Genomic DNA, 53,537 nt, shown 5'->3' on the forward strand with positions numbered 1-53,537 from the left:
TGGGCCTTCTCCAGCTCCAATTGCTGTTTTGCCATTTCGATTGCCGTTGACTGTTTCTTAATCCCGATATTTTGGTCGGCTATCAAACTGGTCATATCATTAGGCAATAGCAGGGTACGGCTTACGAATGATTCCTCTACCAGAAGTTTTTCTATTTCCAAGTCGGCTATTCCGGTCAGCACGCGCAAAGTGGAGAGACTTGATTCGGCATCCACTTCCAGCTCCGCTAAGTCTTTTTGCATACCCAACAATTCATTGTGTACACGATTATAATCCGCTTTGGATACATTCTCCTGCTGTGCCTGTCGTTGATACTGTTTTTCCAGCTGTTCAAATAGCTTCACCATATCGATTAATTGGGATTGGCTATATTTTAAAGATGTTAGGTGATGGAAGTGCTGGCGGAGTTCCTTTCTTAATTCACGGACGAGTTCTTCGAATTCGTAGACGGCAAAACGATGTTCCAGTCGTTTGATCGCTACGCGTTTTTTTCGTTTTCTGGCCGTTTCGATCAATTGCTCTAATTCTATGGAGATTTGCTGGGTTTTGCCATACCGTCCAAAAAGAGGGGATAACACCTCACTGCCCGCATTCGCCCATAGATTTACTTCACTGACCGCCAAACTTGGATTTTCCCATACTTTTTCCTGTATGATTCCCGCTTCTGCCTTACCAACATCAAATTTAGCGGCCAATAGTAGGTAATTTTCCTTCAGAAAATTCGCTTCCAGTTGTGATAGCGTATAAGGTTGAGCAACGCCAAGCGATACAATAAAAAAGAAAAAAATAGTTATGTAAAATTTCACCTCAAATATATTTCCGGCAAAGTTATGCAGACAGTATTAAGGTAAACTTTAAGATAGATTAGAGTTTGATTAGAAATATAGCTGAACGGTCGTACCTTTCTCTATGGATAGAATACGCATTTCTATACGATGCAACGTAAAAATAATATTCGCCATAGACAAGCCTATACCTTTCCCTTGGTATTTCAGCGCATTGTTCGCGCGATAAAAATTCTGTCGGATATACTGCATATCATGCTCCGGAATACCAATTCCCTGATCGATGATCGTGATAACAAGTTTCCCCTCCTGTTCATGAAAAAGAACACGAACTACTTGGTTATCCGAATACTTAATGGCATTTTCCAATATATTTCCAAAGGCAAGCTCCAATAGCTTATCGTTTGCCTCCACCGTTAGCATGCTATTATTTTTTACTTGGATATCAACCTCGATACGCGCTCGATGATAGAGCACCATATTCTCAATAACCTGCCACATGACCTCATCTGCACGTATGGGCTTTAATTCAAAGTTCGTTTTCGCTCCTGAAAGAAGCATCATTTGCTCTAATGTCGTCTGCAAGTCCAATGTATATTGCTCCAGTTGTGCAATGGCATTTTTATATTCCTCTACAGACCGCGGTTTGCTTTCGGTCACTTCGAGCGTACCTAATAAAGCGGCAATTGGCGTGCGCAATTCGTGCGAAACATAGTCGATAAAGTTCTTTTGTACGTTAAATGTCTCTGCGATACGTTTTACAAAATGATTGTAGGTTTTCACCAGATCTTCGATTTCAGCATAAGTCTTGTTCAGTGACAGGGGTTTATTGAAGTTTATGCTATCCCGTTCCCGGATTTGATCAATAATCTTCATAATGGGCTGGTAAGCGATATGACTTAAATACCGGGAGAACAGAAAGATAAATGCAATACCGGATAGGAATACGGCGATGAGGATATGAAAGAGCGAAAGCATCTGTGCGTTAAAGGCATCTTTCGGTTCGCGGGTGACAACAACAAAATCGCCTTGATTATCCCGGTAAAAAATTCCGTTATAAAAAAAGGAATCGGTTTTGAAAAAGCTATTTTCAGCACGACGTACCTCCGCTAAAAAATCAGGAGAGATTTGCCCAGTCGTCGGCATATCTCCATTAAATACGTGGTTTGTGCTATCGAACACCGCAATATTCCGTCTGGAGATCGTGCGGTGCAATTGGCTTTTAACATTGGCGTGTTCCAGAAATGACAGTTCATCTTGTTCCAAATAGTAAATCGCCGCCAATAGCGATTTGCTTTCCAATGATTGACGTTCTTTCCGTTCCATCTGCGCATAGTACGAAAAATAGATAACGACCGAGAAGATCAGCATAATGACACCAAATATCACAACTGCATATAGGGATAGTCTGTGCCTTAGTTTCATACCATTAACCCTTAAACATATAGCCTACACCTTTCACCGTAAAGATGTATTTTTCGCCCTTTTCGATTTTACTTCGTAGATAGGATATATATACATCGACTACATTTGTATGGTTCTCAAACGTGATGCCCCAAACGGCATTCAATATCTGTATTCTTGTTACGGTTTTGCCAACATTTTCTGCTAGATAAATAAGTAACTTATATTCTCTGGGAGACAATTCCACAGGTTCTCCTGCCAAGGTCACTTTATATTGCTCCAGATTGATGTACAATTGCCCAAATTGCAACTCTGCCGTCGGGGTCTCCAATTGTTCATATTGTCGTCTGCGTGTAAGTGCGCGAATGCGGGAGATCAGTTCATCAAAATGAAACGGCTTTGTTAAATAATCATCAGCACCATAGTCTAACGCCGATATTTTATCCTGTACACTGTTCAATGCACTTAGCATCAGAACAGGTGTATATACTTTTTTATAGCGCAACGCTTGCAAAAGCTGTACACCGTCCATATCGGCTAACATAATATCCAAAATGATCAGATCCCACTCAATATTTATATATTGTTTCAGTACATCTTCCGCATTTTTACATAAAGTGACCAGATAACCACATTCCATCAATCCCTTTACCAAAAAATTACTGATTCGATTGTCGTCTTCTACTACAAGAATTTGCATAAGCTGGTATTTGCTCAAAAATAAGGAATTTGGATAAGGAAGTTAGCATAAAAAAAGCTGCCTTCGTTAGGAGCAGCTTTATTTTAATCTGTATAACAATCACTATTTTGCATAGGCAACCGATCTTGTTTCACGAATAACCGTTACTTTGACTTGGCCTGGATACGTCATTTCCGTTTGGATCCGGTTGGATATATCCGCTGCCAGAATCTCTGCCTGCGCATCAGAAACTTTCTCTGATTCGACCACGACGCGCAATTCGCGACCTGCTTGAATAGCAAATGTTTTTTCCACGCCTGGATAAGAAAGAGCAAGCTCCTCCAATTCCTTCAAACGCTTGATATAGCTTTCCACAACTTCGCGGCGTGCCCCAGGACGTGCACCTGAAATAGCATCACATGCTTGAACAACTGGTGAAATCAAAGAGGTCATTTCTATCTCGTCGTGGTGTGCACCAATGGCATTGCAAACTTCCGGATGTTCTTTATACTTTTCGGCCAATTGCATACCTAAAATAGCATGCGGCAATTCAGGATTGTCATCAGGTACTTTTCCAATATCGTGCAATAGGCCCGCTCGCTTCGCATGCTTTACATTTAGACCGAGTTCAGCCGCCATGGTTGCCGCAAAGTTGGCAACTTCACGGGAGTGTTGCAGCAAATTCTGTCCGTAAGAAGAACGGTAGCGCATACGCCCAACCATTCGTATTAATTCCGGATGAAGACCGTGTATCCCTAAATCTATTGCTGTGCGCTCACCAATTTCAACGATTTCATCTTCAATTTGTGTACGTGTCTTCGCCACAACCTCTTCAATACGAGCGGGGTGAATACGTCCATCAGTAACCAATCTATGTAATGACAAACGGGCTATCTCCCGGCGCACTGGATCGAATCCGGACAATATAATAGCTTCTGGTGTATCGTCTACAATAATTTCCACACCCGTTGCTGCTTCCAAAGCGCGAATGTTCCGTCCTTCACGGCCAATGATACGTCCCTTTATCTCATCATTTTCGATATTGAAAATAGATACTGTGTTTTCAATAGCTGATTCTGTTGCTGTCCGTTGGATCGTTTGGATAACCACTTTTTTGGCCTCTTTTGATGCCGTCAGCTTTGCCTCATCCACAATATCTTTGATCTGCATGATAGCTTGTGAACGAGCTTCTTCACGTAGCGAGTTGACCAGCTGTTCTCTCGCTTCTTGAGCAGATAAACCGGCAATTGTTTCCAATTGTTTGATGTGTTGATTCTTCAATTGGTCTACTTCTTCTGACTTTCTCTCGTTGAGTTCAATCAAATGGTCAAGCTTTTTATTCTTGGTATCCAATTCTTGCTTTTCCCGATTGATACTTTCCAATTTTTGATTCAACGACTGCTCTTTCTGCCGAATCGTATTTTCCTTTTGTGTTACCGTGCTGTTTCGTTGGTTAACTTCTTTCTCATGCTCGGCTTTGAGTTGCAAAAATTTTTCTTTTGCCTCTAGATTACGTTGTTTTTTGTGATGCTCAGCCTGTTTTTCGGCCTCTTTAATGATGCTTTCCGCTTTCTCCTGCGCCGTTTGCTCTTGCTTTTTGAAGACTGCCTGCAACAAAAAACGACCGATAACGACCCCTATAATCAGCGAAATTATAATCGAAATAATAGTAATTAAATCCATTGTTATTATATATATGTTATTTCTGTTTATTCAAAAAAAAAACCGCAATTAAATGTAACAGGTCCCATGTATTATTAAACTTCGATTACACATGATTTGAGCAATTGATCATGACCTAGATGGCTTTCGCAAAATGGCCTACATCTTGTTTTCGCTCGTGATATTGAAGCGTTAAGTTTAAAATAGTGACAACCCGAATTTAATTGCGGCAAATTCGTCGTTATAAAGCTCTGAAATAAAGAACGATATATTTATTTTCTAAAGAAATTGGTTAACATATCATCCAATTCGTGAACCTGCTCTTCCAATCCATCCTCATGTTGCTGTGCGTTGCGCTCTGCCTTTATCATTCCTGTGGCGTATTGCAAAACACACATAGACAATAAGTCTTGTTTATCACGAACTGCATAATTTTCCTGCAATTCCTTTATTTTTTCATTAATTAATTTCGCAGCGTATCTAATCACTTCCTCCTCTTCCGTAGCTACCCTTAGTGGATAAACACGGTCTGCGATATTTATTTTTATGGAAATTTCTCCCATGTTTCTTGAGCTTAAATAACGTAACAGGTTTCTCCTTCTTCTCTCTGCCCTACTTCAACAAACCTATACATCTGTCTATTTCTCTCACAAAATCGTTAATTTTTTGCTTTGTGTCAAGTATTTTTTCATTTATAGCTTCTTTATCTACCGCTGATTCGTCGAATGTCTTTGCAACTGCCAAAGCCTTAACCTTTTCCTCCAACTGCTGTACTTTGTCGGTACTCGTCTGAAATGCCACCTGTAACGATTGTACTTCTAGCTTTAACAAATCATTCTCTTCCTGCAGGGCGTCGCACAACTGAATAAGATTCTTCGTCTTCTCGACGATAACATTCATTTGTGTAGATAGTCCAGCCATATAATCTTTTCGCAATTAATCGTTAAACGTATCCATTAGCGCACTACAGCACCAATTTCTTGTTCAAAGTTAAGCATTAATTTTTTAATTATGGCGTCAATTTGTTTGTCATTTAACGTTTTTTCTTCGTCTAGCAACGTGAAACTTAAGGCGTAGGATTTCTTCCCTTCCGGAAGTCCTGTCCCTTTGTAAACATCAAAAATGTTGATTTCTTTTAGTAATTTACGTTCGGTCTTCGTCGCTATTCGTGTAAGCTCCTCAAATGTCACCGCATCGCCTATTAATAACGATAAATCCCGTCGTACTGCAGGAAATTTGGAGACCTCTTTATATTTAATTGTATTCTTACGTATTACCTTACTAACCAGATCCCAATCAAACTGCGCAAAATAAACTTTCCCGTCCACATCAGCTTTTTTTAGATTATCCGCAGAGACAGAACCGAACGTTACCAAAACTTTTTGTCCTTTCTTATAATCCAATCCGTAATCGAAATATTTGCCGTCAGTTTCCTGCAGCTGCAATCCTTGTATATTCAAACGTTTGATTATAGCATCAACAGCCGCTTTTATATGATAGAAATTCGTCTTTTTACCTTTTAAACTCCAATGCTCCGCTATTTGATCTCCGGCGACACATAACGAGAGGTTCTGTCGCTCTTGGTACCCCTCTTCGGTTTTAAAATACGTTTTCCCATACTCAAAATATTTAGCGTTCGGGTTTTTGCGCTTTTGATTGTAGGCAACGGTCGTCAATGTCGAAAACAACAGGTTTTGACGCATGGTATCTAAATCCGAACTCAACGGGTTAACCAAACGAACAGCCGTTTGTTCGTCTTCGACAAACGATAATTTCGTTAGGGAATTGTTCAATATCTCGCGATAGCCATTTCCTATCAATAAATCTGCAATCTGGTTTAACACCACTTCTTTATCCGGCTTTTCCGTTGTATTTAGAGAAGACTTAATCTGCGGGTTTAATTCGATATTGTTATAACCATAAATACGCAGTACCTCCTCGATAACATCGACTTCGCGTGTAACATCCACTTTATATGCGGGTACACTTACCGTAATTTCTTCACCGTTTTCTTCCGAAACACCAATTCCCAGTGCCTCGATAATTGCTCTGATCTCCGTATCGGATATTTCCTTACCGATCAATTGACGCACCCGACCATAATGAACCGGGAATACAAATGACGAAACAGGGTTCGGATAGCTGTCCGTTACAGACGAAACGACCTTACCACCGGCGATCTCTTGGATCATCAGCGCCGCCTTTTGTAACGCATACATCGGCATATTGGGATCTGTACCGCGCTCAAAACGGAAGGAAGAGTCTGTTTTTAACCCATGGCGTTTCGATGTTTTACGCACCGATACGGCATCAAAATAAGCGGACTCCAAGAAAACACTTGTCGTTGTCTCGCTAACGCCAGAATGCTCTCCTCCAAATACACCCGCGATACACATCGGTTTTTCTGCATCTGCAATCACCAAATCTTCTGCGGATAGCTTTCTTTCTACACCATCCAACGTCACAAAAGACTCATTTTCATCGGCATAACGTACAATTATTTTATTCCCTGCAATCTTCGCCGCATCAAATGCATGAAGCGGTTGCCCCAAGTCGTGCAATATATAATTCGTAATGTCCACGATATTATTGATCGGACGCACACCGATTACATTCAATTTTTCTTTCAGCCAATCAGGTGATTCTCCTACAGTGATACCGGAAATAGTTACACCTGCATAGCGAGGAGCCGCCGTCGGTGCTTTTACTTCTACCTGTACACCAGTCTCCTTTCCTTCTTGAAAAGCAGCAACATCACTTAACGTATATGGTTTACGGGAATAAGCGGCTAAATCACGGGCCACACCTAAATGAGAAGCAGCGTCTGCACGGTTTGGTGTTAACCCGATTTCATATCGGAAATCGTCCTGTATGTTAAAATAATCTTTCACACGAGAACCTACGACTGCATCAGCGTTCAGTTCTACAATGCCGGCGTGTGAAGTTCCTAAACCTATTTCATCCTCACCACATAACATCCCTTCCGAAACTTCTCCCCTGATCTTCGATTTTGTAATTTTAAAAGGCTCACCATTGGTGGGATGGCAATTCGTTCCTACCGTCGCTACAATCACTTTTAGTCCTTCCCGCACATTTGGTGCACCACAAACAACATGCAATAACTCCGGCCCACCAACATCTACTGTTGTAATTTTCAATTTATCCGCATTTGGATGTTGCTCGCATGTCTTCACCTCTCCTACAACCAGACCTTCTAAACCACCCGGAATGCGCTGCACCGTTTCTAACAATTCCACTTCCAGTCCGATATCCGTCAAAATCAAGGATAGCTCCTCCGGTGTCTTTTCTATGTTTATGTAGTTCTTCAGCCAATTATAGGAAATATTCATCTCTTGGAATCTTAATTTTAGGCACAAAGATAGCTTTTTTGGCGTGTTCGGTAAAGGGTTTTCTGTTGATGCTACCCAAAACGTTGATTTTTTTGGCACAAATACATACTATCAAGAGAGAAATTTGAACTTATTTTTAGTAAGAAAACAGTGTTTTAAAGCCACAAAAGTGTTTTTTTAACTAAAAAAATAGAAAACACTCGGTATAGAAGCGTATATGTTATGAGGCAAAAGTGATTAGCAATGAGCCAAAACGTATGCTCGATGGCTCATAAGCAGTTGGCCATGAGCCAGCGTGTATACAAAATAAGATAACTTATATAATGATGAAGCAGAACACATCACCGATGAGCCTCCCTTTATATAAACGAAGCATTCGAATAGCTGCAGGTATCGTCATATTTCTAAATGCACGGCTCAGATTTCTGGTCGAACAGCCAAGCGCAGTAGCAATACGGTTGCGATCCAGATCGGGCTCCATATAATGTTCTAATATATACTCATACGCCCGACGATCGAGAATATCCAATCTCTTTTCCGACATAGGACTCCAAGATAGTGATTTTCTGTAAAAGAATCCTTACTTTTAGGCTCTTTTTAGAGGAGAGAATAATGAGTATAAGCAACAATAATAACAATCAGCAGGACAGTTTATTCGGGGACCTCGAAAAAACCATTACCATCAATCAATTGATGGGTACTGCGTTTTCCGAGCGGGATGAGCAATGGCGTGATCAATTTCTGAATCATATCGATGGCGCAAACCTCAAGCTTGGTGAGCCAGAAGTAGCCATTAGCAAAGACGGTTTCCCTTATATTCAACTCCAGACGGTAAGCACTGGAGAAAGTTTTCAAGCTTTTGTTATCAAAAACCAACTAGATACTATATTAGAACAAGGCTTTGGCATCGCTATTAACGCACATTTGAACCAACCTGACTGGATTTTTTCTTATGGCGATCTAGTAAACCTTAAACTAAACGGTTCTTTTTACACCGATAACAAAGTATTTTCCGATCCGAAAGAATACTTGGGTATTGACAAAGACGAGAAAATTTTGGTAGGACAACCTTCTGAAGAGATTTTCCCTAATTTTCTTCGGAGACAGATTCGCGAGTTCTTACAATATTCCGGGATCAAAAATCCAAAAATCATGTTAATTGCACGGAATTACACCGACGAGGAACGGGCATCGCAGGATTTAGTGTTCAATATCATACCTGCACAATTTCCTTCAGAGAAAGATTTCAACACCATCATGAATACCATACAATGGTTTTTACCCAAGCATTACTCCTTTTTCGGCGTGGATGAACTGGCCATCGAAAACGGATTTCAACCCCTTTAACAAAATCAAAATAAACTCAAATGTATTTTAACGTACGCGTTTACGGTCTATTGACTACAGACACCGAGGAAGTTCTTATTAGTGACGAAAAGACGCTCAATGTATCGTTCACTAAATTTCCAGGTGGAGGGCTTGAGTATGGAGAGGGTTTAATTGATGCCTTAAAACGGGAGTTCATGGAAGAATGCCAATTAGAAATAGATATTGTTCGCCATATATATACGACGGATTTCTATGAAAAATCCAGCTTTAATGACAGCCAGATTATTTCTATCTATTATCAAGTACAAGCGAAAAGTCCAATTTTATTCGATATAAAAACAAGCCCTTTTGATTTCTCCAGGGAAAAAAAACAGGAAAAAATAGAAGTATTTCGGTTTATGCCAATTGATAGTCTACAGGAAACAGACTTAACATTCAAAACTGACAAGATGGCCTGGCATCAATTCAAAGAATTGATTTTGTAGAGACGCAAGATTATGCGTCTCTACGTTACCGTAAAAAATACGCCAGTGCGATAACTACGATGATACCGACAATAATAATAATCAGATTTCGTTTACCATCATTATCTGATTCCGCACTTTTAAATTTATAGTCCCTTTTGAATTTATTTATGTCCATAACAGTCTCCTTTTTTTATGGTGATGATAATAACTGTAAACCTAAATAAATTCACTTTTATATGCAAAAATGCAACGCATATAAAATGAATTTGCTTTAGCTCTCCTCTACCTTTGAAAGATGCTTAATAGAGGAAATTTACATAAAAAAATATTTATTCGTGGTGATAGGGTTCTCCCCGCAAGATCGTAAATGCCCGATAAAGCTGTTCCACAAAAAACAAACGGACCATCTGATGGGAAAATGTCATTTTGGACAAAGAGAGTTGTTGGCTAGCCCGCTCATACACTTCTTCCGAAAAACCATAGGGACCGCCAATGATAAACACAATATGCTGAACGGAGCCAACCATTTTCTGTTCCAGAAACTTCGCAAACTCTACAGAACGAAACGTTTTTCCACGTTCATCTAATAATACCACAAAATCCCCGTTGTTCAATTGCTTTAGAATAAGTTCACCTTCTTTAGTCCTTTGTTGTTCTTGCGTTAGGTGTTTTGCATTTTTAATATCGGGAATAACGGAGATATCGAAATGTACATAATGCTTTAGCCGCATTACGTAGTTTTCTATACCCGTCTTGACAAAATTTTCATCGGTTTTTCCGATACATAATAACGTTATTTTCATCTACATTTATTATTTTCATCCTGTATTTTCACATCAAAATTACATTTATTAATAAAATCAAGAAAAATGAAGTTATTAAAAACAATTTCTTATGCCTGCGCACTCCTACTGTCGGTCAGTGTAAATGCACAAGAAAACGCGACACAAGACACGACAAAAATCTGGACTATTAAGGGTGAAAACACCTTCCTGATTAATCAGAGTTCTTTCTCTAACTGGGCCGCAGGGGGTGTCAATTCGTTTGCCGGCAATCTTATCTTTAATTATGACTTTAATTATAAAAAAGATAAATGGAGTTGGGATAATAAAGTATTAGCCGCCTACGGACAGACATTCCAAAAGGAAACCGACTGGCGCAAAAACGATGACCGCTTTGTTCTCAACAGCTTATTGGGATACGAAGCAGCTGAGTATTGGTTGTATACGTTTTTTATGAACTTCAACACGCAATTTGCGAATGGATATAATTACACTGCCGATGGCAGAACAAAAATATCAGGTGGTTTTGCCCCGGCATATCTCAGCTTTGGTCCTGGTTTCGCCTATAAAAGATCAGACAACTTCAAAGTGAACCTATCTCCCGCAGCTGCCCGTCTTATTTTCGTTACGGATGAGGAATTATCGAATGCGGGTGCATTCGGCGTAGATCCCGGTAAAAAATCCAGGTTTGAGTTAGGTGCATCTCTAGATGCTTACTACAAGATTAATTTAATGGAAAATATATCATTGGAAAACATCTTAAAGCTATATTCCAATTACCTGGAAGACCCACAAAACGTGGATGTAGACTATACAGCGAATCTCTTTATGGAAGTGAATCGGTTTATCACCGTAAACGCGGGCGTACAGCTACTTTATGATGATAACACCAATGTACCGAAAGTAAGAAACGGCATAGAAACTGAGGGCCCTGGCCTTCAAGTAAGACAGATCCTCGGTGCCGGAATCACCTATAAATTCTAGCATCAAAAAAGCCTGGGAGTAATCTGGCGATTTCCCAGGCTTTAAAATATGATCCCGTAAAACGGGATAATCAACCTAAACCTATGACAAAGGTATAAAAAGAAAATATAAAAAAGCTACCTTTGCAAAAAAAAGATTATGTTTACCGGCATTATAGAAACTGTAGGAACAGTAACCGACATAGAAAAAGAGTTAGGAAATCTACACTTTTTCATACAATCTGACATTTCTAATGCGTTGAAAATCGATCAAAGTGTATCTCATAATGGCGTATGTTTGACTGTTGTTGGAATAGAAGAAAATGTACACAAAGTCACAGCCATACAGGAAACATTATTGAAATCTAACTTAGGTGATTTGAAAATTGGCAACTTGATCAATCTAGAACGCTGTACGCCAGCAAATGGTCGGTTCGATGGTCACATTGTGCAAGGGCATGTAGACCAAACCGGTATCTGTGTTGCGAAAGAAGAGCAACAAGGAAGTTGGCTTTTTACCTTTACATACCAACCACAACAGCAAAACATCACTGTTGAAAAAGGTTCTATAACGGTAAACGGTATTAGTTTAACGGTGGTCAATTCACAGGTCAATCAATTTTCAGTTGCCATTATTCCCTACACCATAGAACACACCAATCTACAACACGTAAAAGTGGGTGATACGGTTAATCTGGAATTTGATATTGTAGGAAAATATGTTTCAAAAATAATGGCGATGCGTGATCACTCCAAATAATGCCCTTGTCGAACTAATAACGCTCTATATTTGTTGAACACACTGGATTTTGAAATAAAACCTAGATATCGATCATCCTCGTCAACCACAGGTAATATCCATACGTCATCTTTGTTCATCTTGGTCATCACGATCTCCATATTCTCTTTGTCACGCACCACATCGTTTGGTTTTTGAGCCAGTTGTTCGAAGGTCTTGTCAACTCCTTCCTCTTCGCCCAATAAAATGGAAAAAAGCCTTTCGCTATAGATTGTTCCTAGCAATTTGCCGTTATCATCTACAATAGGGAATATATTACGTTTTGAATGAATAATAGCTGACTTCCTATCTAGTGGCGTTTCATGCAGTCGCAGTATGACAAAATTTGTTTCCAGGACATAACGTAGTTTCATCATGCTCAACACTGTTCGATCTTTATCTTCATAAGAAAGTAAATCGCCGGAATCTGCCAATACTTTGGTGTAAATGGAATGTTTGAGCATAGAACGGTTGATAAGATAGGATATAGACGTAACCAGCATCAAGGGCACCATCAGTGTATATCCTCCTGTAATTTCTGCTATTAGGAACAAACCTGTCAGCGGTGCATGCATAATGCCGGCCAGCGCACCTGCCATGCCCGCCACCACAAAATTAGGCACGTTGAGCATCACAACGCCGGTCTGATTGATACCATATGCAAAGGCGAAGCCAAGAAGCCCCCCCATTACCAAACTCGGACCAAACACCCCTCCGTTCCCACCTCCATTCAATGTAAAAAGGGATGCAAAAGATTTTGCAAATAGTGTTAAAACAGTATAACACACAACAACACCCGCCATATGCCTAAACTCAGCAAAGAGACTATTCTTAACAATAGCATCAAACTGTCCGTCAAGCATTTGTTGTATCGCGAGATATCCTTCGCCATATAGCGCCGGAAAAATAAAAATCATCAGTCCAAGCGATATACCACTAAACCATACCTTGTTGTAAGGGTTACGGATTTTTGAGAACCAAGATTTTACCGTTGTACTTATTTTCGCAAAATAGACAGTATACAAGCCCACAATTACAGCCAACAATATATAGAAGATAAGCGCTCCTATCTCCCACTCGGTACTCGCTGTATGAAAAAGGGGTTCGCTATACAACAACCGCGAAACAACGGAGGCTAATGCGGCGGAAATCAACAATGGGATAAACGCGGGTATAGAAAACTCCGGCAGTAAAATCTCAATAGCAAAAATCATCCCCGCAATAGGACTGTTGAACGCTCCCGCAATTCCCGCTGCTGCACCGCAGGCCAGCAACATGGTGATTTCTTTATATTGCAATCCGAAAAAACGCCCTATATTGGAACCAATGGCAGAACCACTATAGGCTATAGGAGCTTCCAAACCGCAGGATCCGCCGAAACCGACCGTGATAGCGCTCGTTACAATCTGTGAATAAACATTGTGAGGTTCTATACGACTGGATTTCCTCGATATAGCGTAAATAATAGGTGTGATGCCGTGTTCAAATTTTTTCTTTTTTAAAAACTTACGGACATACAATACACTCAACAAAATACCAAGAAGCGGGAGAATCAAATAAAAAGAATATTTATAATGCCACTCAATATCATTCTGCAACGTGGCAGCAATAAAATGTGTCAAACCTTTTAATAGAGCAGCCGCCAAACCTCCTATAATCCCGACGAGAAAAGCCAATATGATCAGAAAATTCCGGTTTGAAATCTTCTGCATCCGCCACCGGTTCAGTTCGTCTAGTTTTTTTTGAATAGTTACTCTCATACTTACTGATGATCGTTAAAGATCAAACCCCATTACTTCCCTTTTCTTTTTCGTTTTAAAACGTTCGGGTACAATGTCTAAAATTTCATTTTTCAAGGCCTTCACCGCCTGTTTCCGCACAAAGTTGGACGTCGTTACCAAGCTGATTTCACGGACAGGTTCTGGCGTTTTGAAATACCTTACGTGGTTAAGCTGGTCTTCATCATAAGCTAAGATACTCATTTCCGGCAATATCGTAATTCCACCATTGATGTCCACCATCCGTTTCAGTGTTTCCACACTCCCCGTATTATATTCAAACGTTCCGTCGGCTGCTTGATTATGCTTGTAATGACAAATATTCAGCACTTGCCCTCGCATACAATGCCCCTCATTAAGAAGCCATAATTTTTCATTGGCAATTTCATCTGTCGTCACTATTTTCTTTTCATATAGCGGGCTCTTTTCGGAGACATACGCTACAAAAGTTTCGTAGTACAATGGCGTTTCCTCTATACCAGTCTCTTGTAAAGGAGTAGAAAGAATCCCACAATCCAAACGTCCTGTTTTAAGTTCCTGGATAATTCTTTCGGTCGTATATTCCCAAATCTGTAATTGTAGTTGCGGATATTTCTGTAGTATCTTGGTTAACACATCGGGAAGCAAATAGGGTGCTACCGTAGGAATAACACCTAACTTTAGTTCGCCGGAAATCACGCCCCTCTCCTCTTGCAATAGTTCTTCTATCTTTTTGCTCTCATTCAATGCCACACGTGCCTGTCGTATGATCTTCTCGCCTATTTCCGTAGGTACGACGGGTTGCCGACTCCGATCAAATATTTTCGCTCCCAACGATTCTTCCAGTTTCTGAATCTGCATACTCAACGTAGGCTGTGTTACATAGCAGTGCTCTGCCGCAGCAACAAAACTACGGTAAGTATCCACGGCTATAATATATTCCAATTGGACCAATGTCATCCTATCAATTTTAGCTATGCAAAGGTAGGTGTTTTAGAGAGAATAATTGGAAATGTTTCTTAACTTTGAGCAACACGAAAAAAGAAGTGCATGATGAATATAAAAGCAAAGAGCAGTCTGTTATGTGTTCTTTTATTGGGTGCCAGCGTATTTAACTTTTCTGCATCCATTCCGGACGAAGGAATGTTTCCGCTCAGCGAGCTTAGCCGTGCAGGATTAAAAAAGGCGGGATTAAAAGTAGCGGAGAAAGACATTTATAACCCGGGGCAAATTGGCTTGGTAGACGCACTGGTGCAGGTAAGCGGTTGTTCAGGTTCTTTTGTCTCCCCTAACGGTCTTATCATTACGAACCACCATTGTGCATTTAGCGCGGTGCAGCTTGCAAGTTCACCGGAATTTAACTACTTAAAAAATGGATTTGTTGCCCACGCCTACGAACAAGAGATTGAAGCACAAGGGTTAACCATTCGTATTACAGAATCTTACGAAGATGTATCAGAAGAAGTCCTGAATGCGGTAACTTCCATTAGCGATCCGGTAGAACGGATCAACCGCATCAGCAAAAAACGATCAGAAATTGCCAACAGAGCCGAAACGGAAGATCCTACCATTAAGGCGGAAGTGTCCGAAATGTTCATCGGCAAAAGCTATGTGCTCTTCCGTTATAAAACAATCGAGGATGTGCGCTTGGTTTACGTTCCCAGACAAGATATTGGCGAATTTGGAGGCGAAACCGACAATTGGGTTTGGCCAAGGCATACAGGAGACTTTTCTTTTCTACGGGCTTACGTAGCACCGGACGGATCATCAGCGAAATATGCGAAAGAGAATGTACCTTATCAACCTAAAAAACATCTTAAAGTAAATCCAAAAGGTGTCAACGAAAATGACTTTGTTTTCATCTTAGGATACCCCGGCAGAACATTTCGGCACCGCCCGGCTCCATATATGGAGTATCAAGAAAAATATTTATTGCCTTATACGTCGGAACTTTATGATTTTCAAAATCAACAGATGTTTGCCGCAGGAAAAGATGACCCAAAAACAGAGTTGGCACTCGCAACCCGCGTCAAGCGAAACGCGAACGTCATGAAAAACTATCGCGGTAAACTGAAAGGTCTTCAAAATCTCGATTTAGTGGGAGATAAACGTCAGGAGGATGAAGCCCTAGCACGATTTATCGAGAGCAAACCAGAATTAAAAGCCCAATACGGTACATTGATGACCGACATTGACAAACACTATCAGGCTGTTTTTGACATAGCATCAAAAGAACTTTGGTTCAATAATATCTATAGCAGTATATCATTGCTTCGTATAGCAAATACGATAAATGACTTTAAAGAAGCTATCCTGAAGCAAAACGGACTTAAAGCGCAAGAAGAGGTATTTGTACTTAATATCAATCAAGTAAAGGAATATTTGGATAACATATACGGGAGTTACCATCTCACCGTCGACAAAAATATCGGCCGTCGGATGTTTGAAGATGCCTATCAATTGGATGGACCCAACCAACTAGCATACTTCACCAAGAAAAACTTCATCAGTAAAGAGGAAGCGGGAGATTATATCGTCGCCGTCTTAGAAAAATCCAAACTTAACAGTCAGGAAACGCTCTACGATACAATACTAAAAGATATACAATCGTTGAAGAATTACAACGACGATCTGTTGTCGATTTTAAAAGAACTGGATGATGAACGGGAGGTATTCAATGCAGAGCAGAAGCGACGTGAAGGTGTTTTGAATCGACTTATGGGAGATTATGTTGCCGTTAAAGAGCAATATCAAGCCAAAAACTTTATTCCAGATGCAAACTCAACCCTGCGTCTTACGTTCGGAAACGTTAAAGGATATAGTCCAGCCGATGCAACTTATATGAGCCCTTTTACAACAATAAAAGGACTGATAGAAAAAGGGAATTCAGGATTGCCCGAATATGAATACCCCGAAAGTATAAAAACAGCTTGGTTGGAAAAAAACTTCGGCGCCTACATAAAGAAAGACCTTAATGATGTTCCAATAAATATCCTTTATAACATGGATACCACCGGTGGTAACTCGGGCTCACCGATTATGAATGCACATGGCGAATTAATTGGGGTCAACTTTGACCGTGCTTATGACGCGACCATAAACGATTTTGCCTGGAGTGAAGATTACAGTCGCTCCATTGGCGTGGATATCCGGTACGTATTATGGATAGCCGACAAAATCGATAATGCGCAATTTATTTTAAAGGAGATGGGGATATAGCCACTTTCCGTATCTTCACGGCCAATACCACTGTGGCAATAATAAAACACACCACAGCAATAATGGCCATCGCTATCAAACCGCTATAGGTATGGTAATTTTCTCCGTGCTGGATAAACATGATCCTAAAAATGCGTAAGTAGTGTGTAGACGGAATGACGTCAGCAATAAGCTGTACCCACCTAGGCATCAAACTAGATGGCCAAGTGAAACCACTTAAAATAAACGCCGGCGTCGCGATAACCATCAATATTTCCGTTGCTTTCAACTGTGACGGTAAAACGATGCTCACCAACACACCGATAAAACACACCGCTAGCATGAACACAAAAGTACACAACACAAACCACCAAAAGTCAGCATGTAGTGGCATCTCATACCATCGTCCAAATCCCCAATATAAAGCCAGAATACCAACCGACATCAGGAGATATGGAATAATCTTTACGAAAATAAGTCCTACGGGATTCCGCATTTTCTGGGCTAATTCCGCGAAGGTGCCGCTTTCAAATTCAGAGGAAAAGGATAACGCTAGCCCCAAAAGGAGTACTTGTTGTAATACAATAATCAATACACCGGGTAGCATGAAATATAGGTAGTTGCCGCTTCGGATATTCTGCCTAACCATTGTCGTTTTAAAAGGTTCGTATTGTTCGGCGGCAATTTTTGCGGGGACTCCTTGCTTCATCTGCGTCTCTATTTGTACGCCCGCTTTTAGCGTCATCGCACAAACATTTACCGCCATGGCAGCTGTATTGGAAGTCAATGTATTCGAACCATCCACAAAAATAGTCACTTCAGGAACCCGTTTTTGCTGAACACCTGCAGCAAAACCTTTAGGGATATGCACGATAACCGTGGCATCTTGTTCAATAGCCATCTCTTTTGAATCAAACAGAGTGGGCAGCATACGAACGACCTTGATGCTTTCATTATCGTTCATCATATCGACAAAAGTTGTGCTTAATGGACTATTGTCTTCATCGACAACAATAATGGGCATTTCTGTTACTTTCCCCTGTTGGTACACATGTCCTATCAATACACCGTACAGAATTGGTGCCCCAATAAAGAGCATCATCAGTACGCTATTATTGAAAAAGAGCTTAAATTCGCGCTGAATGAGTCCTATAAAATTTTTCACGTTCTAATCCTTATCTATTGTATTTGAAGAACGACTAACGTTTTAGTCAACAAATCGCTCACATCGGCATGATCTTGAGGCATCACTTTGACCTCAAATACGGTCAATTGGTTATCATAGTCGGGATAAGCGGTGGAAATATTCGCATACGAGCTCAGGGCTTTCATCGCTACTATCCTTCCTTTAATTTCCTTGTTATCCAAATAAGGAATATGCAGGATAACCTCACTTCCCCTATTTAATTTACCCACTCTATTTTCGGGCACCGTAAATCGGAAATAAGTGGAGTTGTTGATGTAACCATTGATAATGGCATACCCTGCAGTCGCTAGTTCCCCAACAGTTAAATTAATGGTTTCTACGCTCATATCCTGCGGAGCGATGAGGTATTTTTCCTGTGCGGCTACTTTAACCTCGGCGACAGCTCCCAAAGCACGTTCCTTCTGACCTAGCGCCATGACTTGTTGCTCGTAACGAGCTCCGTTCCTAGCCTCTTGTATTTCAGCTTGAGCCGCAAGATATTGATTTTTAGCTCCTTGATATTTAGCATACGTTTCATCATATTGTTGCTGCGACACCAGACTGTCACTCAACAGATTTTTCAGCCGGTTGATGGATTTCTCTGCAAATTCATATTGCTCTTTTAATCCATCTACTTTAGCTTGCAATTGGACCAGTTGCCCACTTGTAGCACCTTTTGTTGCCATGTTATATTGTGCTTCGGCAGATTGCAAGGCACCTTTCGCTTGTTCTGCTTTTGCGTCCACCTCCGGAATATCCAATATCGCCAATGTATCTCCAGCATGCACGAAATCTCCTTCTTGGATCCGTAGCTCTGCCATCTTTCCAGGAACTTTCGTTACAATCGTTATTTGTTCACGTTCTACTTTTCCCTCCAACGGCTTTTCCCGAACTTCATTTTTGCAAGCAAAAAATAAGAATGCCAAGGGTACAAGGTATAACTTCTTCATTTCTATTCGTATATGGTTTGTAATAGTTTTCCTGATGTATGTAATAGCTCCAATGCCACAGCACGTTGCTGCAAAACATGGCTATAAAAATTGAGATTGACTTTATACCATTCATTTTCAGTCGCCAACAGTTCCGTCACGTCGATCAAACCAGCTTCGTACTGCTTTGAAGCCATCTGCAAATTATTTTCGGCAACTTTGATCTGTTGGTCACCAACTTTCAATTTCTGATTTGTATTGGTATAGCTCACCTTGTTTTTATCCAGTAATAAATTTAGTTTTTCCGTTGCGTCAAGCAGTTTCGTTTCGTTGATGATCTGATCTAGTTGTACTTGCTTTACTTTATTTCGGTGCTCCCCGCCATTAAAGATATCCCATCTCAGCCCTACACCAATCATAAAGTTAGGTCTACCTTTTAAATGATTGGTAGAAAGCTCGATATCACCTACTACAGGTCTGTCTTTAATTGTTAGATTCGTATTATGCAGATTCAAATAGCTTGCCGAGCCAAAAGCAAATGCGGTAGGTAGCGAAGCTCCTTTTTCTTTCTTATACAAATATTCATATGCTTTGGATGACGCATCCAATGCTTTTAATTCAGACCGTTCCTCTACTCCGGTTGGTACATCCGATAAATAGATTGGAGAGAGGTTGTAGAGCACCTCTTCGACTGCTGATGTAGACAAATCTGTTTCCTGTTGTATTTTTTTGACTAACAACGCACGGTTACCGGCTAACTCGACCTTCTTTTCCTCCAATTCTAATAGGGCGAGTTTGAGCTTATCGCGATCATAGGGAATAGCCAAGCCATTCTCGATGGCCTTGTTCACTTTCTCTTGCTCCTTTTTCAATCGCCGCTCGGAATCTACAATCAGTTTATCCACCTGATTCAACAACATAAGTTGATCGAACGTGACCGCAATTTCTTTTGCCATTCCTTCTTTCCCCGCTTCGGCCAAATAACCTTGTGCACGAGCTTTTTCCTGGAGTGCCCGTTCGCCATTGGGAATCTGCAATCCCGAAAAAATAACCTGCCTTACGGACACACCGGCATACGCAGCCTGTGATCGGAGGTTGAAGTCCGTAGCTCCTTCAAATAGCCCTAGATTTAAGACGGGCAGATTTAACGTCGGGATATCAAGACTTCCGTTGTTGTACATGAAACCATACAAACCCGTTGCCGAGACATGGGGCAGCTTATTCGCTTTTACCCCCTCCACTTCCAGATTCGCTTTATCTACTTCGTAGTTTTTGAGTCGCAAATCTTTATTGGTCTGAAAAGATTGCTGTATAATTTCTTTTACCTTTGGATCTATAATGGATTGTGCTCGTCCTGTTTGCTGAAAAATAAAACTAAACAGGATAAAGATCCATCCCCATTTTTTTTCCATAACTTATTTCATTTATTGCAAAACAAATATCTGATTTATATGGCTTGCTTTTTTTAAGATATCTTAAAAAGCGATTAACGTTGTGACCTAATTACACTAAGTGTCTGTTGAGAGATTCCTAAATAAGAAGCGATATCGCCGAGTGGTGCACGCAGGAGGATATCCGGATGCTGCTCCATTAATTTTTGATAACGTTCATGTGCAGTCTCAAATTGCAGGCTCTGTAATCGGGTAGAAAATCCAATCAAGGCTTGTAACAATATGGTTTGTATAAGTCTATTCATAGGTATGGAATGGGATGCAAGTTTCTCGATTGCATCGAAAGGCACTATGGTAATAATCGAAGGTTCCAGTGTTTCCATACCATACATCGATTTCCTGTGATAGAACACACTTTCTGTACCTGCTGCAAAAGTTTGTTCTGAAAAAAAATAATGGGTAATATCCTTACCCGATTTATAATAAAACATCCGAACAAATCCTTGCTCGATAAAGAAAACACTCCGCGAATAGTGCTCTGGATCTAACATGATATTTTTTTTTGCATAGGTTTTGGTTACAGCCACCCGCGCAACGTGCTCTAACAGCTCATCTGTCAAACCGAATGTGGTTTTTAAATAGGGAATTAACTGCATTCCCTAAAATAACATAATTTATGAAGAAACACTATTTTTATACTTCATTTCCAACCCTAATATAATATCGCGCTTTTTTCCTTCTATCAAAGAAAGATTTCCAGCCACAAATACACCTTTTTTACCACTATTGATATTCGAAATTCCGTACACGGTGGATTCATCATCTGGATTGGATGCGCCTTCATAGCGATAGAGATGATCTATTTGATAATTTTCGGCATCTCGTAGGATTTCCTCAAATTCTACATTAAAATCTATAGCATATCCCATTTCTTTCAATTTAGCTAAAGCTACATCCGTCGTTTCATAATTGTGCTTTGTCTCCATAACATCTAACGTTTGTTTTATTTAATAAGATAACACGCTAAGGGGCAGTTCTGTTTTCGTATTTTTTTGGCTAGCTTTGAACATCTTTTTTAAACTAGGTCACAAAAGCAATTATGGCATACCCTGTACCCGAACCTCAATACACTCCTGGAAAAGCATTCGAAAGATTAATCACGATCTTGGACACCCTCCGTGTAGCTTGTCCATGGGATCGAAAACAGACCATGGAATCGTTGAGACATCTCACTATCGAGGAGCTATATGAGCTTACAGATGCGATTCTTGAAAAAGATTATAACGAGATAAAAAAAGAGCTTGGCGATGTCATGTTGCATCTTCTTTTCTACGCCAAGATTGCCGATGAACAACAGCAATTTAATATCGTAGAAGTGTTAAATGCTATTTGTGAAAAGCTGGTGGTGCGACATCCCCATATTTACGCGGATACACAAGTGGATAACGAGGAAGATGTAAAAACCAACTGGGAATCCATTAAATTAAAAGAAGGAAATAAATCGGTTCTGTCTGGGGTACCGAAAGGGCTGCCCGCACTGGTAAAAGCATACCGCATCCAAGAAAAGGTACGTGGTGTAGGCTTCGATTGGGACGACAAAACCGAAGTTTGGAAAAAAGTAGAGGAAGAGCTGGCGGAATTTAAAAACGAATTTAATCTCACGGGCGAAGCTCCCGTCAACCAGGAGAGGGCCGAAGCAGAATTTGGCGATTTGCTGTTTTCTTTAATCAATTACGCCCGGCATTTGGGTATCAACCCCGAAAATGCCTTAGAACGTACCAATAAAAAATTTATACAGCGATTCAGCCACCTAGAAAAACGGGCAGCCGAACACGGGCAGAACCTTAAAGAAATGACGTTGGAGGAAATGGATGTATATTGGAACGAAGCGAAAAAATTATAGCATACAAAAACATACATCAGGGTTCATCGCAATCTAAGGTCTCTACTTTAATAAACAGTTTTTGAAATTTTTCTATTTGTGTACCGTCATAATTGATATGATGGACCAAATGATTCGCACTATTCCACCACCCATATACCAAGACGTAGTCGAAAGCACGATCTAACCTATCAGCATGTTTCATCGTAGTTTCATAGTTATGCCATAGATAGTCCGGCGTACTATTATTTTTCATCTGCTCTTTTATTACATGTTCGTAGGCTTCCAGCAAATCATCTCCTCCCTTATAAAGTGCCTCTGCATATTTCCTCGCTTGCGTACCTTCTCTCACAGCTGCAATTAACGATTCTGGTTCTTCTTTTGCTCTCTTTTGAACCTTCTTTAAAGCCGCCGTCTCTTGCAGATAACGTAAAACGTCCTTTTTTAAATGCTGAAAATAGGATGTTTGGACAATCTCCAAATTTTCCACATGATGTATTGTGCTATCAAATCGCGCATGCAGTTCCTCTACCGTTTCATTATCCGGAACATAATGACTGGTTCGAAAAAGGCTGTACGTATCGACAAGCTGTTTCTCCGTATATTTTTTGCTGTCGTAATAGCCTTTATACGTACACAATTCATCGTCAAATGTCCAACTTTTCGTTTGGGCCAATGCTGCGTTTATCGCGTATATTAAGATGAATGTTCCTATTGAAAATCGTTTTACCCACATAATCTTCATTTACGAAACTAATATAAGGAGCTTGCTTTTAATTAGCAATTAATCCGTAAATTCGCGACATGAAAGAAACTGTTGTTAGCGGTATCAGAAGTACCGGTAAGTTACATTTGGGCAACTACTATGGAGCGTTGAGCAATTTCGTCAAAATGCAGCACGAATACAACTGCTTCTTCTTCATAGCGGACTTACATTCATTGACTACCCATCCTACTCCGGAGCATCTAAACCGTACCGTAAGAGAAGTTGTAGTGGAATATTTAGCAGCGGGTATTGATCCCGAAGAGTCGACTATATATGTACAATCGGATGTCCCTGAGGTAGCAGAACTCTACCTATACATGAACATGAACGCCTATTTGGGCGAGTTGGAAAGAGCCACCGCATTCAAAGATAAAGTTCGCGCCAATCCGGACAACGTAAATGCCGGACTCCTAACTTATCCGGTACTGATGGCATGTGATATCTTAATTCATCACGGCACGAAAGTTCCCGTTGGAAAAGATCAGGAACAGCATTTGGAAATGACGCGTACATTCGGCAACCGTTTTAACAGATTATACAACGTAGAATATTTTAAGGAGGCTTTTGCTTTTTCTTATAGTGATAAATTGGTTAAAATTCCGGGGTTAGACGGCAACGGAAAAATGGGTAAATCTAATGGCGAGGCGAGCTGCGTCTATTTAAGCGATTCACCCGAGGTTATCCGTAAAAAGGTGATGCGTGCAGTATCTGACGCTGGTCCCACAGAAATGAATCAAACAAAGCCGGAACCCATACAGAACCTATTTGATTTGATGAAGGTTGTCTCTATGCCTGATACCTTGCAACATTTCGAAGATTTGTACAACAGATGTGAAATCCGTTACGGTGATTTCAAAAAACAGCTTGCCGAAGATATGGTCTTGGCTACTGAACCCGTTCGTTCACGCATTCAGGAAATTTCAAACGATGACGAATATGTCAAAAAAGTCATCCGCATGGGTGCCGAGAAGGCAAGCGAAAGTGCGCGTAAAACCATCAAGGAAGTACGTGAAATCATTGGAATCAAGAAATTATATTAATTCAACATGCACATAGCAATTGTAGGAAATATCGGAGCAGGCAAAACAACCTTAACAGAATTGATCGCGCGTCATCTTAATTTTGACGCGCAATTTGAAGCTGTGGAAGACAATCCCTATTTAGAGGATTTTTATAGTGACATGAAGCGATGGGCATTTAACCTGCAAATATTCTTTTTAAATAGTCGTTTTAGACATATCGTGGATTTACAGAGCCGCGGCATTAATATGGTTCAAGACCGGACAATTTACGAGGATGCTTATATTTTCGCCGAAAACTTATATGATATGGGGCTTATGAGCGCACGCGACTTTGAGAACTATAGCAACATTTTCCAAAGTATTGTTCATTATATCAAAGCGCCTGACTTGTTGATTTATCTCCGTGCTTCTGTGCCAACACTAGTCAGCAATATTCAAAAAAGAGGACGCGATTACGAATCAGCTATCCGTTTAGATTACCTATCCAAACTCAATGAAAAATATGAAAAGTGGATAGGCAATTATAACGACGGCAAGCTATTGGTTTTAGACAAGGACAACCTCGACTTCGCTAATAAGCCTGAAGATTTAGGACATATTATCCAAAAAATCGAAGCCGAAATGTTCGGCCTCTTTTAGCACAATATACTTTACAATAACCCCTCATCGCGGAAGCTGAAATAAGAAGTATCCGTGAAGATTATATGGTCGTTCACCCTGATCTCCATTAGCTCCGCAGCTGCAGCTATTCTTTTCGTGATGATTTTATCTGCGTTGCTGGCGCGCAATGTGCCTGACGGGTGGTTATGAATCAGAATAAGAGAGTTTGCCTGCACCTGTAATGCAAACCGTAAAATAACCCGGACATCCACGGGAGTTGCCTCATTGCCTCCGCGGCCGATTATTTTCTTATCTAATATTTTGCAACCCGTATTCAGATAAAGTACCCAAAACTCCTCATGTGACAAATCCTGTATATACGCTCTAAAATAATCATAGACTTTCTTACTGCTGTTCAAGACCGGAACGATCTCAGGCGTCGTCTCTTTTCGTCGACGACCCAATTCCAAAGCGGCAATGATGCTTATGGCCTTTGCTTCACCGATCCCGCGATAGCGGCATAAGTCAGGTACTTCCAATCTGGAGATATTATTTAAATTATTTTGCGCATCGGATAATATCCGTCGGCATAGCTCTACGGCAGTCTCTTTTCTTGAACCGGAGCCGATAAGGATGGCCATCAGTTCTGCATCTGTCAAGGCTCTTCGACCTTGTTCCAATAGTTTTTCGCGTGGGCGATCAGCTTCTGACCATTCCCGAATGATTAGTTTTTCCATGACAACAAGTATATAACGGCACTTTAAAGATACTATTTTTTTTAGTAAAAACAAACCTGCTAATACAAAACGGATTAACAATTCTTAACCGATTCGCACCGTGCATTTCGTAGATAAACTTTATCTTTGCAATTCTATATAAATATCAAAACAATGAGTAAAGCGATTATCAAGACAGAAAAAGGCGATATGACCGTGCAATTTTACACGGAAGACGCTCCAAATACGGTAGCCAACTTTATTAAATTGGCAAAATCTGGTTACTACGACGGCCTAGCGTTCCATCGCGTCATTCCTGATTTTGTTATCCAGGGAGGATGCCCCAACACACGTGAGGGAGCAACCGGCATGCCGGGTACAGGAGGCCCGGGTTACAAAATCGACTGTGAATTAACCGGTGAGAACCAATATCATGATAGAGGCGTATTATCTATGGCACATGCTGGGAGAAATACGGGCGGTTCGCAATTTTTCATCTGCCACAGCCGTAACAATACAGCCCATTTAGATAGAAACCATACTTGCTTCGGCAAAGTTATCGAGAATGTAGATGTCGTGGATGATATCCGTCAAGGAGACCGCATCTTGGGAATTGAAGTTATTGAAGAGTAATACCTAAAAAGACATGAATTTAAGAGCTTTAGTATCAGTTACCGGAAAACCCGGCCTTTTTAAATTGATTGGACAGAGTAAAAGTGGATTTATATTGGAAACATTGGATGATAAAAAAATCAAATCCACGGTCAACCTATCCACTACTAAAATGGCTACCCTAGAAGATATCACGATTTATGGGGAGGAGGACGAAATACGTTTAATTGATGTATTCGAAGCCATCAAAGAAAAAGATGGTGATACACCCGATATTAAAGATGGACGAGGTTTACGTGAATTTTTCCGCGAAGTAGCCCCAGGCCATGACGAATCAAGAGTATATGCTTCTGATATGAAAAAGATTATATCGTGGTATAATATTATCAAGGAGTTACCTTTATTTGAGGAGGAAACACCAGAACCGATTCAACAGTAATATGAAATAGAGACGCAGTCCGTGTCTCTATTTCATATCAAAACAACCGCAATTGTGCATCGCGATTCGGTCTTTCAAATAAATCAGTACGCAAAGCCGGATAAGCTTGTTGGCCCATATATTTTTTGACTGCTATCTTGAATAGTTGGCGTATGCCCTCTGCTGTTTCGCCATCTCCACGAATCCTTCTTCCCCATTGGCTGTCATTGAGTTTACCTCCGTGGCAAGCTTCTATACCATGTATAATCTTTTCCGCTCCGTCCGGATAATTCTTATAAACCCAATCTCTAAAAATATTCGCTATCGCCCCGTTTAGGCGTACAATCGTATAACTGGCCCACTTAGCTCCTACGTCAGCCGCGCGTTTTACCAATGCAGGCATCTCGTCGCTATTTATTCCTGGAACGATCGGAGCGATCATCAACGAAACAGGAATATTCTTCTCCGCCAGTTTCTCCATCAACTTTAGCCGCGCTCCCGCAGTCGCCGTTCGTGGTTCCATCTTCCTTCTCACTTCTTCCCGCAGGCTGTTGATTGTGACGGATACGCTTACTAATCCTCGTTCAGCAAGAGCTGCTAATATATCTAGATCGCGGAGCATAAGCACATTCTTACTGATGATGGAAACAGGATGCTTGTACGCTAAAAAGGTTGCTAGAAGCTGCCGCGTAATCCTTAATTTTCGTTCGATTGGCTGATAGCAGTCCGTATTTCCCGACATAAAGACGGGCTCTGGAACATAGCTTTTCTTATCAAATGCCTTTTCCAACAATTCCACCGCATTATATTTCACCAAGATCTTTCGTTCAAAGTCCAATCCTGCGCTGTATCCCCAATACTCATGCGAGTTACGGGCATAGCAATAAATACAGCCATGCTCACATCCTTGATAGGGATTTAACGATTGATAAAATCCTAAATCAGGGCTGTTTACTTTGGAAAGAATAGCTTTCGGATATGTTGCGATAATCTTCGTGGAATCAGATGATAAGAAAGGTTCATCCAATCCCTCTATATATTCCTGCACGTAGCTATGTCCAAAAAATTTATTGTTGGGATTTAGCTGTGCCCCCCTCCCTTTGAAATATTCTTCTTCCTTCAAATCCATAAACAAAAATACTAATAATATTAGTATTTTTGTTTATTTTTTTCGTTTGATACTTTCTCGCAATTGATCACCTACCGTTCGACCAACTCCTTGACGGTATCACCATATCTATCCACCTTATTGGCTTCCATTTTGGTTAGACGATGCCATCTTTTAAATGTATTGATAAAGACAACCAGCATCAAAACCATGGCTAACAAGGCCAATGACGCCAATAGGTATTGTCCTTGTGGCAAATAGATATAGCGAACCTGTTCATAACCCGCCCAGAACGTGATGATGGCCATAAATACGCCCGGTATTGCAGCACAAAGCGCGTACTTTCCTCTGTTAATACGGATCAGCATAGTCGTACAGACGATAAGCCCACAAGCCGCCAGCAACTGGTTACTTATACCGAATAACGGCCATATACTGCTTACGTTTCCCGTATAAACCAAATATCCCCATGAAAATGTAAAGATCAAACTGCAGATAATAATACCTGGCATCCAGTTTTTGTCATTGAACTTAGGCATTACCGTACCCAACATTTCCTGCAAAAAGAATCGTCCTACTCGCGTACCTGCATCTATTGCTGTTAAAATAAAAACAGCCTCAAACATGATAGCAAAATTGTACCAATACGCCATCACATCGTCCATAAACGGTATTTTATTAAAAATATGCGCCATACCCACAGCCAATGAAACCGCTCCTCCCGTTCTCCCCTGCAAGTCCACTCCTATTTTCTCACTGAAATGTGCTAAGTCTACGGGTTGCAAATGCGGATGAGCAGCAATAAAGGATTCATACATTTCTTTTGGGGTGTTGATGGCAAAGTAATCTCCCGGAACTAATGTACAAGCCGCAATCAATGCCATTAATGCCACAAACCCCTCCACGAGCATGGCACCGTAACCTACGAAAAGAATTTCTTTCTCATTGGTCAACATTTTAGGTGTTGTTCCTGTCGCGATTACTGCATGAAAACCAGAAATTGCACCACAAGCAATCACAATAAAGATAAATGGTAAAACAGGCCCTCCGATTACCGGTCCACCACCGTGGATAAACGATGTAATGGCTGGCATTTCGATGGTAGGTTGCACGAAAATAATTCCTATGGCCAGCATCAGAATGGTACCAATCTTTAAATAGGTTGATAAATAATCCCGAGGGACTAAGAGCAACCATACTGGAAGAACCGATGCTAAAAAACCATATACGGTAATAGCAATCGATATGGTTTCTACCCGCCAATGAAACAGGTTACTAATAGCAGCAATCTGCATTAACTCGTGTCCGCCGATAATACTGGCAATCAATAATATCCCGCCAATAATACTCGCTAGCGTAACGCTATTTTTCCGATAGCGCATAATTAACCCCATGAGAACCGCAATCGGCATCGTGGCAATAACGGTGAATAAAGACCAAGAAGCTTCGTGCATCGCACTGATGCAGGCCAACGATAACCCAGCCAAGGTCAGAATTAAAATAAACAGCACCGCAAAACCTGTTATTAAACCGGTACCTTTGCCAATTTCCTTACCCGCTATCGTAGCCAAGCTTTCCCCTTTGTGTCTTACGGAAGCAAAAAGGACCACCATATCGTGTACTCCTCCCCCAAGCACACAGCCGATCAAAATCCACAGCGTTCCGGGAAGATAGCCGAATTGGGCCGCTAACACAGGTCCTACTAACGGACCCGCTGCTGCAATAGCCGCAAAATGGTGTCCGAAAAGAACATTTTTGTTGGTAGCCACATAATCTTTGCCATCGGCAAATTCCACAGCCGGTGTGACATTCTCCGCATTAAGGCGTAACACTTTATTCGCCATAAAAATGCCGTAAAATCGATATGCGATTGCAAATAATAATAGTGCGACAAACACTAGGGTAAGGGCATTAACGCCGTTTAAATATTCCATTTATGTTTATTAATTAGTTATTCTACCGGTACTAATAAAATAGCATTCGCACGAACCGTACCATCAGATTTATTTGAAAATACTTTCACATACGGTTTTCCCTCAAAACGGAAATCAAATGCTCCTATCTCCACCCAAGTACTCGTTGTCTGCCCTACAATTTCTACCTCTTTTAGATTCAATGACACTGGTTTTGTTTCCCGTCCGTCAAACACTTCCATCTTAACCAGCTCCACATCTTCTGCCGTCCTGGGGTAATAATAATAAGCTTTATATTTTCCTGCAGATGCCTTTGTATCGAGGTTAAACTTAACAAATTCATGATCAGTAGCCAAACTATTTTTTAAATAATGCTTTCCATAGCCCTTTAAGGGTATGATTTCCCATTCGCCAACCACCTCTACGCTTTCCTCATCCGCCACCTGGACTAGGACATCCGGCTGCCGATGATCTGCTTTTGGATTTTCTTTTAAAATCTTTTTGATATCTGCCACATCCACATCCTGAATAGCTATGCCCTTATCTATTGCCAGACCTGCCGCCACAGCTGCCGATTGGGCAAGCACCATAAATACAGGTTCCATTCGGATGGAACCAAAGGCGATATGGGATGCAGAAAGGCAAACAGGTACTAAAAGATTATTTACCTCTGTTTTTTTCGGAACAATGGACTGATAGGAAATCGCAAATGGCGGGAACCCACCTACTTCAACGTTACCTTCATTTTTAACCATACCGTTAACGACCAATCTATCACAGTTATGCGAATCCATTGTATACGCAGCGTATCCGATATCATCTGTAACAACTTCCCTACCCTGGCAATGATGCTGTGTCATGACCACATCACTTACCATTCTCCTCGCTTCGCGGATATAGAGTTGGGGCGACCAATGGTTGTTTTCCGTATATTCATCCTTCGGATATCCCCATTCTTGCATTTCTTTTCGGATGAACTCGGGAACGACAGGGTCGTTTCCAACGAAATACAACAATCCCTTGGTATAATCCTCATGTTGCTTGATGATCTTTTTTCGTGTATGGTAATCCGCTTCGGGATAATCCCAATTGGCACCGATCATATCCGTCGACATACCATTACGGTTGTTGATATCCGTTTTGTTATTCGGCATCAAACTCCAGATAAAAACATCCCGGAGATCTTTCCAAGGCTGTATTTCCTTCTGTCTAACCAATAATTCATATCGCTTCGGATCATAATTGTCCGGTTTCGTAATCGGTATCCGGTTGTCCGGGGCATTAGTTAACGCGATACGGTAATTATATGCCTGCACTTTTTTATCGCCCGTGCCATTCGACTTTAGTACTTCGTCATGGATCCCCCACAAAAGGCCACTCGCTGCGTCACCTTTTACTTTATAGGGATCTACTCCGTCCGGAAACTGATGTCCTTTCATCAATTGCACACCATTCAAGGTTTCGTTATACACACTGTTGTCCTCCCGTCCCACATGATAACTAACCCCAGCCATCGCCAACAGATCTCCCTCATACGTGCAATCCATAAACATCTTGGCTTTCACTGTTAGTTTTGGGCTGTTTTGCTCGTCCAGATTAGACACTATGATTTCCTGGATATGGCGCCCGGCTTTCTTTACATCCAACAATTGCTTATTGTATACCACATCAATATTCGCGTCTTTCATGTACTGCTCAAAAACAGACAAAGCAACTTTTGGTTCGAAAGTCCAATTCTCCAGATTTCCATAATAAACTCCCAGCTTACGATAAAAGTCCAAAGCTAAACCCGTGACTACGTATTTATTCCCGATATCTGTCATTCCCAAACCACCGGAGCTTAACCCACCTACCCTTCCACCCGGTTCGATAATAACGGCTGTCTTACCTGCCTTAATAGCCGTATACGCTGCCATAACACCCGCAGAAGAACCTCCATAGATACAGAGGTCTACCTCGATTTTATCTCTTGCTTCCCCGAAAACAAACAGGGGAACAGCAAATAATAACAGTAGTAATGTCTTAAAATTTTTCATTTTATTTCTGAACTTTGATATCTACGGTTAAGTAACCTGTATTGGCATTGGCAGACCTCGATTTCACAAATAACACACCATATTTTCCAGCTACCGTTTTAAACACCATAACATTATTATTAGCCAAACCTCCAGAAGTTTCGCTCTCTATCACACTCGATTCAGTATATAAAGCTTCTATTTCGGCTGCCGAAACCAACAAATCAAATTCTTCACGTGTAAGTGTTATTTTTTTAATCAATGTCTCATTACGTACTGCCCAATTTTCCATGGCATCTTCTCCGATAGCCGCTGGGTTATAAATGATATTAATCGTATTGGTAAATGTTGGGGAAGTAATATTAAATGCCGTAGTAGACCCACTAAAAAAAGCAATCAAATCTATACTAGCGGATTTTACCGCCGCTCCCGCTGTGACATATACTTCACCGGTAGTCGCATTAAAAAACGGTCCAGGACCGGCACTCCGTTGTGCACCGATGTTAACATCGTTAAAAGCATTGAAGTCTGCTTCCTGTGATCGCTCGACGAATAAATCATACGTCTGTCTATGGAGGTTGCCCAGTACATCCATGATCTCAATGGTAAACGTTAACGTTCTATCCGCATCCACTACCGTTGGGTGGTATTCAAAATGATAATCATCTTCTTTTGGATTATCAAATGCCTCCTTCGTTAGGGCTACTATCTCTACCTGATCTAAGAAGGTTTTAATATAACTAATATCATTTTCAGATACAACGGACATGATAAAGTCAACTGCTCCATCATCCATAACCTCGCTCGGCGCCTCTTCAGGAATCGTGACAGTTATATCGGCTGGTGCAGATTGCACATAAATGGTAAAATCTTTGTCCACCGATTTGCCCTCCGAATCCGATACTGTCAATAGGAATATTAGACTCTTGCCCACATCCTTTGCTGTTACGCTATACGTATATTGTAAACGAATCTCGTTGGCGGAAGCCGACACCGTCTGTAATTCGGCGTCATCGAGACGTAACACCGCCTGTTGGATAGCGACATCAGCTTTCGAACTGATGGTGATATCAAACACAATTTCATCTTTAGATGTCACTGCATAAGGAAGTTCGACATTTTGCGCTACGTTTACCGAGAATCCATCCGGGTATTGCAGTGACTCATCATCTTTTGTACAGGCTCCCAGAACTAGTAACAAGATGAACATGTACATTTTTATTCGTGTTGCATTCATAATTTATTCTAATTGACGTAAAAAGGAATTACCGCACTGGCTACTTTCTTGTTCGCATCATCCCGCACAAAAACAATCAATCGATACCCACCTGTTTCCGCAGGAGCTTTAAAGGAAATCTCGGGTTGTGTATTGTCGGTAATGAGGCCAGAGATTCCATCAGGAAGACTACCATCCGCACTGGCGGTTCCCTCTTTCATAATCATCCAGTCATAGGTCAGTGGGTCCCCATCGGGGTCTGTAGCCACGACAGATGCAGTATTGTCCGAATTTTTCTCCACCTTAATGTTGTCTTCTGCTTTGCTCTCATTCATGACGATAGCATCCCTATCTTGTATCACAGGAGCTTTATTCGCGGGATACGTACCAGTCCAAACGTATTGCATCTCATCCGCTGCAGGGAATGTATATCCCTTTTTATCATAAAGTCCATACCAGGTCAACACGGCCCCATGTCGTTGATATCCCCATACAAATACAAAAGAACCTATACATCCATTGGGCTTATTTGAAATGATATGATCTTGATACGCAGCTCGATAAATCTCTGCCTTCTCCGTACTGGTTTGTTCCACCAATCCTCCCCATTCGAGTATTCGCGTAGGCTCTGGGTTCATCTGCCATGTCCCTCTCGGACCAAACTCTGTAACCATATAAGGTTTTTGCCAGCCCGCGGCCTGTATATTAGTAAGCAAATTGGGTAAAGAGGGTGCATACATATTTATAGATAGCATATCTATCTCGGGGGCCATGCTGGCGATATGTTGGATTTTAGTAACATCCGAGTTAGACAGCGCCACCGTAGTCGGGTGATTAGGGTCTACTTCTTTAATATATTTGGCAACATCGTTAACAGCCGTCCATAGTTTAAGATTGGTATAACTTGCCTCCGCTTCATTTCCGATAGACCAACATAATAAAGCAGGATGATCTTTAAACCTGTCAATCGCCTCTTTCATCTCCGCCAATTGTTGTGCTACTGCTGTCTCGTTGTCATAATCAAATCCATCTGTTTCTCGTCGCATATATAACCCAAAATTCACGTACAAACCTGCTTCTTGAGCTTCGTCCAATATTCTACGAGAGTCATCACTGATTCCATACGTTCTGATGACGTTTCCTCCAAAATTTGCAACATCTCCGTAATAGTTATTTGTACATGCGCCATTTATATAAAATTCCTCATCGTCCACAAACATTTTCCATTCGCCATTCTCGTTGGATAAAGTAACTTTTGCGACTTCCTGCAAAGGCGTTTCTTCAAAAGAGGGCGTTGGTATAGGATAATCATATCTGTCGTTACAACTAAACAACAGCAATATCCCTAATAAAGAAAGCGTTGCACGCTTCATATTTACAATTGAATACTTCATAACTAATGAGGTTTAGTGTTACCAGGTTTAATAATTTGTTCCAAATCAAGTAATTTCCGCTCAAGATGTTCGTAGGAAATATCTTGAACGGATTGCCTCGCATCAATGGCTATAGAAGCCGCTACCGCAGCCGATTGGCCTAGCACCATGTAAACAGGTTCCATCCTTAGCGAACTAATAGCCACATGGGAAGCCGATAAACAAACTGGCACTAACAAATTGCTGCACTCTTCTTTTTTGGGAGTCATGGAATAATAGCTGATAGAATAAGGTGTAATCGGCTGGAAAATAGTACCTTCATATCTTAGTTTTCCATGTTCATCAACCACTTTAGACACAAAGTGACAATCCAGCGCATACGAACCAACACCTATGGGATGCGTTACCTCTTCCCTATTTTCTTTTGTCACATTCTTTTCGATCATCACATATTCACCAACCATTCTTCGTGCTTCGCGAACATAGATATGATGCGGAAAATTCCCGGTCTCCTCAAATTCATCTTTGGCTAGCCCCCAATCTTTCATCTCATCCCGAATATGTGTTGGTATACGTGGATCGTGCTCTAATAACCACAACATGCCCAGCGCATAATCTCTATGCAATTGTTCAATTTCTTTCCTTTTGATATAGTCCGCTTCTGCATAATCATAACTCGCGCCAAAAAAGTCTAAGTGATTCGTATCGGTTTTACGGTTTGGCATGGGTGTTAGCGTGATGATATTTTGCAGGTTCAATTCCGGGTTCAGACGGATTCTCCGAATCAAGACCTCATACCATAATGGATTATAATTTTCCGGCTTTTGTACTTTCACTCGATTGTTCGGATCATCGGTTAACGTCACGCGGTAGCAGTAAGCTTGCACTCTTTTGTCTGCTTGGCCTTGTTTAACAGGCACATCAATATCAATATAAGGCAACAACCCCGAACTTTTATCTCCTGCCACTATATACGGATCAATATCCGCTAGATCTGTTCCGTTTTTATGGTTCACCCGATATCCGTTAAATGTTTCGTTGTAAGTTTCATTTGATTCCCTGCCCACTATATAAGATACACCTGCTTTTGCCATTAAGTCACCTTCATATGAAGTATCGATAAAGATCGCAGCCCTAACGGTTTTACCACTTTCCAGCATGATTTCAGTTATTTCTCTTCCCTTTTTTTTAACACCTTTTTTCAAGTCTAACCGCTCATTTGTCCAGAGCTGTACACCTGCCTCTTCAAGCATGTCGAGCATAATCCGTTCCGCCACTTTGGATTCATATACCCATTGCATTCTCCGGTCGTCATTCTTGCCTCGATAGGTTCTTTTGATGGCTCTAACAAAAAAGTCGTCCCGGTTTTCGTTTTTCCACACATCAGGCTTGAGGTAATAATCATATACGCGCTGATAAAATTCCCGGGTAAGCCCGCCCACCATATCATTCCGATTCATATCTGTCGCCGTAAGGCCAGATGTAGCCAAACCACCTACGTGTTCATTTTTAGAAATCAGCACCACATTTTTCCCCATACGTGCTGCTTGGACAGCTGCAATAACACCCGAAGCGGATTCGCCGTATACACATATATCAAAAGTGGTTTCTTCGTTATTCGCAAATACATTAAGGTTATATATCGTCGTTACCCCCAAAAGGATAAATAGTTTTATTAGTTTCTTCATGGTTCTATTTAATTTATTTTTCACTACTATTCAATTTTCTCTGTCGTTGACAACTAATCATACCCAGGATTCTGCGGAAAGTTTTCCGCACCCATATTGATGATTTCCGTTTCGGGGATTGGCCATCGTATAAAATGTGGATTGGCAGGCAGACTCGTTCTCCCGCCGAGAGAACTGGCTATCTCTGGATCTCCAGCATAATTTGTCACCTGTTGAATCAGTACCCCTAATCTCTTTAAGAAATACCATCTTTCACTATGTCCTTCAAATGCCAATTCACGAGCTTGTTCATCCATAATATCTTTGATCGTCAATGTTCCTGTAAATTCCTCATTTCCCGCTCTTTGCCAAGTTTTGTTAAAATATCGTTTCGCTAACGTCTGATCTCCGGTCATCAAGGCAGCTTCCGCTCCAATTATGTAAGTTTCAGCTAATCGGTATAAGATAAAATCTTTGTAGCTTCTGGTTTCGGCAGGATTATTACGCGACCATATATCGCCGAGCTTAGTGCTACCAGGATAAACCAGCCTATTTTTGACACCGTTTTTATACAAAGGAAAATACGCGCCCGGCTGTACAGTTACCGAACCATAAGCGATTGGTTGATCCGTTGTATTTTGATATTGGTGTATGTAATAGGAATGGTATCTATTATCTTTACGTTGATCATATAAAGAAAATAGATAAGGGCTTGGTAGACAACGTCCATACGTATAGCCCCAATTCTCATAACTACAGGCATATTCTGCTGTTCCGCCGATTTCTTGTCGATAGGACGCTATGAAATAAGCCCCAAAATAATTGCCCAAAGGTGTACCCGTAGATAAATTTCCACCTGGATTTCTACTCCACTGTTGCACCATTAATGCCTCTTTATGATTTAGATCCGCTCCGCGGAAGACAGCATCCAAATCGACTAATTCATAATATCCCGATCGATCGATCTCATCCACCTGATCCAATGCTTCATCCCAGTCTTTTATCCATAACGCCGCCATTGCTTTGATATGTCGCGCAGTCGCTTGGTTGAATCTCCCCGTCTCTGTGGATTGCCATGGTAGATTTACAATAGCGTAGTCCAGATCCTGGTATAACAAATCAAATACTTCTGCAGAACTCGCCGCTCTATATGTTTTCGATTCATCAACATTTTGCCAAGTTGTCGGTGTCGTGTTTAACCATATTCTATCATATGTTCGATATAAGATAAAATATGCATGCGCCCGAAAGCATTTTGCCTCTGCGATGGTGGCACGTAAGGCATCCGTATCCGGAAGTTGCTCACCCGCGTATATAATTTCGTTTGCCTTTCCAATAATGTTATACATCGTTTGCCACATAAACGCCACTTGCGAAGAAGATGAACGCAAATTATTAGGGTCATAAACACCAAAATAATTTCCTGTTCCTCCGTTGGTCACAGCCAAATCCGTCGCTCTCTCTAAGGCCAATACCGCCGCATCGTCTGTTCCATAATTACGCAACAAAGTATATAGGGCGTTCACGGCAAGTTTTAAGCCGCCTTCCGTGCTATAAATATAATCAGCAGAATACCTGGTTCTATTTTCTTCTTCTAGCCATTTCGTGCATGATGTAAAAACCAGCATGAACGATAGCATGTAAAATATGTTTCTTTTCATCTTCCTTATGTTAGAATGAGAAATTTAGTCCGAATAGCCATGTTCTGGGCTCAGGATATGCACCCGGGTTTTGTTCTGGTCCATACCCCTGCACGTCCGTCCATGTCCATATATTACTGATGGTGGAGAATAACCGTAAGTTTTCTATACCCATCTTTTTCACCGCATTATCGGGGAGCGTATACCCTAGGGAGATATTTCTCAATCTCAAATAATCGGCCTTTTCATAAGCCAATGAGCTCATGAAAGCAGGTGGTTGTATGAAATTCGGAGCAGGTGTTTCATTTGATGGATTATTAGCCGTCCAATAATTTCTGCGTAGCCCATTTCTTTTTCCAGTCAAATCACCACCATTTTCGAAAGTTGCTAGGTAAGAATTATAAAAATATCCTCCTGTGAGATAATAAATGTCCATAGAAAGATTGAAATTTTTATAGTCAAAGCTCGTAATAAAAGAAGTGATAAATTTCGGATCGCGTTGAATGATCACTCTATCATCTACGGAAACAGTATTATCTCCGTTTATATCACTAACACGAATACTACCCGGTGTAGCAGCCGGCATGTGAGAAGTAGCAATTTCATCATCCAATTGCCAGATACCATCAAACTGATAATCATAATATACGTTCATGGATTCTCCGATAAACCAGTTGTTGTTCAAATCATTCTCTGGGTTTCCTTCCGCATCACGTCTACCATCTATTTTTTTGATTTCATTTCTGTTCAACGTAAAATTCACTCCGACATTCCAGGTGAAATCCTGCTTTTCAATAGCAATGGCATTCAGCCCTAACTCGACCCCTCTATTTTGTACCTGTCCCAGATTAACCAATTGACTAGCATAACCGGAAGTTGTCGGTAATGAGCGTTGCACTAAGAGATCGGTTGTTTGCGTATCATATAGCTCCAAGGCACCGCTAAGCCGATTATTGAAAAAACCAAAATCTAAGCCGATGTTTGTCGAAGCCGAAGTCTCCCATCGAAGATTGGGGTTCGTCAATTCGGCATTGGGCAAGTAACCAATCGCCGCCTGCTCGCCAAATTCCGTTAGATACCTAGTCGCCAAACCTAATGTGGTGTAAGGGCTAATAGCTTGGTTTCCCACTAAACCATAGCTTAACCGGAGTTTCAAATCAGAAACAAAATTTACATTTTTTAGAAATTCCTCTTGCTTTATCCGCCAAGCAAAAGCTGCAGAAGGGAAATAGCCATATTTATTATTTACACCAAAAACAGAGGAACCATCGACCCTCATGGCTACATTAAACAAATACCGGCTGTCGTAATTGTAGCGTACGCGCAACAAATATGAAAGTAATTTTCGGTCCGAAAATTCGTATACGGGCGTTGCATAGCTTTCTGCAGAAGCAAGTGCATGATAAGAGAGATCATCGTTAGGGAAACCGAATCCGGTATTCGAGATTCGTTTCCATTGAATGCCATTCAAACTCGCCATGGCCGTTCCATCAATATGATGCAACCCCATATCTTTCGTATAATTTAGAATATTTTCTACCAAATAATCTGTATAGGTGCTTTCAGCTAGGGTAGCTCTACCGTTATTATTCCGACCGGTAAAATGGCTAATCCCTAAGTAGGAATTCTCCTGTACTTTTCTCGTATTCAAACTGGTATTCAAACGATAGGACAAATCTTTTACTATTTTCCAATCACCAAAAAAATTAAAGTTTAACCGATCGGTGATATGCAAATTTTCTGCATTCTGGTTATTCCATAGGGGATTATAATGAGACTCTCCAGCTTCCGTTACATCTTCCCGTAACGAGCCATCGTCTTTATACACTTCTGCCAGGGGCGGCATGGTAATAAAAGAACTGAATGTACCATCTGCAATGGTACGATACGATTTAGTATAGGCGATGTTCGAACCCAACGTAATTTTGTCTGATAAAGTTTGATCAATATTCAATCTTCCCGTGAAACGTTTAAAGTCTGAAGAAGGTACAATCCCGTCTTGGTAAAAATGCCCTAAAGAAAGTGCATATTTGGTCTTTTCACTCCCCGACTGGATTAGTACATCATTTTTATTTTGCCAGGAGGGACTGAGCATCACATCTTCCCAGTCTACATAATTTTTGGAATGGTAAACATCCCGCATTATACCTCTGAAAACTTCTTCTTCATTATAATACCCATACGCATTATAGAAAGCCTCTTTACGATAAGCTGCCCATTGTTCTCCATCGTAAAACTCAAAGTTTCTATATAAGTTTTGTACACCACCGTAGGAATTAACATTCACCGTCGTTTTCCCTACTATCCCTCTTTTGGTCGTGACGAGAATAACGCCATTTGCGGCACGAGCACCATAAATTGATTGCGCAGAAGCATCTTTGAGGATTTCAATAGATTCTATTTCATTAGCATTGATGTCGTCAATACTTGCTGTCGGAACACCATCAACAACATAGAGCGGATCATTACCTGCCGAAAGCGATCTTCTACCCCTAATCAAGATATTGGATGTTCCACCCGGAGCAGCACTTCCCATCGTCACCTGCACGCCAGGGGCAGCTCCACGCAACATTTCGCTAATACTTGTCGTTGGCATTTTGTTGATTTGCTCCGACGAAACCGACGAAATAGAACCAGTAATATCGCTTCTTCGCTGTACGCCATAGCCCACCACAACCACCTCATCTAGCCCTTGTTCTGAACTAGCCATACGTACTGCGTAACTGGTCTGTCCTGTCAAGCTAATCTGAGATTGGCTGTAACCAAGCAAACTAAAATGAAGTTGATTATCGTTAGCTGCTACAGCAATATTAAAATCACCATTGTTGTCTGTAATAGCCTGTTGTGAATTTGTATTGGTTCTTACCGTTACGTTTCCCAATGGCTGTCCATTCTCATCTACTACCCGCCCGCTAACGGAACGTTGCGGTAAAGCCTGTTGCTGTTTATTCCCTGTTATTTTTCGGATGACGACCGTATTATCTTTCACCGAATACGTAACATCCATCCCCGAAAGCAAGAAGTTGATAACAGCTTCCGTCGATTTGTCGATAAACTTTCCGGACACTTTTTTGTTCTCATCCAAGTCTTTAGGCGAGTACACAAATTTCAATCCGGCTAAACTGTTTAGCTCCTTAAAAGCATCTTTGATCGCCGTATTTTTAAAATCAACAGTAACCAGTTGACGTAAAGCTTGTCCAAATCCGAACAACGGCGATATCATTATTAAGTTTGTGACAATAATTAGGTATAATAATCTCCCTTTACACCTTTTTAGTGTATTAATTCTCGTTAGTAATTTATACATTTGAATGTTGATTTAAACATGATCAATACATGGGGGCGCCAAAAAAGCGTCCTCTTCATTAGGGGTGTTCGCCGCACCTCTAATTTTTTATCTTCCCTCTAGGTTTATTCATTCGTCGTTACATACATCACTCCTTTCTTTTCTACGAACGTTATATTATTCGTCATTTCTATTATCTGCAATACGTCCGTCAACTGCTCATACCGAGTTATCATACCGGTAATGGGCAAGTTTCGTACAGCCGGGCTTACTTGAATAGGCTGCTCGTACCATTGTGCGAGTTCTTTCATGACGTCCGCGACCCGCTCGCCTTCAAAATGAAAGAGCCCCTTCCGCCAAGCGCGAACCTTATTGTTCTCATCCGCGGATGCCACGAGTATGCGGTTATTGTCCGTGCTTAAAAATGCTTTTTGATTAGGCGCGAGTACCACGGAAGTCTTATATACATTATGCTCCAGTTTTATTTTCCCTTCCAGCAGAACCACACTTTCTTCACCAGCCTCTTGTGTATTCACACTAAACTGTGTTCCTAACACCTCCACCGTCTGTAAAGGTGTTTTGACAAAGAAGGGCAATGGTTTCCCATCCTGTATACGTTTCGAAACATCTAAACTGACTTCACCTGATACATGTACAACACGTTCTGTCTTGTTGAAGCTAGGCATAAATTCGATAGAAGAATGCGCATTCAACCAAACCTGGCTTCCGTCATCTAACAAAAATGTAAAGACTTTTTTGGTGGGGTTTGTAATTTTCCGTGGCGCATTATCTGTCATTTCTTCCGTTAATGAAGACAACAAAAACACCTTTTGATCATCGATTACACGATAGGTAGAACTATCTTTCACTTCTTCATCCAGGTCGTATGATTTTTCTGCACCAATAGACAAAATCGGATTTTCTTTTGTTACGTGGACAGCTTGCAAACTCTCGGAAGTACCATCCGATACGCTCATACGAAAAATGATAAAAGCTGCCGTACAGACAAGCAACAAACAAGCGGCAAGTCGGATGTATGGGTTATGACCAAGCTTTATAACCTTGTTTTTTGAAGATATCTGGTTATCGATGGTCTGTTTAATTTCTTGCTCCAGACGGTCAAAATTGATATATGCACCTTCCTTTTGCTGACCAATCTGTTGGTAGAAACGCTCTACGAAACGTTCTTCTTCAGCCGATGCCTCGCCTTTGACATATCTTTTAAAGATAGTCGAAAGTTTATTTTTGATCCTATTGGAATTTCTAGACATACAAGAAATGGTTTACAATCGTTGCTTTCTTATATGTCGTAGAAAGGGGTGCTAACTCCCAAAAAAAAATAAAAAAAATATAAATAAAATTTTATGCATCAAACTACGCAGAAATGTAGCAGCATTAAGAACCTGATTTTGAACAGTTTTGGTAGATATATTTAGCAGCTTACCGATCTCTTCCGTACTAAGCCCCTCCTCGTATTTCAACAAGAAAATCTCCTTTCGCTTGTTTGGAAGTTGGTTTATCCAATAGTTCAGCAGCGTATTCAATTCATCATCCAGCAATTTACTGTCTGAAAACTCACTGTTTGCCAGTACCTCAGCGAAGTCGTCAATTTCTTCCACGATAAAATCCTTTTTTCGGAACCTATCAATCACCTTAAATTTCACTGCTTGCACTAGGTAGGCCTCTACATTTTGGATATCCCTAATTTGTCTTTTGTTCCAAAAGTCTACAAAAACTTCCTGCACCACATCTTTAGCCAGATCTTCATCTCGTAATTTTTGGAAAGCATGGGTATATAATTTCTTCCAGGTTCGGCGGTACAGTTCATCAAAAGCAAGGCTATCCGACTCTCTCACAAGCTGCAAAAGTTCGTCTAAACTATAGGCTATATATATGTGCTTTGACCGGTTCAATGAAACAATGGATTATAACTGTGAAGGCAATATTAAATATTTTTATTTACAAATCAAATTCTACGCTTTGCCAAAAAGCAACCTTTACGAGACTTTTTTGAAAAAACCATTTGCTGCAAATCGTGTTTTATAGGTAACCCTTTTTACAAAATAATATGGCAAAACTTGTAGCAGATCAACTCGTAGAAACAATAGCACAGGCGGGCATTAAACGTATTTATGCGGTCGCCGGCGACAGTCTAAATGAAGTGAATGATGCGGTGCGGCGATCGGACGACGTGGAATGGATACACGTGCGGCATGAAGAGACAGGTGCTTTTGCTGCTGCTGCGGAAGCGGAACTCAATGGTATTGCTTGTTGTGCAGGAAGCAGTGGTCCAGGACATGTACACCTGATCAATGGATTGTATGAGGCACAACGTAATAATGTTCCGGTATTGGCCATTGCTTCAACCTGTGCAACAGACGAATTTGGCACGGGTTATTTTCAAGAGACCAACACGATAAAACTTTTCGCAGATTGTAGTGGATATAACGAAATCGCTACCACCCCGAAACAACTTCCCCGCATGTTGCAAGCGGCATTACAACATGCGTACACCAAGAGAGAAGTAGCTGTTTTGGGACTTCCCGGAGATCTCACGAAGCAAAAAGCCGAAGAAAGTAGTGTTACACCCTATCTTTTGAAACAACGTGCGGTTTTCCGACCTGCAGACAATGAGCTTCGCGAATTAGCCCAAAGGTTAAATAAAGCAACCAAAATCACCGTTTTTTGCGGGTTTGGCGCTAGCGAAGCACACCAAGAAGTCATCGCATTGGCAGGTTTGCTGAAATCGCCTGTAGCTTATTCTTTTCGGGGCAAAATGGGTATACAATATGACAATCCCTATGAAGTGGGTATGACCGGATTACTCGGATTGCCCTCAGCCTTTTACGCCATGCATCATGCAGAACTGTTATTGCTGCTAGGAACAGATTTTCCATATAAAGAGTTTATGCCGGATGAACTCGAAATTATCCAGGTCGATAGCCGTGCGGAGCGTCTAGGACGGAAAGCTAACGTTTCTTTAGGCTTAGCAGGAAATATAAAAGATACGTTGGAAGCATTACTTCCATTCATTGAAGGGAAAAAGGATGATGCATTCCTGCAAAAACAATTGGATAAATATCAGGATGTTAAGAAGTCACTCCGTACGTATGTAGAAGATACCGGTAAGCAACACGCTATATCGCCAGAATTTTTAACCGATACCATTAATAGATTAGCCAATGATGACGCCATTTTTACGGTGGATACCGGCATGTGCTGTGTATGGGGAGCTCGATACTTACATGCAACTGGAAAAAGGGTATTATTGGGATCGTTTACCCATGGGTCGATGGCCAACGCATTACCGCATGCCATTGGAGCTGCACTTGCGAGACCGACCCAGCAAGTTATTGCACTTTGTGGTGACGGTGGGTTATCGATGATGATGGGCGATCTGGCGACGGTGGTGCAATATAAACTTCCTATAAAAATAGTGGTTTTCGACAACCGATCGCTAGGTATGGTAAGATTAGAGATGCAAGTCGAGGGATTACCCGACGGTGAAACCGATATGTATAATCCTGATTTTGCCAAAATAGGTGAAGCCATGGGAATGAACAGTTTTACGGTAGATTCTCCAAATGATGTGGAAATAACATTGCAGCATGCATTCGCTGTTAACGGACCTGCCTTGATTCATGTGTACACCAATCCCGATTCACTCGCCATGCCTCCAAAAATAGAATTTGAGCAGTTAAAAGGAATGGCGTCTTCCATGGGCAAGATGATGCTTCACGGTGACTTTAAAGATGTTGCAAATATCATTAAAAGTAATTACAAGCACCTTAAAGATGTGTTTTAGATGAGCGGACTACTAGGTGTTTAATAAAGCATGTTGCGAAGCCGTAAAAATATGACGAAACACAATATTCAACTCGTTATCGCGCTGTGCGCCAGCAATGCCTGTATATGGGAACAAATCTATTGTTCCAGTTCGAACATCGTCTGCAAGTTCTCTACTTATTGTCGATATTTCTACCAAAAATTCTTTTTTGGGTTCTCTCTTATTCCAAGTTTCGTCCATGAGCTGATAAAGACGATTACGCTTCTCTTCAAAAGCGCTTCTTATCGCGTCGACCTTCTTAAACAATATTTTTCCTTTCTCCGCAGCCCACTCCGGATCAGATGCTTTAATTAGAAGTTGCTTTTCGAAAAGATCAAGAAAACGCCTAAACATGCCGACATAATTCACTGCCAATGTGCATTCGGCGAACGTCATAAACGGATAATAAAAAATAGGTTCTTGGCTTGTGCGCTTATCAGGATGTAGATCAAAAGCGCGTTCCTCCGGAACTTTCAATTCGCTAATAGAAAAACTATGGCTTGCCGTGCATTCCAATCCAAATGTATCCCAATCGTAATGGACAAGCACATCCTCCCGGTCTACAAAAAAAGAATGGTATATCGGTTCTCCGCTAGTATCAAAGACAGGCTCTCCATCTTCATATATCCAAGCGTTTAAAGTAAAATGCGTTAAATGAGGAGCACCCGTAGCATATTTCCACGATCCATTGATGATAAAACTATTTCCTACTTTATCGGCCCTTCCCGAAGGTTTACCGCTTCCACCCCAACACACATTATGTTGTTTGAAGATTCTTTCCGCCAACGTAGGTTCAATAAATCCAGCGAACATATTGGCACCGGCACAGAGGGTGACCGTCCAACCAAAACCACCATCGACGTATGCCAATTCATCCAACAACTGACAGCCAGCTTTCAATTCCACATTTAGCCCTCCATAAATACTAGGCACCCATAAGTTAAACCAATTTTGCTGATATATCAGATCCAGCAATTCGGTTGTTAATACTCTTCTCTCGATGCTAGCATGCATATTATCTCTAATAATGTATCGGATGTCGGTATTAAGCATAATATGATTAAAATTGAGTGGACATTATTTTCTTCCATTTTATATAGCCGGATATCGCGACGACAAACAGGAAGATTGTTAAACAGGCAAAAAGATATAATTCCTTGTGGAACAACAAAGGTATAGCGACGAAATTGCTAATATTCAGCAACATCCAGTTTTCGATTTTGCGTTTCGCAAGCAACCACATTCCTGCCCACGCCGTACTGGAAACAAACGCATCCATTATCGGTACATCCGAATCGGTAAAGTATGTCAAAAAAACAAACAGCATAAAATAGCCACCTACGACAATGCCAACGACAATAGACCAATCTTGTTTATTACAGTGCGTAATACGTATCTGTTGTTGGCTGTGATTTCGAAATTTCCAATACCAGAGACCATAAATACTCATAATCAGGTAATACGCATGCAGCAGGATCTCGGCGTAGAGCTTCGCATCATAAAGCACAGAGATAGTCAGGCAAATGCCAATGATACCAAAGAAATAATTGGATATTTTGTTTTTACGGGATAAAAGCACTTGTACGATACCGAAAAGCACCGCTAGCCGCTCTAGCCATGAGGTTTGAAGAAAACCGTTTTGTATTTGTTCAAAAAATTCAGCTATATGCATATTCTATCATTCCTACGCCAGCATTACCTGGATCAGGTTCCTTCCCTGTATATGACGGGATTGGGTATATTCTCAGCCTTGTAAGTCAAGCGACTCAGGAATCACTTGAAAGCACCCCATAAAGTATATTTTTCGTTTACGCTAATTGTAAAGCCTCTTTTGAACGACTTCTCACCTCTTCGCATAAGGCTGGATCATCATTTAAATTTTTACCCCATGACGGGATAAGCTCACGAAGCTTTTTACGATATTCGTCCGATTTTGCTCTCTCTGGGAAACAACGTTTCAACAGATTGATCATGATAGGTACGGATGTAGATGCTCCCGGAGAAGCACCCAATAAAGCTGCTATTGAGCCATCGGCACTTGATACTACTTCCGTACCAAACTCCAAGATGCCACCGTGTTTCGGATCTTTTTTTATAACCTGCACCCGTTGTCCGGCAACTTCTACTTTCCAGTCTTCCAATTTTGCCGTTGGCATAAATTGTTTTAGTGCATCCAATTTATCCGATGGACTTTTCATCACCTCCGTAATCAGATATTTTGTCAAGTCCAGGTTATGCAGACCAGCAGAAATCATCGGTTTAATATTCGATAATTTAATCGATGCTGGAAGATCAAAATAAGAACCTTTCTTTAAGAATTTCGTCGAAAAACCTGCATATGGGCCGAACAAAAGTGCTTGTTCGCCGTCAATATAACGGGTATCCAAGTGAGGAACAGACATGGGGGGTGCACCTACCGACGCTTTTCCATATACTTTAGCATGATGTTTTTCTATAATCTCGTTATTGGTACAGCGCAGCCATTGTCCGCCAACCGGAAATCCACCATACCCCTTTGCTTCGGGAATACCGGATTTTTCCAGAAGAAGCAAAGAACGTCCTCCCGCACCGATAAACACAAATCGCGCTTTTATTTCGCGTCGCTCACCGGTGTTCAAATCTTTAGTCTCCACTGTCCAACGTCCATCGTCCTCACGGTCTATATCACGTACTTCCTGGTTAAGGGAGAGTTTAATATTGTCTTTCGTTTGCAGATGGCGAACTAAATCACGCGTTAACGAACCGAAGTTAACATCCGTTCCAATGTCCATCCGTGTGGCTGCCATCGCCTCATCTCTGGAACGATTCTCCATCATCAAGGGGATCCAATCTTGCAAGAGCGTTTTATCTTCAGTATATAGCATACCCTTGAATAGGTTCTCTTTTTCCATCGCCTCGTAGCGTGTGCGTAAAAACTGGACGTCTTTTTCACCAAATACGGCACTCATATGCGGCACTTGACGGATAAACTCGGTTGGATTTTTTAGAATTCCTTTTTCTACTAAATAGGCCCAAAACTGTTTAGAAATCTCGAATTGTTCAGCAATATTAATGGCCTTATCTATTTTAACACTACCATCGGGTTGCTCTGGCGTATAATTTAATTCACATAAGGCAGAGTGCCCTGTACCGGCATTGTTCCAGGCATCTGAACTTTCGGCAGCAACAACGTCCAGCCGTTCGATGATTTCGATATTGATATCAGGACTTAGCTCATTGATTAAGGTTCCCAATGTAGCACTCATAATACCTGCACCAATCAATACGACATCGACTTCAGATTTTTTAGCTTTTTTACCCATAGTTTCGAAATTGCGTACAAAATTAACATTCAAATCGGTTATAATCTAATGGAAATGTCAAAATTCTTTCAAAAATAAAAACCCATGAATATTTAATATCCACGGGCTTTATGATGTTCGTATTGTTGATTGGTAAATCTTATGGCTGAGGTTGCGCGCTTTGTTCCTGTTGTAATTCTAGCACAACACCATCTAATTCGCCCTTTACCTTTTCGCTGTTTTGATAAGCATGCATAATTTGTTCAAATGTCTGTATTTCAATACCCTCTTCTTTTATTGCTTCTTGAATATCTCCTCCAATTTCATCTTGAATTTTCATTATTTTTTCAAAAGCATTGTTGAACATTTTCTGATCTTCGGCACTTTCATTTTGAATCCCCTCCTCTGAATTTTCTTGTGCCTGCGCCATCGTATTAAACTTCTCCACCGTTAGGCCTTCTTCTTTAACCGCGTCCGCCATACTCTCTCGTACCCCCATTTGTATAGCTTCCACTTTGGAGCTCGCCTTTACAAAAGATATTAACTCGTCTTTTTTGAAATCTTCTTTTAATTCCGGTTCCTGCATTGGATCCAGTTCCTGCGCCATAGTTCCAAGGCCAACCATCATCATTCCGGCTAATAACATTACTTTTAGTTTCTGCATAATAAATTTATTCTTGTTCATACTCATTCGTTTTTCGAAAACTTTCCTATATATACAACGCACATAAATAATATTATTGCCTAAACTCGTATTTATATTGGAAATAGCACAGGGTGCAGCATTACGTATACTTGTTTTTTTAATTAGGTATTGGTGAATGCAAAGCATTTTATTTAGGTTTGTTGAATTAAACGTGAAGTTAGAATCATATAAATATGAAATTATTAGAAGGCAAAACAGCTCTGGTTACGGGAGCATCAAAAGGCATCGGCAGAAAAATCGCTGAAGTTTTTGCTCAACAGGGAGCAAACGTTGCGTTTACTTATTTATCTTCTGTAGAAAAAGGAGAAGCTTTAGAGAAAGAATTACAAACTTTTGGCACGCGCGTAAAAGGTTTCCGCTCCGATGCATCAAAATTTGAGGAGGCAGAAAAATTAATAGAAGATATTGTCGCGGAATTTGGAACAATCGACGTTGTCGTCAACAATGCAGGGATTACAAAAGATGGTCTATTGATGCGCATGACGGAAGAAAATTGGGATGATGTGATAAATATCAATCTTAAATCCATTTTCAATGTGACCAAAGCCGCCTCGAAAATTATGATGAAAAACCGCAAAGGGTCGTTTATCAATATGAGTTCGGTTGTCGGTGTGCAGGGTAATGCCGGACAAGCAAACTATGCGGCTTCCAAAGCGGGAATTATCGGTTTTTCTAAATCTGTAGCGAAAGAACTGGGTTCCAGAAATATCCGTACAAATGTGATCGCTCCAGGGTTTATCCGTACAGAAATGACAGACGTGCTTGATCCAAAAGTCGTTGCTGGATGGGAAGCGAATATTCCGTTAAAACGTGCCGGAGAAGCAGAAGATGTAGCCAATGCTTGTTTATTCTTAGCTTCTGACTTATCCTCGTATATCAATGGACAGGTCATACCTGTAGATGGTGGCATGCTATAGAGCGTTATATACGGGGCTTTTCTGAGGAATGCCTGGTGATGCGATAATGTAAAAAAATGTTAAAGCCCTTGACAGCAATGTCGAAGGCTTTTTATTTTAGTACAATAATTACTAAAACCAACTCTTTTTAAAATTTTTACTTTATGCTAAAAAGTCGGATAATCTATTTATTGGGCATGATTTTGGCATCGCAGACTGCCTTAACCCAAAGCCTACAATTGTACACCACCTATCCAAAGGTTTCGGTATCTCCAGGGGAGGTCATCGACTACAATGTGGAACTAATCAACAACAGCTCGTCTACACGAAACGGAAGAATCAGCCTTCAAAATCTGCCAAAAGGCTGGGATTACGAAATGAAGTCAGGAAACTATACTGCGGAGGAGATCTCCGTTTTACCAAAAGAACGGAAATCGCTTAACTTAAAGGTCATTGTACCTTCCAAAATAGAAAAAGGGCAGTATCGATTCCAGCTGGTTGCGCAAGGTGAATCATCCTTACCACTAACTGTTGATGTCACCACCGATGGGAAATCATCGTCCGAATTCAACAGCCCGCAAACCAATATGGAGGGTTCGGCCAAATCAACTTTTACCTTCAATGCTTCCCTGTTAAACCGTTCTTCGGATGCACAGGTATATCGTCTCGGTGCCAATCTGCAACCGGGATGGGGAGCAACATTCAAAGTAGACGGAAAGCAGGTATCCTCGGTTAATATAGAAGGTAACCAACGAAAAGATATCTTAATCGAAATCCTTCCTCCGGAAAGCGTTAAAAAAGGAAAATATACGATTCCATTATTTGCCCAAAGTCCACTCAATCAATCGGATCTTTCTTTGGAAGTCGTCATTACAGGTTCTTACGGAATACAACTGACTACGCCGGAGGGGCTGTTGAGCACAACAGCAACTGCCAATCGAAACAAATCGATCCAATTTCAGGTTAAAAATACCGGTAGTTCCGATCTGAGTCAAATCAATCTCAATGCCTCCGCCCCTTCGCAATGGGAAGCTCATTTTGAGCCTAGCCGGATCAGCAGCCTTAAAGCCGGCGAGAGCCAAACCGTTACGGCGATCATTAAACCCGCTAAGAAAGCCGTTGCAGGCGACTACCAAATTACTTTGGATGCAAAAAATAACGAAACAAGTGACAGTGTAAAGTTCCGCGTAACCGTAGAGACTTCATTATTATGGGGATGGGTGGGTATTCTTATTATCGCTATCGCCGTTGCACTGGTTTATTTTTTGATCCGCAAATATGGAAGGAGATAAAATGGATAACCCTATTATTCGTGTACGGCAACTAACGAAAAAGTATGGGGATTTCACGGCGGTAGATCAGCTGGATCTTGACATCGCAACCGGTGAGATTTTCGGATTATTGGGGCCAAACGGTGCCGGAAAATCGACCACGATCTTGATGCTTCTCGGTCTAAGTGAACCAACATCAGGCGAAATCGAGGTTTGTGGAACCGACCCCGTTCGGTCGCCCATCGCTGTCAAACGCCTAGTGGGATATCTTCCCGACAATATCGGTTTTTATGAGAGTTGGACCGCACTGGAGAATCTGGTATTGACCGCGCAATTGAATGGAATTTCTTATACGGAAGCTAAACGACGTTCCCTTTTCTTATTGGAAAAAGTGGGGCTTCAAGACGTTGCTGAAAAAAAAGTAGGTAAATTTTCCAGAGGGATGCGGCAACGCCTCGGCTTGGCTGACAGTTTGATAAAAGATCCCAAAGTATTGATTCTGGACGAACCGACATTAGGTTTAGATCCCATGGGCGTCAAAGATTTCACTTCGTTGATATTGCGTCTGAGCCGTGAAGAGAAGCTGACGGTCTTGCTATCCAGCCATCAGCTTTATCAAGTACAACAAATCTGCGATCGTGTTGGCTTGTTTATCAAAGGCAAATTGGTCGCCGATGGTCCTATTCAAAATTTGGCAACACACTTGTTTCAAGACAAACCACGTCATATACAACTCAAAGTACATCAAACAGATATACAGCGAGCCCGCGATATTTTGGAAGCTATGCAAGATGTCAAGACAATCGAACAACAAAACGATCTGTTCCATATCGATGCCGATGAAATCATCGTCCATCATCTAGCCAAGAAGCTGGTTGAACACGATATTAATATAACACAGCTGCAACAGCGCACCTATGGTATAGAAGATATTTACGCACATTATTTCGAAGGAGGGTCTACAAATGACGCTAAATAAAAATAATAACCTGTATGCTTTCTCCATTTTAGTGAAGAAAGAAATTGCCGATCATATCCGAAGCTGGAAATTTATTATCCTGTTGGCTATCATTTTGCTTACGTGTGTAGCCTCTTTATACACGGCTTTGCAGGCGTTAAAAAATACCGCACCAGCTCCTAATGATCCCGATGCCGCATTTTTCTTCCTCAAGATTTTTACGACATCTGATGGTACCATGCCATCGTTCCATCTATTCGTTGGTTTTTTGGGACCTTTGCTCGGCATCTGTTTGGGATTTGACGCCGTTAATTCCGAATTTAACGGACGCACCTTGGGTCGTATTTTGTCACAACCTATCCACCGGGATTATTTCCTCAACGCTAAATTTATTGGTGCATTAACGGTGATAGGTGTTTTATTTACTTCCCTTGTTCTTCTAACCATAGGAATGGCAACGTTACTGGTAGGTTTTCCACCAACGCTGATGGAATGTAACCGGCTCTTTCTTTTCACGTTGTTAACCATCGTATATGTCGCTTTTTGGCTCAATTTATCCATTCTGTTTTCGGTTCGGTTCAGACATACCGCAACATCTGCTTTAGTGGCCATTGCGATTTGGTTGTTCTTCACGGTGTTCTACCCCATCATTATCAATATCGTAGCAAAAGCTGTACAACCGAACCCGTATGCTTCGGAAGCCGAAATCATGCAATATCAACATTTTATGCTGACACTCATGCGCTTTGCGCCGAGCCAGCTTTATAGCGACGGCACCAATATGTTGCTCATGCCATCCATCAGAAGTCTTGGCCCTTTGCATATGGAGCAATTGCAGGGAGCCATTCCATCACCTTTGCCTATCTGGGAAAGCATTAAAGTGGCCTGGTCGCAGATGGTAGCGTTGGTTGCCTGCACAATTGTGTGTTTTGCTGCTTCTTATTATTTTTTCATGCGAAAGGAAATACGCTGTTAAAGAAAGGGGGATAGATTCCCCCTTTTTATGGTCAATCGTTATAAACTTCGTAATTCGCTTTATCCATTTTCGTCGGTTTAATTCATTCCAGCATGACTTTCCTCTAACTTTTCGATTATTTTGTCATAAATCAACCGTTCAAACTTTTTGATCTCCTTCCTGTTGTCAAAATAATTAAAATCCCTATTCATTTTTTTTAACTCGTCGTTTTCGCTGTTTTCAAACTCAACCAAAGTCAACGTTGTTTCACTGCTCTTTCTTTCCCGCAGTAGCGTTTTCACAACCTGCTGACTATCTTCATAATAGAAATCCACTTTCGAATAATACCCCGTATGATCAATATCAAACTGTAATACGTCTTTTGCAGGAAAAAGCATTGGATCATTATTTTTTAACTTAACTATGGTATTTTTAACGCTGTCCAGCGGAGCAGCTATCGTCCACTTTTCAGCAAAAGGATAGGATCCGGCAAAACTACCGACCTTTCTTCGTAATAGTTCGTATCCCAAAAGAACGGCGACAATAGTCAGTATAATAAGGAGTGTGTGTTTATAATTTTGCATAGTCCGATTATATTTCAGTGGTCTTCATGGATAATTATTCCCAAACAGAAATTGTTCCTAAGACGCGGGTTGTTGACATCGTAACACTTCGTATCCGCCCTACGAACTACATATTTGATTTGTCAATAATTTGCTTATAGTTCTGCGGGTAAAGATCTTTTATATTT

49 protein-coding genes (1 of these 49 cut by a window edge) are annotated in these 53,537 nt (G+C 41.0%); 15 read left to right on the top strand and 34 right to left on the bottom strand.

What is annotated here, in order from left to right; all coding sequences use genetic code 11:
- From FXV77_RS13430 to FXV77_RS13465, 8 genes are all read right to left on the bottom strand, one after another.
- On the bottom strand, window positions 1–806 hold the 5' portion of the coding sequence (locus FXV77_RS13430; protein ID WP_148919748.1) for a TolC family protein. It extends 445 nt beyond the left edge of the window; the window shows 806 of its 1,251 coding nt (coding positions 1–806); the start codon lies at window positions 804–806; its stop codon lies off the left edge, out of view.
- Between the two features lie 69 nt (window positions 807–875).
- Window positions 876–2,210 carry a sensor histidine kinase gene (locus FXV77_RS13435; protein ID WP_222867795.1) on the bottom strand — a complete coding sequence of 445 codons (1,335 nt, stop codon included), beginning with the start codon at window positions 2,208–2,210 and terminating at the stop codon, window positions 876–878.
- Between the two features lie 4 nt (window positions 2,211–2,214).
- A complete protein-coding gene (locus tag FXV77_RS13440) occupies window positions 2,215–2,889 on the bottom strand; it encodes a response regulator transcription factor (RefSeq protein ID WP_148919749.1) in 675 nt (224 codons plus the stop codon).
- A gap of 102 nt (window positions 2,890–2,991) precedes the next feature.
- Entirely contained in the window at window positions 2,992–4,551 is a 1,560-nt protein-coding gene (gene rny / locus FXV77_RS13445) for a ribonuclease Y (protein ID WP_148919750.1), read from the bottom strand.
- A gap of 251 nt (window positions 4,552–4,802) precedes the next feature.
- Entirely contained in the window at window positions 4,803–5,093 is a 291-nt protein-coding gene (locus FXV77_RS13450; RefSeq protein ID WP_148919751.1) for a cell division protein ZapA, read from the bottom strand.
- Window positions 5,094–5,142: 49 nt separating this feature from the next.
- Window positions 5,143–5,451: a hypothetical protein gene (locus FXV77_RS13455; protein ID WP_148919752.1), complete on the bottom strand. Its 309-nt coding sequence runs from the start codon at window positions 5,449–5,451 to the stop codon at window positions 5,143–5,145.
- Between the two features lie 35 nt (window positions 5,452–5,486).
- On the bottom strand, window positions 5,487–7,880 hold the full coding sequence (gene pheT, locus FXV77_RS13460) for a phenylalanine--tRNA ligase subunit beta (protein WP_148919753.1): 2,394 nt from the start codon (window positions 7,878–7,880) through the stop codon (window positions 5,487–5,489).
- A 316-nt stretch (window positions 7,881–8,196) separates the two neighbouring features.
- Window positions 8,197–8,424 (bottom strand): AraC family transcriptional regulator, encoded by a 228-nt coding sequence (locus FXV77_RS13465; RefSeq protein WP_148919754.1) that lies wholly within the window; start codon window positions 8,422–8,424, stop codon window positions 8,197–8,199.
- A 68-nt stretch (window positions 8,425–8,492) separates the two neighbouring features.
- Between FXV77_RS13465 and FXV77_RS13470 the strand changes: the two genes are divergently transcribed.
- Complete coding sequence (locus tag FXV77_RS13470; protein WP_148919755.1) at window positions 8,493–9,227, top strand: hypothetical protein; 735 nt, start codon at window positions 8,493–8,495, stop codon at window positions 9,225–9,227.
- 20 nt (window positions 9,228–9,247) lie between these two features.
- The gene (locus tag FXV77_RS13475; RefSeq protein ID WP_148919756.1) at window positions 9,248–9,694 is read left to right on the top strand and encodes an NUDIX domain-containing protein; all 447 of its coding nucleotides are present in this window, start codon (window positions 9,248–9,250) and stop codon (window positions 9,692–9,694) included.
- 25 nt (window positions 9,695–9,719) lie between these two features.
- Here FXV77_RS13475 and FXV77_RS22555 read toward each other — a convergent pair whose 3' ends face one another.
- Both FXV77_RS22555 and rlmH read right to left on the bottom strand, forming a co-directional pair.
- Window positions 9,720–9,851: a hypothetical protein gene (locus FXV77_RS22555; RefSeq protein WP_262713626.1), complete on the bottom strand. Its 132-nt coding sequence runs from the start codon at window positions 9,849–9,851 to the stop codon at window positions 9,720–9,722.
- 154 nt (window positions 9,852–10,005) lie between these two features.
- Window positions 10,006–10,479 (bottom strand): 23S rRNA (pseudouridine(1915)-N(3))-methyltransferase RlmH, encoded by a 474-nt coding sequence (gene rlmH / locus FXV77_RS13480; RefSeq protein ID WP_148919757.1) that lies wholly within the window; start codon window positions 10,477–10,479, stop codon window positions 10,006–10,008.
- A gap of 66 nt (window positions 10,480–10,545) precedes the next feature.
- Between rlmH and FXV77_RS13485 the strand changes: the two genes are divergently transcribed.
- On the top strand, window positions 10,546–11,442 hold the full coding sequence (locus FXV77_RS13485; protein ID WP_148919758.1) for a DUF3078 domain-containing protein: 897 nt from the start codon (window positions 10,546–10,548) through the stop codon (window positions 11,440–11,442).
- Between the two features lie 138 nt (window positions 11,443–11,580).
- Window positions 11,581–12,180: a riboflavin synthase gene (locus FXV77_RS13490; protein WP_148919759.1), complete on the top strand. Its 600-nt coding sequence runs from the start codon at window positions 11,581–11,583 to the stop codon at window positions 12,178–12,180.
- Here the strand turns inward: FXV77_RS13490 and FXV77_RS13495 are convergent.
- Complete coding sequence (locus FXV77_RS13495; RefSeq protein WP_148919760.1) at window positions 12,168–13,958, bottom strand: chloride channel protein; 1,791 nt, start codon at window positions 13,956–13,958, stop codon at window positions 12,168–12,170. The genes FXV77_RS13490 and FXV77_RS13495 overlap by 13 nt on opposite strands.
- Window positions 13,959–13,973: 15 nt before the next feature.
- Window positions 13,974–14,915, bottom strand: a complete 942-nt coding sequence (locus tag FXV77_RS13500) for a hydrogen peroxide-inducible genes activator (protein WP_148919761.1) — start codon at window positions 14,913–14,915, stop codon at window positions 13,974–13,976.
- Window positions 14,916–15,008: 93 nt separating this feature from the next.
- Between FXV77_RS13500 and FXV77_RS13505 the strand changes: the two genes are divergently transcribed.
- Window positions 15,009–17,174, top strand: coding sequence for a S46 family peptidase (locus FXV77_RS13505; protein ID WP_394344147.1), 2,166 nt, complete (start codon window positions 15,009–15,011; stop codon window positions 17,172–17,174).
- Here FXV77_RS13505 and FXV77_RS13510 read toward each other — a convergent pair.
- The 5 genes from FXV77_RS13510 to FXV77_RS13530 form a co-directional block, all read right to left on the bottom strand.
- The gene (locus tag FXV77_RS13510) at window positions 17,149–18,318 is read right to left on the bottom strand and encodes an ABC transporter permease (RefSeq protein WP_246162465.1); all 1,170 of its coding nucleotides are present in this window, start codon (window positions 18,316–18,318) and stop codon (window positions 17,149–17,151) included. The genes FXV77_RS13505 and FXV77_RS13510 overlap by 26 nt on opposite strands.
- A gap of 14 nt (window positions 18,319–18,332) precedes the next feature.
- Window positions 18,333–19,289, bottom strand: a complete 957-nt coding sequence (locus FXV77_RS13515; protein WP_148919763.1) for an HlyD family secretion protein — start codon at window positions 19,287–19,289, stop codon at window positions 18,333–18,335.
- A 2-nt stretch (window positions 19,290–19,291) separates the two neighbouring features.
- Complete coding sequence (locus FXV77_RS13520; RefSeq protein ID WP_148919764.1) at window positions 19,292–20,680, bottom strand: TolC family protein; 1,389 nt, start codon at window positions 20,678–20,680, stop codon at window positions 19,292–19,294.
- Window positions 20,681–20,754: 74 nt separating this feature from the next.
- On the bottom strand, window positions 20,755–21,315 hold the full coding sequence (locus FXV77_RS13525; RefSeq protein ID WP_148919765.1) for a Crp/Fnr family transcriptional regulator: 561 nt from the start codon (window positions 21,313–21,315) through the stop codon (window positions 20,755–20,757).
- Window positions 21,316–21,333: 18 nt separating this feature from the next.
- A complete protein-coding gene (locus FXV77_RS13530) occupies window positions 21,334–21,645 on the bottom strand; it encodes a hypothetical protein (RefSeq protein WP_148919766.1) in 312 nt (103 codons plus the stop codon).
- 113 nt (window positions 21,646–21,758) lie between these two features.
- On the opposite strand from FXV77_RS13530, the gene mazG reads away from it, so the two are divergent.
- Window positions 21,759–22,562 carry a nucleoside triphosphate pyrophosphohydrolase gene (gene mazG, locus FXV77_RS13535; protein WP_148919767.1) on the top strand — a complete coding sequence of 268 codons (804 nt, stop codon included), beginning with the start codon at window positions 21,759–21,761 and terminating at the stop codon, window positions 22,560–22,562.
- Window positions 22,563–22,578: 16 nt separating this feature from the next.
- Here the strand turns inward: mazG and FXV77_RS13540 are convergent, their stop codons facing one another.
- A complete protein-coding gene (locus FXV77_RS13540; RefSeq protein ID WP_148919768.1) occupies window positions 22,579–23,286 on the bottom strand; it encodes a hypothetical protein in 708 nt (235 codons plus the stop codon).
- Window positions 23,287–23,345: 59 nt separating this feature from the next.
- Here FXV77_RS13540 and trpS point away from each other — a divergent pair, with 59 nt between their 5' ends.
- Window positions 23,346–24,347: a tryptophan--tRNA ligase gene (gene trpS / locus FXV77_RS13545; protein ID WP_148919769.1), complete on the top strand. Its 1,002-nt coding sequence runs from the start codon at window positions 23,346–23,348 to the stop codon at window positions 24,345–24,347.
- 6 nt (window positions 24,348–24,353) lie between these two features.
- Window positions 24,354–24,968, top strand: coding sequence for a deoxynucleoside kinase (locus FXV77_RS13550; protein WP_148919770.1), 615 nt, complete (start codon window positions 24,354–24,356; stop codon window positions 24,966–24,968).
- A gap of 11 nt (window positions 24,969–24,979) precedes the next feature.
- Here FXV77_RS13550 and radC read toward each other — a convergent pair whose 3' ends face one another.
- Window positions 24,980–25,666, bottom strand: a complete 687-nt coding sequence (gene radC, locus FXV77_RS13555; RefSeq protein ID WP_148919771.1) for a RadC family protein — start codon at window positions 25,664–25,666, stop codon at window positions 24,980–24,982.
- A 153-nt stretch (window positions 25,667–25,819) separates the two neighbouring features.
- Here radC and FXV77_RS13560 point away from each other — a divergent pair, with 153 nt between their 5' ends.
- Window positions 25,820–26,278 (top strand): peptidylprolyl isomerase, encoded by a 459-nt coding sequence (locus tag FXV77_RS13560; RefSeq protein WP_148919772.1) that lies wholly within the window; start codon window positions 25,820–25,822, stop codon window positions 26,276–26,278.
- Window positions 26,279–26,291: 13 nt separating this feature from the next.
- Window positions 26,292–26,696, top strand: a complete 405-nt coding sequence (locus FXV77_RS13565) for a DUF5606 family protein (protein ID WP_148919773.1) — start codon at window positions 26,292–26,294, stop codon at window positions 26,694–26,696.
- 37 nt (window positions 26,697–26,733) lie between these two features.
- Here the strand turns inward: FXV77_RS13565 and FXV77_RS13570 are convergent, their stop codons facing one another.
- The 10 genes from FXV77_RS13570 to FXV77_RS13615 all read right to left on the bottom strand — a co-directional run bounded on the left by FXV77_RS13570 (window position 26,734) and on the right by FXV77_RS13615 (window position 42,806).
- Complete coding sequence (locus FXV77_RS13570; RefSeq protein WP_187444129.1) at window positions 26,734–27,804, bottom strand: PA0069 family radical SAM protein; 1,071 nt, start codon at window positions 27,802–27,804, stop codon at window positions 26,734–26,736.
- A gap of 71 nt (window positions 27,805–27,875) precedes the next feature.
- Window positions 27,876–29,717, bottom strand: a complete 1,842-nt coding sequence (locus FXV77_RS13575; protein ID WP_148919775.1) for a carbon starvation CstA family protein — start codon at window positions 29,715–29,717, stop codon at window positions 27,876–27,878.
- Between the two features lie 17 nt (window positions 29,718–29,734).
- A complete protein-coding gene (locus FXV77_RS13580; RefSeq protein ID WP_148919776.1) occupies window positions 29,735–31,732 on the bottom strand; it encodes an FAD-dependent oxidoreductase in 1,998 nt (665 codons plus the stop codon).
- 1 nt (window position 31,733) lies between these two features.
- Window positions 31,734–32,948, bottom strand: a complete 1,215-nt coding sequence (locus FXV77_RS13585; protein WP_148919777.1) for a hypothetical protein — start codon at window positions 32,946–32,948, stop codon at window positions 31,734–31,736.
- An 8-nt stretch (window positions 32,949–32,956) separates the two neighbouring features.
- The gene (locus FXV77_RS13590) at window positions 32,957–34,321 is read right to left on the bottom strand and encodes a glycoside hydrolase family 2 TIM barrel-domain containing protein (RefSeq protein ID WP_222867796.1); all 1,365 of its coding nucleotides are present in this window, start codon (window positions 34,319–34,321) and stop codon (window positions 32,957–32,959) included.
- A gap of 2 nt (window positions 34,322–34,323) precedes the next feature.
- Window positions 34,324–35,988, bottom strand: coding sequence for an FAD-dependent oxidoreductase (locus FXV77_RS13595; RefSeq protein WP_148919778.1), 1,665 nt, complete (start codon window positions 35,986–35,988; stop codon window positions 34,324–34,326).
- A 53-nt stretch (window positions 35,989–36,041) separates the two neighbouring features.
- A complete protein-coding gene (locus FXV77_RS13600; RefSeq protein WP_148919779.1) occupies window positions 36,042–37,628 on the bottom strand; it encodes a RagB/SusD family nutrient uptake outer membrane protein in 1,587 nt (528 codons plus the stop codon).
- A 10-nt stretch (window positions 37,629–37,638) separates the two neighbouring features.
- Window positions 37,639–40,830 (bottom strand): TonB-dependent receptor, encoded by a 3,192-nt coding sequence (locus FXV77_RS13605; protein ID WP_222867797.1) that lies wholly within the window; start codon window positions 40,828–40,830, stop codon window positions 37,639–37,641.
- Between the two features lie 188 nt (window positions 40,831–41,018).
- Window positions 41,019–42,164 (bottom strand): FecR family protein, encoded by a 1,146-nt coding sequence (locus tag FXV77_RS13610; RefSeq protein ID WP_148919781.1) that lies wholly within the window; start codon window positions 42,162–42,164, stop codon window positions 41,019–41,021.
- A gap of 51 nt (window positions 42,165–42,215) precedes the next feature.
- Window positions 42,216–42,806 carry an RNA polymerase sigma factor gene (locus tag FXV77_RS13615; protein ID WP_317132154.1) on the bottom strand — a complete coding sequence of 197 codons (591 nt, stop codon included), beginning with the start codon at window positions 42,804–42,806 and terminating at the stop codon, window positions 42,216–42,218.
- 155 nt (window positions 42,807–42,961) lie between these two features.
- Here FXV77_RS13615 and FXV77_RS13620 point away from each other — a divergent pair, with 155 nt between their 5' ends.
- Window positions 42,962–44,698, top strand: coding sequence for a thiamine pyrophosphate-dependent enzyme (locus tag FXV77_RS13620; RefSeq protein WP_148919783.1), 1,737 nt, complete (start codon window positions 42,962–42,964; stop codon window positions 44,696–44,698).
- A gap of 12 nt (window positions 44,699–44,710) precedes the next feature.
- Here the strand turns inward: FXV77_RS13620 and FXV77_RS13625 are convergent, their stop codons facing one another.
- The 4 genes from FXV77_RS13625 to FXV77_RS13640 all read right to left on the bottom strand — a co-directional run bounded on the left by FXV77_RS13625 (window position 44,711) and on the right by FXV77_RS13640 (window position 48,685).
- The gene (locus FXV77_RS13625; RefSeq protein WP_148919784.1) at window positions 44,711–45,733 is read right to left on the bottom strand and encodes an acyl-CoA dehydrogenase family protein; all 1,023 of its coding nucleotides are present in this window, start codon (window positions 45,731–45,733) and stop codon (window positions 44,711–44,713) included.
- 46 nt (window positions 45,734–45,779) lie between these two features.
- The gene (gene pnuC, locus FXV77_RS13630) at window positions 45,780–46,391 is read right to left on the bottom strand and encodes a nicotinamide riboside transporter PnuC (RefSeq protein WP_148919785.1); all 612 of its coding nucleotides are present in this window, start codon (window positions 46,389–46,391) and stop codon (window positions 45,780–45,782) included.
- Window positions 46,392–46,527: 136 nt separating this feature from the next.
- On the bottom strand, window positions 46,528–48,021 hold the full coding sequence (locus tag FXV77_RS13635) for a malate:quinone oxidoreductase (RefSeq protein WP_148919786.1): 1,494 nt from the start codon (window positions 48,019–48,021) through the stop codon (window positions 46,528–46,530).
- A gap of 139 nt (window positions 48,022–48,160) precedes the next feature.
- Window positions 48,161–48,685, bottom strand: coding sequence for a DUF4168 domain-containing protein (locus FXV77_RS13640; RefSeq protein WP_187444132.1), 525 nt, complete (start codon window positions 48,683–48,685; stop codon window positions 48,161–48,163).
- A gap of 194 nt (window positions 48,686–48,879) precedes the next feature.
- Between FXV77_RS13640 and fabG the strand changes: the two genes are divergently transcribed.
- The 4 genes from fabG (at window position 48,880) to FXV77_RS13660 (ending at window position 52,807) form a co-directional block, all read left to right on the top strand.
- Window positions 48,880–49,623 carry a 3-oxoacyl-[acyl-carrier-protein] reductase gene (fabG, locus tag FXV77_RS13645; protein WP_148919788.1) on the top strand — a complete coding sequence of 248 codons (744 nt, stop codon included), beginning with the start codon at window positions 48,880–48,882 and terminating at the stop codon, window positions 49,621–49,623.
- Between the two features lie 143 nt (window positions 49,624–49,766).
- Window positions 49,767–50,894 carry a COG1470 family protein gene (locus FXV77_RS13650; protein WP_148919789.1) on the top strand — a complete coding sequence of 376 codons (1,128 nt, stop codon included), beginning with the start codon at window positions 49,767–49,769 and terminating at the stop codon, window positions 50,892–50,894.
- Window positions 50,881–51,852, top strand: coding sequence for an ABC transporter ATP-binding protein (locus FXV77_RS13655; protein WP_246162466.1), 972 nt, complete (start codon window positions 50,881–50,883; stop codon window positions 51,850–51,852). The genes FXV77_RS13650 and FXV77_RS13655 overlap by 14 nt, the downstream gene beginning before the upstream one ends.
- Window positions 51,839–52,807 (top strand): ABC transporter permease, encoded by a 969-nt coding sequence (locus tag FXV77_RS13660; RefSeq protein ID WP_148919790.1) that lies wholly within the window; start codon window positions 51,839–51,841, stop codon window positions 52,805–52,807. Before FXV77_RS13655 ends, FXV77_RS13660 begins: the two co-directional genes overlap by 14 nt.
- A 77-nt stretch (window positions 52,808–52,884) precedes the next feature.
- On the opposite strand, the gene FXV77_RS13665 is transcribed toward FXV77_RS13660, so the two are convergent.
- The gene (locus tag FXV77_RS13665; RefSeq protein ID WP_148919791.1) at window positions 52,885–53,370 is read right to left on the bottom strand and encodes a hypothetical protein; all 486 of its coding nucleotides are present in this window, start codon (window positions 53,368–53,370) and stop codon (window positions 52,885–52,887) included.
- Window positions 53,371–53,537 lie beyond the last annotated feature (167 nt).

The organism is Sphingobacterium phlebotomi (assembly GCF_008180195.1).
Taxonomy (GTDB): domain Bacteria; phylum Bacteroidota; class Bacteroidia; order Sphingobacteriales; family Sphingobacteriaceae; genus Sphingobacterium; species Sphingobacterium phlebotomi.

Bases quoted from the DNA above. Each gene is read 5' to 3' on its own strand.
- FXV77_RS13455 (WP_148919752.1), bottom strand. From the start codon at position 5,451: ATGGCTGGACTATCTACACAAATGAATGTTATCGTCGAGAAGACGAAG.
- FXV77_RS13605 (WP_222867797.1), bottom strand. From the start codon at position 40,830: ATGATATCGCCGTTGTTCGGATTTGGACAAGCTTTACGTCAACTGGTT.
- FXV77_RS13540 (WP_148919768.1), bottom strand. From the start codon at position 23,286: ATGAAGATTATGTGGGTAAAACGATTTTCAATAGGAACATTCATCTTA.
- FXV77_RS13610 (WP_148919781.1), bottom strand. From the start codon at position 42,164: ATGTCTAGAAATTCCAATAGGATCAAAAATAAACTTTCGACTATCTTT.
- FXV77_RS13485 (WP_148919758.1), top strand. From the start codon at position 10,546: ATGAAGTTATTAAAAACAATTTCTTATGCCTGCGCACTCCTACTGTCG.
- FXV77_RS13560 (WP_148919772.1), top strand. From the start codon at position 25,820: ATGAGTAAAGCGATTATCAAGACAGAAAAAGGCGATATGACCGTGCAA.
- FXV77_RS13585 (WP_148919777.1), bottom strand. From the start codon at position 32,948: ATGAATGCAACACGAATAAAAATGTACATGTTCATCTTGTTACTAGTT.
- pnuC (WP_148919785.1), bottom strand. From the start codon at position 46,391: ATGCATATAGCTGAATTTTTTGAACAAATACAAAACGGTTTTCTTCAA.
- FXV77_RS13435 (WP_222867795.1), bottom strand. From the start codon at position 2,210: ATGAAACTAAGGCACAGACTATCCCTATATGCAGTTGTGATATTTGGT.
- FXV77_RS13580 (WP_148919776.1), bottom strand. From the start codon at position 31,732: ATGAAAAATTTTAAGACATTACTACTGTTATTATTTGCTGTTCCCCTG.
- FXV77_RS13565 (WP_148919773.1), top strand. From the start codon at position 26,292: ATGAATTTAAGAGCTTTAGTATCAGTTACCGGAAAACCCGGCCTTTTT.
- FXV77_RS13465 (WP_148919754.1), bottom strand. From the start codon at position 8,424: ATGTCGGAAAAGAGATTGGATATTCTCGATCGTCGGGCGTATGAGTAT.
- pheT (WP_148919753.1), bottom strand. From the start codon at position 7,880: ATGAATATTTCCTATAATTGGCTGAAGAACTACATAAACATAGAAAAG.
- FXV77_RS13490 (WP_148919759.1), top strand. From the start codon at position 11,581: ATGTTTACCGGCATTATAGAAACTGTAGGAACAGTAACCGACATAGAA.
- FXV77_RS13475 (WP_148919756.1), top strand. From the start codon at position 9,248: ATGTATTTTAACGTACGCGTTTACGGTCTATTGACTACAGACACCGAG.
- FXV77_RS13515 (WP_148919763.1), bottom strand. From the start codon at position 19,289: ATGAAGAAGTTATACCTTGTACCCTTGGCATTCTTATTTTTTGCTTGC.
- fabG (WP_148919788.1), top strand. From the start codon at position 48,880: ATGAAATTATTAGAAGGCAAAACAGCTCTGGTTACGGGAGCATCAAAA.
- FXV77_RS13575 (WP_148919775.1), bottom strand. From the start codon at position 29,717: ATGGAATATTTAAACGGCGTTAATGCCCTTACCCTAGTGTTTGTCGCA.
- FXV77_RS13505 (WP_394344147.1), top strand. From the start codon at position 15,009: ATGAATATAAAAGCAAAGAGCAGTCTGTTATGTGTTCTTTTATTGGGT.
- FXV77_RS13600 (WP_148919779.1), bottom strand. From the start codon at position 37,628: ATGAAAAGAAACATATTTTACATGCTATCGTTCATGCTGGTTTTTACA.
- FXV77_RS13550 (WP_148919770.1), top strand. From the start codon at position 24,354: ATGCACATAGCAATTGTAGGAAATATCGGAGCAGGCAAAACAACCTTA.
- FXV77_RS13470 (WP_148919755.1), top strand. From the start codon at position 8,493: ATGAGTATAAGCAACAATAATAACAATCAGCAGGACAGTTTATTCGGG.
- FXV77_RS13495 (WP_148919760.1), bottom strand. From the start codon at position 13,958: ATGAGAGTAACTATTCAAAAAAAACTAGACGAACTGAACCGGTGGCGG.
- trpS (WP_148919769.1), top strand. From the start codon at position 23,346: ATGAAAGAAACTGTTGTTAGCGGTATCAGAAGTACCGGTAAGTTACAT.
- FXV77_RS13620 (WP_148919783.1), top strand. From the start codon at position 42,962: ATGGCAAAACTTGTAGCAGATCAACTCGTAGAAACAATAGCACAGGCG.
- FXV77_RS13665 (WP_148919791.1), bottom strand. From the start codon at position 53,370: ATGCAAAATTATAAACACACACTCCTTATTATACTGACTATTGTCGCC.
- FXV77_RS13650 (WP_148919789.1), top strand. From the start codon at position 49,767: ATGCTAAAAAGTCGGATAATCTATTTATTGGGCATGATTTTGGCATCG.
- FXV77_RS13500 (WP_148919761.1), bottom strand. From the start codon at position 14,915: ATGACATTGGTCCAATTGGAATATATTATAGCCGTGGATACTTACCGT.
- FXV77_RS13450 (WP_148919751.1), bottom strand. From the start codon at position 5,093: ATGGGAGAAATTTCCATAAAAATAAATATCGCAGACCGTGTTTATCCA.
- FXV77_RS13525 (WP_148919765.1), bottom strand. From the start codon at position 21,315: ATGCAGTTAATTCCCTATTTAAAAACCACATTCGGTTTGACAGATGAG.
- mazG (WP_148919767.1), top strand. From the start codon at position 21,759: ATGGCATACCCTGTACCCGAACCTCAATACACTCCTGGAAAAGCATTC.
- FXV77_RS13635 (WP_148919786.1), bottom strand. From the start codon at position 48,021: ATGGGTAAAAAAGCTAAAAAATCTGAAGTCGATGTCGTATTGATTGGT.
- FXV77_RS13655 (WP_246162466.1), top strand. From the start codon at position 50,881: ATGGAAGGAGATAAAATGGATAACCCTATTATTCGTGTACGGCAACTA.
- FXV77_RS13570 (WP_187444129.1), bottom strand. From the start codon at position 27,804: ATGGATTTGAAGGAAGAAGAATATTTCAAAGGGAGGGGGGCACAGCTA.
- FXV77_RS13590 (WP_222867796.1), bottom strand. From the start codon at position 34,321: ATGAAGTATTCAATTGTAAATATGAAGCGTGCAACGCTTTCTTTATTA.
- FXV77_RS13660 (WP_148919790.1), top strand. From the start codon at position 51,839: ATGACGCTAAATAAAAATAATAACCTGTATGCTTTCTCCATTTTAGTG.
- FXV77_RS13440 (WP_148919749.1), bottom strand. From the start codon at position 2,889: ATGCAAATTCTTGTAGTAGAAGACGACAATCGAATCAGTAATTTTTTG.
- FXV77_RS13520 (WP_148919764.1), bottom strand. From the start codon at position 20,680: ATGGAAAAAAAATGGGGATGGATCTTTATCCTGTTTAGTTTTATTTTT.
- FXV77_RS22555 (WP_262713626.1), bottom strand. From the start codon at position 9,851: ATGGACATAAATAAATTCAAAAGGGACTATAAATTTAAAAGTGCGGAA.
- radC (WP_148919771.1), bottom strand. From the start codon at position 25,666: ATGGAAAAACTAATCATTCGGGAATGGTCAGAAGCTGATCGCCCACGC.
- FXV77_RS13625 (WP_148919784.1), bottom strand. From the start codon at position 45,733: ATGCATGCTAGCATCGAGAGAAGAGTATTAACAACCGAATTGCTGGAT.
- FXV77_RS13530 (WP_148919766.1), bottom strand. From the start codon at position 21,645: ATGGAGACAAAGCACAATTATGAAACGACGGATGTAGCTTTAGCTAAA.
- FXV77_RS13595 (WP_148919778.1), bottom strand. From the start codon at position 35,988: ATGAAGAAACTAATAAAACTATTTATCCTTTTGGGGGTAACGACGATA.
- rny (WP_148919750.1), bottom strand. From the start codon at position 4,551: ATGGATTTAATTACTATTATTTCGATTATAATTTCGCTGATTATAGGG.
- rlmH (WP_148919757.1), bottom strand. From the start codon at position 10,479: ATGAAAATAACGTTATTATGTATCGGAAAAACCGATGAAAATTTTGTC.
- FXV77_RS13640 (WP_187444132.1), bottom strand. From the start codon at position 48,685: ATGAACAAGAATAAATTTATTATGCAGAAACTAAAAGTAATGTTATTA.